Source organism: Clostridium yunnanense (assembly GCF_016595795.1).
GTDB lineage: Bacteria > Bacillota > Clostridia > Clostridiales > Clostridiaceae > Clostridium_AR > Clostridium_AR yunnanense.
Genome location: NZ_JAENHN010000029.1, coordinates 1 through 57,671, shown reverse-complemented (window position 1 = coordinate 57,671; position 57,671 = coordinate 1). Strand labels below are relative to the sequence as shown.

65 protein-coding genes, 1 pseudogene and 1 riboswitch are annotated in these 57,671 nt (G+C 30.5%); of the genes and pseudogenes, 63 read left to right on the top strand and 3 right to left on the bottom strand.

The window, feature by feature from the left end; genetic code table 11:
• Positions 1–73: 73 nt before the first annotated feature.
• The 21 genes from mraZ to JHL18_RS10320 all read left to right on the top strand — a co-directional run bounded on the left by mraZ (position 74) and on the right by JHL18_RS10320 (position 19,375).
• On the top strand, positions 74–502 hold the full coding sequence (gene mraZ / locus JHL18_RS10420; RefSeq protein WP_200268850.1) for a division/cell wall cluster transcriptional repressor MraZ: 429 nt from the start codon (positions 74–76) through the stop codon (positions 500–502).
• Positions 503–513: 11 nt separating this feature from the next.
• Positions 514–1,449, top strand: a complete 936-nt coding sequence (gene rsmH / locus JHL18_RS10415) for a 16S rRNA (cytosine(1402)-N(4))-methyltransferase RsmH (RefSeq protein WP_200268848.1) — start codon at positions 514–516, stop codon at positions 1,447–1,449.
• A 42-nt stretch (positions 1,450–1,491) separates the two neighbouring features.
• Positions 1,492–1,986: an FtsB family cell division protein gene (locus JHL18_RS10410; RefSeq protein ID WP_338025463.1), complete on the top strand. Its 495-nt coding sequence runs from the start codon at positions 1,492–1,494 to the stop codon at positions 1,984–1,986.
• A 409-nt stretch (positions 1,987–2,395) separates the two neighbouring features.
• Positions 2,396–4,600 carry a stage V sporulation protein D gene (locus JHL18_RS10405; protein ID WP_200268844.1) on the top strand — a complete coding sequence of 735 codons (2,205 nt, stop codon included), beginning with the start codon at positions 2,396–2,398 and terminating at the stop codon, positions 4,598–4,600.
• A 171-nt stretch (positions 4,601–4,771) separates the two neighbouring features.
• Positions 4,772–6,244: a UDP-N-acetylmuramoyl-L-alanyl-D-glutamate--2,6-diaminopimelate ligase gene (locus JHL18_RS10400; RefSeq protein ID WP_200268842.1), complete on the top strand. Its 1,473-nt coding sequence runs from the start codon at positions 4,772–4,774 to the stop codon at positions 6,242–6,244.
• On the top strand, positions 6,238–7,593 hold the full coding sequence (locus JHL18_RS10395; protein ID WP_200268840.1) for a UDP-N-acetylmuramoyl-tripeptide--D-alanyl-D-alanine ligase: 1,356 nt from the start codon (positions 6,238–6,240) through the stop codon (positions 7,591–7,593). The genes JHL18_RS10400 and JHL18_RS10395 overlap by 7 nt, the downstream gene beginning before the upstream one ends.
• Positions 7,594–7,637: 44 nt before the next feature.
• Entirely contained in the window at positions 7,638–8,600 is a 963-nt protein-coding gene (mraY, locus tag JHL18_RS10390; protein ID WP_200268838.1) for a phospho-N-acetylmuramoyl-pentapeptide-transferase, read from the top strand.
• A gap of 20 nt (positions 8,601–8,620) precedes the next feature.
• Complete coding sequence (gene spoVE, locus JHL18_RS10385; RefSeq protein ID WP_200268836.1) at positions 8,621–9,739, top strand: stage V sporulation protein E; 1,119 nt, start codon at positions 8,621–8,623, stop codon at positions 9,737–9,739.
• A 408-nt stretch (positions 9,740–10,147) separates the two neighbouring features.
• Positions 10,148–10,897, top strand: a complete 750-nt coding sequence (locus JHL18_RS10380; protein ID WP_200268834.1) for a cell division protein FtsQ/DivIB — start codon at positions 10,148–10,150, stop codon at positions 10,895–10,897.
• Positions 10,898–10,909: 12 nt separating this feature from the next.
• Positions 10,910–11,623, top strand: a complete 714-nt coding sequence (locus JHL18_RS10375; RefSeq protein WP_200268832.1) for a DUF881 domain-containing protein — start codon at positions 10,910–10,912, stop codon at positions 11,621–11,623.
• 13 nt (positions 11,624–11,636) lie between these two features.
• A complete protein-coding gene (locus JHL18_RS10370; protein ID WP_128212825.1) occupies positions 11,637–11,975 on the top strand; it encodes a small basic family protein in 339 nt (112 codons plus the stop codon).
• 12 nt (positions 11,976–11,987) lie between these two features.
• On the top strand, positions 11,988–12,728 hold the full coding sequence (locus JHL18_RS10365) for a DUF881 domain-containing protein (protein ID WP_200268830.1): 741 nt from the start codon (positions 11,988–11,990) through the stop codon (positions 12,726–12,728).
• 79 nt (positions 12,729–12,807) lie between these two features.
• A complete protein-coding gene (locus tag JHL18_RS10360) occupies positions 12,808–13,461 on the top strand; it encodes a YggS family pyridoxal phosphate-dependent enzyme (RefSeq protein WP_200268828.1) in 654 nt (217 codons plus the stop codon).
• Positions 13,462–13,476: 15 nt separating this feature from the next.
• Positions 13,477–13,926, top strand: a complete 450-nt coding sequence (locus JHL18_RS10355; RefSeq protein ID WP_200268826.1) for a cell division protein SepF — start codon at positions 13,477–13,479, stop codon at positions 13,924–13,926.
• Between the two features lie 80 nt (positions 13,927–14,006).
• On the top strand, positions 14,007–14,303 hold the full coding sequence (locus JHL18_RS10350) for a YggT family protein (RefSeq protein ID WP_200268824.1): 297 nt from the start codon (positions 14,007–14,009) through the stop codon (positions 14,301–14,303).
• Between the two features lies 1 nt (position 14,304).
• Complete coding sequence (locus JHL18_RS10345) at positions 14,305–15,069, top strand: YlmH family RNA-binding protein (RefSeq protein ID WP_200268822.1); 765 nt, start codon at positions 14,305–14,307, stop codon at positions 15,067–15,069.
• 14 nt (positions 15,070–15,083) lie between these two features.
• A complete protein-coding gene (locus JHL18_RS10340) occupies positions 15,084–15,686 on the top strand; it encodes a DivIVA domain-containing protein (protein WP_183278139.1) in 603 nt (200 codons plus the stop codon).
• 373 nt (positions 15,687–16,059) lie between these two features.
• Positions 16,060–16,671: a TraR/DksA C4-type zinc finger protein gene (locus JHL18_RS10335; protein WP_200268820.1), complete on the top strand. Its 612-nt coding sequence runs from the start codon at positions 16,060–16,062 to the stop codon at positions 16,669–16,671.
• Between the two features lie 32 nt (positions 16,672–16,703).
• A complete protein-coding gene (locus JHL18_RS10330) occupies positions 16,704–17,606 on the top strand; it encodes an RluA family pseudouridine synthase (protein ID WP_200268818.1) in 903 nt (300 codons plus the stop codon).
• A gap of 88 nt (positions 17,607–17,694) precedes the next feature.
• A complete protein-coding gene (gene pyrR, locus JHL18_RS10325) occupies positions 17,695–18,231 on the top strand; it encodes a bifunctional pyr operon transcriptional regulator/uracil phosphoribosyltransferase PyrR (RefSeq protein WP_200268816.1) in 537 nt (178 codons plus the stop codon).
• A 28-nt stretch (positions 18,232–18,259) separates the two neighbouring features.
• Positions 18,260–19,375 carry a THUMP domain-containing class I SAM-dependent RNA methyltransferase gene (locus JHL18_RS10320; RefSeq protein ID WP_200268814.1) on the top strand — a complete coding sequence of 372 codons (1,116 nt, stop codon included), beginning with the start codon at positions 18,260–18,262 and terminating at the stop codon, positions 19,373–19,375.
• A 250-nt stretch (positions 19,376–19,625) separates the two neighbouring features.
• Here JHL18_RS10320 and JHL18_RS10315 read toward each other — a convergent pair whose 3' ends face one another.
• Complete coding sequence (locus tag JHL18_RS10315; RefSeq protein WP_200268812.1) at positions 19,626–21,341, bottom strand: Rqc2 family fibronectin-binding protein; 1,716 nt, start codon at positions 21,339–21,341, stop codon at positions 19,626–19,628.
• Positions 21,342–21,422: 81 nt separating this feature from the next.
• Between JHL18_RS10315 and JHL18_RS10310 the strand changes: the two genes are divergently transcribed.
• From JHL18_RS10310 to scpB, 41 genes are all read left to right on the top strand, one after another.
• Positions 21,423–22,421, top strand: a complete 999-nt coding sequence (locus JHL18_RS10310) for a hypothetical protein (protein WP_200268810.1) — start codon at positions 21,423–21,425, stop codon at positions 22,419–22,421.
• Positions 22,422–22,624: 203 nt separating this feature from the next.
• The gene (locus JHL18_RS10305; protein WP_200268808.1) at positions 22,625–24,028 is read left to right on the top strand and encodes a GspE/PulE family protein; all 1,404 of its coding nucleotides are present in this window, start codon (positions 22,625–22,627) and stop codon (positions 24,026–24,028) included.
• On the top strand, positions 24,025–25,053 hold the full coding sequence (locus JHL18_RS10300; RefSeq protein WP_200268806.1) for a type II secretion system F family protein: 1,029 nt from the start codon (positions 24,025–24,027) through the stop codon (positions 25,051–25,053). The genes JHL18_RS10305 and JHL18_RS10300 overlap by 4 nt, the downstream gene beginning before the upstream one ends.
• Positions 24,999–25,490: a pilus assembly FimT family protein gene (locus tag JHL18_RS10295; RefSeq protein WP_243277854.1), complete on the top strand. Its 492-nt coding sequence runs from the start codon at positions 24,999–25,001 to the stop codon at positions 25,488–25,490. The genes JHL18_RS10300 and JHL18_RS10295 overlap by 55 nt, the downstream gene beginning before the upstream one ends.
• A complete protein-coding gene (locus tag JHL18_RS10290) occupies positions 25,471–25,944 on the top strand; it encodes a hypothetical protein (protein ID WP_200268802.1) in 474 nt (157 codons plus the stop codon). The genes JHL18_RS10295 and JHL18_RS10290 overlap by 20 nt, the downstream gene beginning before the upstream one ends.
• Positions 25,944–26,411 carry a hypothetical protein gene (locus tag JHL18_RS10285; RefSeq protein WP_200268800.1) on the top strand — a complete coding sequence of 156 codons (468 nt, stop codon included), beginning with the start codon at positions 25,944–25,946 and terminating at the stop codon, positions 26,409–26,411. Before JHL18_RS10290 ends, JHL18_RS10285 begins: the two co-directional genes overlap by 1 nt.
• A complete protein-coding gene (locus JHL18_RS10280; RefSeq protein ID WP_200268798.1) occupies positions 26,390–26,560 on the top strand; it encodes a hypothetical protein in 171 nt (56 codons plus the stop codon). The genes JHL18_RS10285 and JHL18_RS10280 overlap by 22 nt, the downstream gene beginning before the upstream one ends.
• Positions 26,557–27,165, top strand: coding sequence for a hypothetical protein (locus JHL18_RS10275; protein WP_200268796.1), 609 nt, complete (start codon positions 26,557–26,559; stop codon positions 27,163–27,165). The genes JHL18_RS10280 and JHL18_RS10275 overlap by 4 nt, the downstream gene beginning before the upstream one ends.
• Positions 27,155–27,595 carry a hypothetical protein gene (locus tag JHL18_RS10270; RefSeq protein ID WP_200268794.1) on the top strand — a complete coding sequence of 147 codons (441 nt, stop codon included), beginning with the start codon at positions 27,155–27,157 and terminating at the stop codon, positions 27,593–27,595. Before JHL18_RS10275 ends, JHL18_RS10270 begins: the two co-directional genes overlap by 11 nt.
• Entirely contained in the window at positions 27,592–28,005 is a 414-nt protein-coding gene (locus JHL18_RS10265; protein WP_200268792.1) for a hypothetical protein, read from the top strand. The genes JHL18_RS10270 and JHL18_RS10265 overlap by 4 nt, the downstream gene beginning before the upstream one ends.
• Entirely contained in the window at positions 27,998–28,516 is a 519-nt protein-coding gene (locus JHL18_RS10260) for a shikimate kinase (RefSeq protein ID WP_200268790.1), read from the top strand. Before JHL18_RS10265 ends, JHL18_RS10260 begins: the two co-directional genes overlap by 8 nt.
• A 249-nt stretch (positions 28,517–28,765) precedes the next feature.
• Positions 28,766–29,323, top strand: coding sequence for an elongation factor P (gene efp / locus JHL18_RS10255; protein WP_200268788.1), 558 nt, complete (start codon positions 28,766–28,768; stop codon positions 29,321–29,323).
• Positions 29,324–29,575: 252 nt separating this feature from the next.
• Positions 29,576–29,941 (top strand): CD1247 N-terminal domain-containing protein, encoded by a 366-nt coding sequence (locus tag JHL18_RS10250; protein WP_200268786.1) that lies wholly within the window; start codon positions 29,576–29,578, stop codon positions 29,939–29,941.
• 315 nt (positions 29,942–30,256) lie between these two features.
• On the top strand, positions 30,257–31,171 hold the full coding sequence (gene spoIIIAA, locus JHL18_RS10245; protein ID WP_200268784.1) for a stage III sporulation protein AA: 915 nt from the start codon (positions 30,257–30,259) through the stop codon (positions 31,169–31,171).
• Complete coding sequence (gene spoIIIAB, locus JHL18_RS10240) at positions 31,164–31,682, top strand: stage III sporulation protein SpoIIIAB (RefSeq protein ID WP_200268782.1); 519 nt, start codon at positions 31,164–31,166, stop codon at positions 31,680–31,682. The genes spoIIIAA and spoIIIAB overlap by 8 nt, the downstream gene beginning before the upstream one ends.
• Positions 31,683–31,696: 14 nt before the next feature.
• Positions 31,697–31,894: a stage III sporulation protein AC gene (gene spoIIIAC / locus JHL18_RS10235; RefSeq protein ID WP_128212850.1), complete on the top strand. Its 198-nt coding sequence runs from the start codon at positions 31,697–31,699 to the stop codon at positions 31,892–31,894.
• Positions 31,895–31,902: 8 nt separating this feature from the next.
• Positions 31,903–32,292: a stage III sporulation protein AD gene (spoIIIAD, locus tag JHL18_RS10230; protein ID WP_200268781.1), complete on the top strand. Its 390-nt coding sequence runs from the start codon at positions 31,903–31,905 to the stop codon at positions 32,290–32,292.
• Positions 32,293–32,294: 2 nt separating this feature from the next.
• Positions 32,295–33,455 (top strand): stage III sporulation protein AE, encoded by a 1,161-nt coding sequence (gene spoIIIAE, locus JHL18_RS10225; protein WP_200268778.1) that lies wholly within the window; start codon positions 32,295–32,297, stop codon positions 33,453–33,455.
• Positions 33,456–33,460: 5 nt separating this feature from the next.
• Positions 33,461–34,015 carry a stage III sporulation protein AF gene (spoIIIAF, locus tag JHL18_RS10220; protein WP_200268776.1) on the top strand — a complete coding sequence of 185 codons (555 nt, stop codon included), beginning with the start codon at positions 33,461–33,463 and terminating at the stop codon, positions 34,013–34,015.
• Between the two features lie 7 nt (positions 34,016–34,022).
• Positions 34,023–34,619, top strand: coding sequence for a stage III sporulation protein AG (gene spoIIIAG / locus JHL18_RS10215; RefSeq protein WP_200268775.1), 597 nt, complete (start codon positions 34,023–34,025; stop codon positions 34,617–34,619).
• Positions 34,620–34,657: 38 nt separating this feature from the next.
• Positions 34,658–35,167, top strand: coding sequence for a SpoIIIAH-like family protein (locus JHL18_RS10210; RefSeq protein WP_200268773.1), 510 nt, complete (start codon positions 34,658–34,660; stop codon positions 35,165–35,167).
• Between the two features lie 85 nt (positions 35,168–35,252).
• A complete protein-coding gene (locus JHL18_RS10205; protein ID WP_200268770.1) occupies positions 35,253–35,645 on the top strand; it encodes an Asp23/Gls24 family envelope stress response protein in 393 nt (130 codons plus the stop codon).
• A gap of 587 nt (positions 35,646–36,232) precedes the next feature.
• Complete coding sequence (nusB, locus tag JHL18_RS10200) at positions 36,233–36,637, top strand: transcription antitermination factor NusB (protein ID WP_200268768.1); 405 nt, start codon at positions 36,233–36,235, stop codon at positions 36,635–36,637.
• A gap of 26 nt (positions 36,638–36,663) precedes the next feature.
• Positions 36,664–37,536: a bifunctional 5,10-methylenetetrahydrofolate dehydrogenase/5,10-methenyltetrahydrofolate cyclohydrolase gene (locus tag JHL18_RS10195; RefSeq protein WP_200268766.1), complete on the top strand. Its 873-nt coding sequence runs from the start codon at positions 36,664–36,666 to the stop codon at positions 37,534–37,536.
• On the top strand, positions 37,502–38,701 hold the full coding sequence (xseA, locus tag JHL18_RS10190; protein WP_200268764.1) for an exodeoxyribonuclease VII large subunit: 1,200 nt from the start codon (positions 37,502–37,504) through the stop codon (positions 38,699–38,701). The genes JHL18_RS10195 and xseA overlap by 35 nt, the downstream gene beginning before the upstream one ends.
• Positions 38,702–38,709: 8 nt before the next feature.
• Positions 38,710–38,931 (top strand): exodeoxyribonuclease VII small subunit, encoded by a 222-nt coding sequence (locus JHL18_RS10185; RefSeq protein ID WP_200268762.1) that lies wholly within the window; start codon positions 38,710–38,712, stop codon positions 38,929–38,931.
• Between the two features lie 44 nt (positions 38,932–38,975).
• Positions 38,976–39,848, top strand: coding sequence for a polyprenyl synthetase family protein (locus JHL18_RS10180; protein ID WP_200268760.1), 873 nt, complete (start codon positions 38,976–38,978; stop codon positions 39,846–39,848).
• A gap of 22 nt (positions 39,849–39,870) precedes the next feature.
• Positions 39,871–41,739 carry a 1-deoxy-D-xylulose-5-phosphate synthase gene (gene dxs, locus JHL18_RS10175; protein ID WP_200268758.1) on the top strand — a complete coding sequence of 623 codons (1,869 nt, stop codon included), beginning with the start codon at positions 39,871–39,873 and terminating at the stop codon, positions 41,737–41,739.
• Between the two features lie 166 nt (positions 41,740–41,905).
• Complete coding sequence (locus JHL18_RS10170; RefSeq protein ID WP_200268756.1) at positions 41,906–42,715, top strand: TlyA family RNA methyltransferase; 810 nt, start codon at positions 41,906–41,908, stop codon at positions 42,713–42,715.
• A gap of 13 nt (positions 42,716–42,728) precedes the next feature.
• Positions 42,729–43,565, top strand: coding sequence for an NAD(+)/NADH kinase (locus JHL18_RS10165; protein WP_200268754.1), 837 nt, complete (start codon positions 42,729–42,731; stop codon positions 43,563–43,565).
• A gap of 12 nt (positions 43,566–43,577) precedes the next feature.
• Positions 43,578–44,030, top strand: coding sequence for an arginine repressor (locus JHL18_RS10160; RefSeq protein ID WP_183278105.1), 453 nt, complete (start codon positions 43,578–43,580; stop codon positions 44,028–44,030).
• Positions 44,031–44,051: 21 nt separating this feature from the next.
• Complete coding sequence (gene recN / locus JHL18_RS10155; RefSeq protein WP_200268753.1) at positions 44,052–45,749, top strand: DNA repair protein RecN; 1,698 nt, start codon at positions 44,052–44,054, stop codon at positions 45,747–45,749.
• A 221-nt stretch (positions 45,750–45,970) separates the two neighbouring features.
• Positions 45,971–47,158: a SpoIVB peptidase gene (gene spoIVB / locus JHL18_RS10150; RefSeq protein ID WP_200268751.1), complete on the top strand. Its 1,188-nt coding sequence runs from the start codon at positions 45,971–45,973 to the stop codon at positions 47,156–47,158.
• Between the two features lie 162 nt (positions 47,159–47,320).
• Positions 47,321–48,136: a sporulation transcription factor Spo0A gene (spo0A, locus tag JHL18_RS10145; protein WP_200268749.1), complete on the top strand. Its 816-nt coding sequence runs from the start codon at positions 47,321–47,323 to the stop codon at positions 48,134–48,136.
• 643 nt (positions 48,137–48,779) lie between these two features.
• Positions 48,780–48,880: riboswitch (SAM riboswitch) on the top strand.
• Positions 48,881–49,144: 264 nt separating this feature from the next.
• Positions 49,145–49,498, top strand: coding sequence for a hypothetical protein (locus JHL18_RS10140; protein WP_200268747.1), 354 nt, complete (start codon positions 49,145–49,147; stop codon positions 49,496–49,498).
• A 197-nt stretch (positions 49,499–49,695) separates the two neighbouring features.
• Positions 49,696–50,220, top strand: a complete 525-nt coding sequence (locus tag JHL18_RS10135; RefSeq protein ID WP_200268745.1) for an NUDIX hydrolase — start codon at positions 49,696–49,698, stop codon at positions 50,218–50,220.
• Between the two features lie 116 nt (positions 50,221–50,336).
• Entirely contained in the window at positions 50,337–50,966 is a 630-nt protein-coding gene (spoIIM, locus tag JHL18_RS10130; RefSeq protein ID WP_200268743.1) for a stage II sporulation protein M, read from the top strand.
• 11 nt (positions 50,967–50,977) lie between these two features.
• Positions 50,978–51,847, top strand: a complete 870-nt coding sequence (locus JHL18_RS10125) for a tyrosine-type recombinase/integrase (RefSeq protein ID WP_200268741.1) — start codon at positions 50,978–50,980, stop codon at positions 51,845–51,847.
• A 138-nt stretch (positions 51,848–51,985) separates the two neighbouring features.
• A complete protein-coding gene (locus tag JHL18_RS10120; protein WP_200268739.1) occupies positions 51,986–53,149 on the top strand; it encodes a D-alanyl-D-alanine carboxypeptidase family protein in 1,164 nt (387 codons plus the stop codon).
• A 540-nt stretch (positions 53,150–53,689) separates the two neighbouring features.
• The gene (locus tag JHL18_RS10115; protein WP_200268737.1) at positions 53,690–54,436 is read left to right on the top strand and encodes a segregation/condensation protein A; all 747 of its coding nucleotides are present in this window, start codon (positions 53,690–53,692) and stop codon (positions 54,434–54,436) included.
• Positions 54,414–55,031: an SMC-Scp complex subunit ScpB gene (scpB, locus tag JHL18_RS10110; protein WP_200268735.1), complete on the top strand. Its 618-nt coding sequence runs from the start codon at positions 54,414–54,416 to the stop codon at positions 55,029–55,031. Before JHL18_RS10115 ends, scpB begins: the two co-directional genes overlap by 23 nt.
• A gap of 44 nt (positions 55,032–55,075) precedes the next feature.
• Here scpB and ytfJ read toward each other — a convergent pair whose 3' ends face one another.
• Positions 55,076–55,489, bottom strand: a complete 414-nt coding sequence (gene ytfJ, locus JHL18_RS10105) for a GerW family sporulation protein (RefSeq protein WP_200268733.1) — start codon at positions 55,487–55,489, stop codon at positions 55,076–55,078.
• On the bottom strand, positions 55,479–56,054 hold the full coding sequence (locus JHL18_RS10100) for a DUF2953 domain-containing protein (protein WP_200268731.1): 576 nt from the start codon (positions 56,052–56,054) through the stop codon (positions 55,479–55,481). Before JHL18_RS10100 ends, ytfJ begins: the two co-directional genes overlap by 11 nt.
• A 455-nt stretch (positions 56,055–56,509) precedes the next feature.
• Between JHL18_RS10100 and JHL18_RS10095 the strand changes: the two are divergent.
• Positions 56,510–57,343: pseudogene (locus JHL18_RS10095) on the top strand (D-alanyl-D-alanine carboxypeptidase family protein); the annotation flags it as partial.
• Between the last annotated feature and the right edge of the window lie 328 nt (positions 57,344–57,671).

Sequence of the window (57,671 nt, the reverse complement as noted above, 5' to 3'; positions counted from 1 at the left end):
ATAAAGTTAAAGTGGTGAAAAGTGGTGTAAAGTGGTGACACTTTCCACATTTATACCTAGTTTGAGGTGTGGGATGTTTATAGGAGAATACCAACATGGGTTGGATAATAAAAACAGAATAATCATGCCTTCTAAATTTAGAGAAGAACTAGGAAGTAGATTCATCATGACTAAAGGATTAGATGGATGCTTATACGTTTACCCATTAACAGAGTGGAAGGTGTTAGAAGAAAAACTTAAAAGTCTTCCTCTAACTAATAAAGATGCTAGAGCCTTCGTGCGTTTCTTTTTCTCAGGAGCAACTGAGATTGAAACTGATAAACAGGGAAGAGGTGTCATTCCTCAAAATCTTATTGAATATGCAGCAATAAATAAGGAAATAGTAAGTATTGGGGTGTTAACTAGAATTGAAATATGGGGCAAGGAAAAGTGGATAGATTACAACAATTCTGATATAGATTTTGATGCTATAGCAGAAAAGATGAGCGACTTAGGAATATAAGGAGAAACAATATGGAATTTAAGCATGTGTCAGTATTATTAAATGAATGTATAGAAGCTTTAAATATAAAGGAAGATGGAATATATGTAGATTGTACCTTAGGCGGGGCTGGACATTCTTCAGAAATAGTAAAAAGACTGTCTAGCAAAGGAAGACTTATAGGCATTGATCAAGATAAAGATGCTTTAAGCGCCGCAGGTAAGAGACTTGAAGAATATGAGGATAGAGTTACTCTAGTTCATGATAACTTCTATAACATTGATTCTATATTAACTACTTTAAATATAGAAAAAGTTGATGGGATACTTATGGACTTAGGGGTTTCATCATATCAGCTAGATGCTGGTGAAAGAGGTTTTAGTTATATGCAAGATGCGCCTCTTGATATGAGGATGAATAGAGAAAATAAATTTTCAGCTTATGAAGTAATAAATGGGTATAGCAGTGAGGAATTATTTAAAGTAATAAAAAGATATGGAGAAGAAAATTTTGCAAGCAGAATTGCTAATTTTATCGTAAGAGAGAGAGAGAAGGGGCCAATAGAAACAACTTTTCAGCTTGTTGACATAATAAAAGCAGCAATACCTGCTAAAGCTAGAAGAGAAGGACCTCATCCAGCAAAGAGAACTTTTCAAGCTATAAGAATTGAGGTAAATAAGGAGTTGTTTATTCTTGATAAGGCTATTACAGATGGTGTAAGAAGATTAAATGATGATGGAAGAATGGCTATAATAACTTTCCATTCGCTTGAAGATAGAATAGTAAAAACTGTTTTTAAGGAACTTGAAAACCCATGTACATGTCCTAAGGAGTTTCCTGTTTGTGTATGTGGAAAAGTCTCAGAAGTGAAAGTATTAACTAGAAAACCTATAGATCCATCAGATATAGAAGTTGAAGAGAATCCTAGAAGTAGAAGTGCAAAATTAAGGGTTGTACAAAAAAAGTAAATAAAATAGTTATATTATGGTAGGGATGTGAATAAGTTGGTAGTGAAGGAATTCGATTATGTTAACGGTAATACAGCGTTAAATCCGAAAAGAAAGGTCAATGACCCACAAAGAGATAAACAATATGAGGATCTTAAAAAGTCTAAAATCGATAGAGATAGGAGACTGAAGGAAAGACAAAAAAGAAATAGAAGAGCTGCCACTCAGGTTATTGTAATGCTTTTTGTTTTAGGAATTGCAACAATTTGGAGAGATGTAAAGGTCTATACTGTTCAAGCTCAGTTAACTCAAATAAACTCAGATATAAAAGAATTTAGTGCTGAGAATGAGTCTTTAAAGGCTGAAATACTAAAATCTTCTTCGTTAGATACAATTAAAACTACAGCTGAGAATAAATTAGGAATGGTTATCCCAGGGGATGGGGACATCTTAAGAGCAAGTTCTAACGAAAATTACTTTGCTGCAAATGTTAAGGACAAGCAGGATACTAATAATGGTTGGAGTCTTCTAGCTAAGATTAAAGAGTTTTTATTTTAGTAGGATGTACTTATCTAGGCTGTATTAGGATGTTTAATTTGTTCTTTGAATTTTAAAAATCCATGATCAATATTTTGTGAAAAATTAGGGTTGATTTTGAAACCAAATTAATCTTAGTATATGTATGTGTTTTGATAAACTACTTCAAGCGTTAATTGATTAAGTTAAACTTTTTATTTTATAAAAATTCTTATCTTAATTATAATGATTGAAGTAGTTTATGTTCAAAATAAAAGATTGATTAATATAAGGAGTATTTGGAGGCATTTGTTAATTTGTAAGGGGATATATTTATTAAAAAATGCAACTAAAAAATAAAATTCAATAGAATAGTTAAATATTAAATAAGTTAATATTAAAGAATAACTTTATTTCTGAATGATCGAGCAATGTTTTGGAGGTATAGTTATTGATTGAACATAATTACAGGGATAAAGCTACCACTAAGAAGAGAATGTGGATAACAGTAGTTTTTTTAACTATATTATTCTTTGGATTAACTTTAAGATTAGCGTATGTAATGATAGTTAAGAGTAATGAATATTCAACTAAAGCTGTTGAACAATGGACAAGTAAAGTACAAATAGATGCCGTAAGGGGAAAAATTTTAGATCGTAATGGCTCAGAGTTGGCTGTTAGTGGTAACGTCTATAGAATAGACTTTGACTTAAATGCTATTAGAGAGTACTTAAAAAAACATAAGCTTTCAAGCCAGGATATTGCTCCTAAAATAGCAACAGCATTAGGCCTTACTGAAAAAGAAATATTGGACAAACTTAATACTAAACTGCCTAGCGGAGCAGATGCTGGAGCAGCGCATGTTGTTAGAAGAATAGAGAAGGATATTGCTGATAAAGTTAAAGCACTACAAATAAATGGAGTAATGGTATCTCCTGACACAAAGAGATATTACCCTAACAATAATTTATTGTCTCATGTACTCGGAAATACAAATTCTGATGGTAAAGGACTTAATGGAGTAGAACTTCAATATGATAAAGACCTTTCAGGAACACCTGGAGTGAGGATAGCAGAAATAAATAGAAAAAGCGAAGATTTACCATATACTATTGCAAACTTCACTGCTCCAATACCTGGTAAGGACATAGAGTTAACTATAGATAGACAAATACAAATGTTTGCGGATAAAGCTGCAGCACAAGCTTTAAGCGATAATAAAGCAAAGGCAGTAAGTGTTATAGTTACAGATCCTAAAACCGGAGAAATCTTAGCTATAGCAAACAAGCCGGATTTTAATCCTAATACTCCATATGAGGGGGCTGAGAGCTTTGACGGAGCGAATGCTACAGACAAATTACAAAAAATGTGGAGAAATAGAGCTGTAAGTGACTCTTTTGAACCAGGGTCAATATTTAAGGTTTTTACTGCAATAGCTGCCATGGAGGAAGGTGTTGCGGATAAAGGTGAGACATACTCTTGTTCAGGTAGTGTTAGGGTGTTGAACAGAATTATAAAATGCTGGAAAAGAAGTGGACATGGTACTGAGACCTTTGGAGAGATAATAAAAAATTCATGTAACATGGGATTTATAGAAGTTGGTAAGAAGTTAGGTAAGGAAAAGTTAGCTGAGTATATAAAGAAGTTTGGTTTTGGAGCAAAATCGGGGGTGGATCTTCCTGGTGAGGCTAAGGGAATAACTAAATCGGCTGCAACAATAACTGATATTGACCTTGCGACCATTTCTTTTGGACAAACTAACACAGTAAATCCTATACAATTTATGGCCGCATTTAATACAATTGCTAACAATGGTACTTGGATTCAACCTCATGTAATGAAAGAAATTAGTCATGTAGATGATCAAGGTAAACGAGTAGTTGATAGGAAGTTTGATCCTAAGACACAACAAGTTGTAAGCGCAGAAAAGACAACAAAACTAAGAGATTATCTGGAAAAGGTTGTTTCTGAAGGATCTGGAAAGAGGACATTTATTGAAGGTTATCATATTGCAGGTAAAACTGGAACAGCTCAAAAAGTAAATCCAGCTAATGGTACTTATGAAAGTGGAAAGTATATATCATCCTTTGTAGGAATGGCTCCTGCGAATGATCCAAAACTTACTGTTATGGTTTCAATTGATGAAGCTAGTGCTGGAGAGTATTATGGTGGTGTTATAGCTGTACCAGTAGCAAAGATAGTTTTTAACGATATATTCAATTATTTAGATCCTTCTGCTATATCAAAGGATACAAGTAGTATTATAAGTGCCCCTGACGTAATTGTTCCTGAAGTTAGAGGTATGAAAATAGATGAAGCTAAGAAAAAACTTAAGGAAATAAAGATAGATTTCGATATAGAGGGACAGGGGGAGTATGTGACAGATATCAAGCCTACACCTGGTTATACAGTAAAGGAAGGCAGTAAGGTCAATCTTTACAGTGGAAGTTCAGGAAATTATAATAAAGATGTTATTGTTCCTGACATAAAAGGCTATACTAAAGAGGGAGCTACTAAAATTCTTGAAAAAGTGGGTCTTAAAGGTGATTTCTCCGGCAAAGGTCTAATGGTTGATGAACAAAGCATTCAGCCAGGAGAAGTTGCGAATAAAGGAGATTCTATCGGGCTTACCTTAAGTGATGATGTAGATGATTAATTAGCATGTGGCTTCTAGCCACATGCTAGTATTTTGTTATATTGCTGCAATGTTTTGTAGAAGTAGCTTTTGATGAATATTAATTAATATTTGATACTTTGTATCAGAATGTATATCTATATATCATTTAGGAGGATTTAATAGCATATTATTTAAGGAGATGAGTGGACAATGCTTCTAAGAAACTTATTAAATGAGATAGACTTTGAACTTATAAAAGGAAGTTTGGATCAAGATGTAAATAAGATTACTTATGACAATAGGAAAACCGAAGAGGGAGATATATTCTTCTGCATTAAAGGGTTTGCAAGTGATGGGCATAAGTTTGCAAACAGCGCTGTAGAAAATGGGGCTAAGGTAGTGTTTTGTATGGATGATTTAAGTATTAGTGAAGATATTACTGTGCTTAAAGTAAAAGATACAAGAAAGACTATGGCGTTAATAGCTTCAAATTATTATGATAGACCTACAGAAAAGCTGAAGGTAATTGGTATAACTGGAACTAATGGTAAGACAACCTCTGCTTTTATGACAAAAAAGATTCTTGAGGATAGTGGTTATAAAGTTGGATTAATAGGAACTATAGCGAACTATATCGGAGATAAAGTGATTAAGACAGAAAGAACTACTCCGGAATCGTTAGAACTTCAAGAGCTTTTTAATGAAATGGTACAAGAGAAAGTTGAGTATTGTGTCATGGAAGTTTCATCACATGCTCTAGAGCTTGATAGAGTATATGGAGTAAGATTTACAGGTGCAATATTTTCGAACTTAACAAGAGATCATCTTGATTTTCATAAGACTTTCGAAAACTATTATAATGCTAAATTTAAGCTTTTCGAGAGAACAGATAAGGCAGTAATAAATTTAGATGACGATTATGGGAAAAATATAATTGTAGATTTGAAAAGTAAAAATATAAAAACAGATATATTTACCTATGGTGTTCATGATAACGCTGATATAAAAGCAAAGGATATTGTTAACTCATCAAAGGGCGTTAAGTTTAAAGTGACTTTAGATAACGAAGAATATGAATTTAATCTTCAGATGCCTGGTTTATATAATGTTTATAATGCACTTTCAGTAATAACTTTAGCTAAGCATTTAGGTATAGATTTGAAATCAATAGTGAAAGGCCTAAATAAGGCAGTTGTTCCAGGAAGATGTGAGAGAACAGCTATTGAATATGATATTCCATATGAAGTAATAATTGATTATGCTCATACTCCAGACGGATTAGAGAACATACTTAAAACTGCTAGAGAGTTTACTAATAATAGACTAATATCTGTATTTGGCTGCGGTGGCGATAGAGACAAGGTTAAGAGACCTATGATGGGTAAGATTGGTACAGAGCTAAGCGATATAGCTATTGTTACCTCTGATAATCCTAGAAGTGAAGAGCCTATGTCTATAATAAATGAGATTATATCGGATTTGGATACCACTAGTTATAAAGTTGTTGAAAATAGAAGAGAAGCTATCAAAACTGCACTTGAAATTGGTAAATCAGGGGATGTAATAGTAATTGCAGGTAAAGGACACGAAAATTATCAGATTTTAAAAGATAAAACCATTCATTTTGATGAGAGGGAAGTAGTGGTAGAAATATTAGAGCAATTAGGAGTGAAAAAATGCTAGATTTAACCTTAGAAGAAATTATAAAGGCTATAGATGGAAGTTTTATCACAAAAAATAAAAATGAACATTTTGAAAAAGTTAGCACTGATACAAGAAAAATTGAAAAAAACAGTATATTCTTTGCTCTTAGAGGCGAGAATTTTAATGGTAATAACTATATAAAAGAAGCAATTGATAAAGGTGCAAGTGTTTGTATAGTAGATGAAAATAAAGAAGAATTTCTATGCTACGAAGCAAATGTTATAAAAGTAGAAGATTCAAAAAAGGCTCTTCAGAAACTTGCAAAATATTATAGAGAAAAATTAGGATTAAAGGTTATAGGTATTACAGGCTCAAATGGTAAGACATCGAGTAAAGATATATTAGCAGCAATATTAGGAGAAAAATACACTGTATTTAAGACTAAGGGCAATTTCAACAATGATATAGGGTTACCACTTATGATATTGGAGCTTGATAGAACTGTGGATATTGCAGTCTTAGAGATGGGGATGAGTAATTTAAATGAAATTCACCTTCTTGCAGATATAGCGAGACCAGATATTGCAATAATAACTAATATAGGGTTATCACATATAGAAAACCTCAAAACTAGAGAAAACATTTTAAAAGCAAAGATGGAAATAGTTGATTATTTCAATGAAGGAAATACTTTAATTATTAACGGTGATGATGAGCTTCTAAATGGCGTAGCTAATGATAGATACAGAATTATTAAAACAGGTTTAGATGATTCCAATAACATCACTGCCGAAAATGTAGTTTTATTAAAAGACCATAGTGAATTTGAAGTGAACTTGCAAGGACAAATAGGTTCTTTATATCTACCGATGCTTGGAAAACACAGTGTGCAAAATTGTTTGCTTTGCATTGCAGCAGGAAACTTACTTGGTTTGTCACTGGATGAAATGAATAATGGATTAAGAAATATACAATCAACTTCTATGAGGTTGGAGATAATTGAGACAGACAGAATTACTATTGTTAATGATTGCTATAATGCAAGTCCATCATCTATGAAAGCTGCTATAGATGTTATGAAGAACATAGATGGGTATAGAAAAATTGCTATACTAGGAACCATGAGAGAACTTGGTGATGAATCACTAAATGCACATATAGACACTGGAGTCTATGCAAAAAATAATGGAATAGATCTATTATTATGTTGCGGTGATTACTCTGATGGTTTTAAGACTGGATTCTCAAATGATGGGTGTATAGTTTTTCAATCGAAAGAACAATTAATTAAAGCATTGGAAGAATTAATTAAGGAAAAAGATGTTATTCTTGTCAAGGCATCAAGAAGTATGAAGTTTGAAGAAATAGTCAACGAGCTAAAAAAATGAATCTATAACCAAGGAGGTGAGCTGTCTAAATTAGACGGCAATATATGGGGAATTTAGCTAATACAGCGTTAATAATATCAATTTTAATAAGTTTTATCGTGGCATCAATAATAGGTCCAGTTATAATACCTCTTTTACATAGGCTTAAATTTGGACAAAATATAAGAGAAGATGGTCCAAGAAGTCATTTGAAAAAGGCAGGAACACCAACAATTGGAGGAATAATATTTATATTGGCCACACTAATTACCATGCTTGTCATGATACCTAGCTTCACTGATGAGTCTATGGTAGTATTATATGCATTCATCGCCTTTGGGTTTGTAGGATTTTTAGATGATCTTTTGAAGATTATTCATAGGAATAACTTGGGGTTAAGGGCGTGGCAGAAAATGGCACTACTTCTTGTAGTTTCTGGTGCATTAGCTTATTATGCATATGTGAGCATAGGAACTTCAATAAATGTACCGTTTTCTAGACATCAATGGGAGATGGGATGGTTATTTATACCGTTTATAATCATCTATTTTGCAGCAACTACTAATGCTGTAAATCTTACAGATGGATTGGATGGGCTAGCAACTTCAATAACTATACTAGTAATGACTTTCCTATCTATCTTAAGCTTAAATATGGGACATTATAAACTATCTATATTCTGTGTTGCTCTGGCTGGAGCTTTACTAGGATTTCTAAGATTTAATGCATTTCCGGCTAGGATATTTATGGGAGATACAGGTTCACTTGCTCTTGGTGGAGCTGTAGCTGCTATAGCAATGATGCTTAAAATGGAACTTGTTATAGTAATTGTAGGTGGAATTTATGTGTTAGAAACTCTTTCGGTTATAATTCAAGTAGCATCTTTTAAGCTTACTGGAAAAAGAGTGTTTAAGATGGCTCCGATTCATCATCACTTTGAGCATTTAGGATGGAGTGAAACAAAGATCGTTTCGGTATTCTCAATCTGCACACTTTTACTTTGTCTTATTGCCTTTTTGTCTTTGTAGTAATTATAGGAGGAATTTGAATGAAAAAAAACAAGCCTAAAATGGGACAAATCGATTATGTAATGTTTTACACGATTTTCTTCCTGTTGGCGATTGGTGTAGTAATGGTATATAGTGCTAGCTCATACTATGCAATGTATAAGAATAATGATAGTATGTTTTTTTTAAAGAAGCAGCTACAGTGGTCTGTTCTAGGCATCGCAGTTATGTTTTTTATGATGTCTGTTGATTATCATAAGATTAAGAAATATACAAGAATAATGCTGATTATATCACTACCTTTGCTAGTAGCAGTTCTTTTTTCAAAAGATGTTAATGGTGCAAAAAGATGGATACAACTAGGGCCACTAGGGCAGTTTCAGCCGTCGGAGCTAGTAAAGTATGTTGTTGTTCTGTTTATGGCAACCAGTATGGAGAAAAAAGGAGAGAAGATGAAAAACTTCAAAGAAGGTATCTTGCCTTATTTGGTAGTATCAGGTTTCTTTGCAGGAATGATTCTTTTAGAGAAGAACCTAAGTATTGCTTCTGTAATAATGATAGTTACACTTATAGTAATGTTTGTAGCAGGGGCTAAGGCTAATATTCTTGCTTTTGGAGTAGTGCCAGCTATGTTTGCGGCAGCAACCTTCTTTATACTTAGTGAACCTTATAGAAAAGCAAGACTTCTAAACTTCTTGAATCCATGGCAGGATCCTGCTGGTGATGGTTATCAGCTAATACAATCCTTTTATGCGCTTGGTGCAGGGGGAGTTACTGGACTTGGTATAGGTCAATCAAGACAAAAGACTTTGTATATGCCAGAGCCACATAATGACTTTATATTTGCTATAATAGGAGAAGAATTAGGACTTATAGGTTGTGCATTAATAATAATTTTATTCATTATATTTGTATTTAGAGGAATAAGGATTGCTATGAGTGCTAAAGATGCTTTTGGAACATTATTAGCAACAGGAATAACATCTATAGTTGCAGTTCAAGCTATAATCAATATAGCGGTTGTAACTGGATCAATGCCTGTTACTGGAGTTCCATTGCCGTTCATAAGTTATGGAGGAAGTTCCTTGGTCATCAATATGGCCGCCATGGGAGTTCTATTGAATATATCAAGACAAGTAGAAAAAAAGAGAGCAATATAAATTTATTATGAAGTGGCACATCTAGGGATGTGCCAATTCAAACAGAAAACAATTTTCAAAACTCTCACGGCTTTTTGTGAGAGAACTTGAAAATATAAATTTATTATGAAGTGGCACATCAATAATAGACAAATTAAATTGAATAATATAAAATGAAATAGCTGAGCCTTTGAACGGCCAGCTTTTTGTTTTGATATATTATTTTAGTTATATATTAATATATCAAAAAAATACACGATAATATTAATAAAGCTTATTTTGCCATAAATAATTAAGAGTAATATATTTACATAATAAACAATATCTTTTAATAATTTTGTAATGAAAAAATATTTATATAATGTTATTATATAAATTGTAATATAACCATAATTTTAGTAATTATATCAAAGGTTAAGAAGGTATCATATGAATAATGAAATAAATGAATATATAAAAAAACACAAAAGGAAAAAAGTTAGAAAAAAATTGGCTTTGTTTTTTGTTTTCTTCTTTTCTATAATTATTCTTATATTATTGAAGGCACCATTTTTTAATATATCTGATATTAAAGTCGAAAATAATAAGATAATAGATAGCAAAGAGATTGTAAGTAGATCGGAGTTATTTGGGAAAAATATTTTTTATATAAATCAGAAGGATGTTAGTCATAAAATAACAGAAAATCCATACATAGAGCAGGTTAATCTAAAAAGAGTGCTTCCAAATGGAATCATTATAAATGTTGTGGAGAGAAAGGCTGTATATTTCGTAAAAAGTTCTGATGGGATATACGTACTAAACTCAGAACTGAGGATTCTAGAAAAAAGAGATAGTATAGAGGGATTAAGTCTTACTGAACTTGCAGGGGTTTCTCCGACTTCCACTGATGTAGGGATGTACTTCACCAGTGATGAGAAAATAAAAAGAATAGCAGGCAACATAGGAAAACTTCTAGAATTAAATAAGAGTGATGTAAAGTTCAACCTTGTGAATTTAGAAAGCACCACTTCATTATATATGTTAGTAGGAGATGTAAAGCTATTACTAGGTAATGACGAGAATCTAGAAACAAAATTAAATAATTGTATAGTAATATTAAAAGATAGTAGTAAAGGAATTACAAAAGGTTATATAGATGTTAGTTTTGGTGGAGATCCAGTATATAAAAATGAATAAGGAGGAAGTAACATGAAAAAGGTAACTTCGCAGATAGTTGTTGCTATTGTATGTGCATTGCTAGGATTTTTATTGGCATATCAATTTAAATTGATAAATAATAAAGAAAGTGCAGTTAAAGATAATGTAGATAAAACAGATATCACAGCTGAAATAGATGCTCTTAAGAAAGAAAAAGATGAACTTACAAAGCAGAATAACTCTTTAACTGAAGATTTGAAGAAAATAGAAGAATCAGCAGCTAAAAAGGGAGATGTAAATACAGAAGTAAAACAACAGTTAGACAAAACCAGAATGATATTAGGTACTGTGGATGTAAAGGGCCAAGGCGTGATTTTTTATCTTACACCAAAGTCTTCTATTTTTTCTAGTAATAACGCAGACTATATCTCTGAAAACGAACTTATTCATATAGTTAATATTTTGAATTTTTCTGGTGCAGAAGCAATATCTATAAATGAGAAAAGAGTTACTTCTCAGACGGGTATAAAAAATGCAAGTAATTTTATTTGGATTGGATCAAATGAAAGAATATCACCAAGTGATAAAATAGTAATAAAAGCAATAGGTGATAAAGCAAAGCTAGACGCAGGATTAACTTTTCAAGGTGCTTTAGATTACGGTGTTCTATCCAATTATGAAAGAAAAATAGAGAAAAGCAATGAGGTACTTATACCTAAATCATCTCAAGTTATTCATAATGATTTTATTAAACCTGTACAGTAGGAGTGATTATTAAATGATAGCATTCATAGGACTTTTAATTGGAATTATAGTTGGAATAGTTTGGAAGGTGGATATACCTGAAAAATTTTCTCCATATATGTCTGTTGCTATACTAGCTTGTTTAGATTCGGTTTTTGGAGCTATTAGAGCTAGCTTATCAAAGAATTTTCAAGCTGATATTTTTATTTCAGGTTTTTTTGGAAATGCAGCACTTGCAGTAGCTTTGGCTTATCTAGGAGATAAACTTGGTATTCCTATTTATATAGCTGCAGTAATAGTTTTTGGTGGAAGAATTTTTGATAATTTTGCTATAGTGAGAAGGCTTTTGATTGAGAAAGCAAGATCCCGATAAAGGGGTGTATATATGAGAAATAACGAAGCATCAATATTTGTTTTTATAGCTTCAATTATAATAGGAATTCTTATAGCACTTAATATAAATTTAAAAGGAACCACGAGAAGTTTTCAAATGAGTGCTAAACAGTACCAAGATGCATATAACCAGAAAAACAAGTTATATGGGGAAGTTTCTAACCTTAGAGATTCTAATTCTAAAATGATAGAAAAGATGAATAAATATAAATATGATGACACTAAGAGTGAGAAAATAACTCAAGACATTAATGATGAGTATAGTAGTAATAAAATCGTAGCTGGGTTAAGTGGGACAAAAGGTAAGGGAATAAAGATAACTTTAAGGGATGGTACACTTGATACAACAGAATCAAGTGAAAATGAGAATGTTCAGCTTACACTGTTACGAACTATACATGATGATGATATGATAAGAGTTGTAAATGAGTTAAGAGTTGCTGGCGCTGAAGCCATATCTATAGGTGGACAGAGGGTTCTCCCTAACACGGCAATTTTGTGTAAATGGGCGTTTTTGGATATTAATGGAATTGAGATACCAGGGCCGTCTTTTGATGTGTATGCTATTGGAGATCCAGATACCCTTGACAGTATACTAAAAAGAGATGATGGTTTTATAAGATCCTTAATGAACAGGGGAGTTGAAATATCTATAGAGAAGAAAGATAATATAAATATAGATCCTTATTTAGGAGATGCTAGTTTTAAGAATCTTACACCTAAAACAAAATAGGTGTAAGATTTAAATATTTTGAAGGATTTTTTAAGTTTATGAAGAATATATATTTTAAAGAAGTGGAGGCATGATTATTTTGAGTATAAAAAAGAATATAGAGCAGATAAAAGAATCTATGCCGGAAGATGTGACTTTAGTTGCTGTTTCCAAGACTAAGCCTATTGAGTTTCTGGAGGAAGCTTACACGGCAGGAATTAGAGACTTTGGTGAAAATAAAGTTCAAGAACTAACAGAAAAATTTGAGCTTTTTCATAAGGACGTAAGATGGCATTTTATTGGGCATCTGCAGACAAATAAGGTAAAGTATATAATTGATAAAGCTTTTCTTATTCATTCTTTAGACAGCACAAAACTTCTTAAGGAGCTTGAAAAACAATGCTCTAAAAACCAAACGCAGATAAATACACTTATACAAATTAATATCGGCAAGGAAGATACAAAGTATGGTTTTTACGAAGAACAGCTAAATGAGGTCTTAAAAGAGGTAGAAAGATGTAATTATGTAAAAATTAAAGGAATAATGGCTATTATTCCTAAAGGTAATGAAGAAAGTAACCGATATTATTTTAAAAGAACAAAAAATATTTTTGAAAATATTAAGAAACAGAAATACCAAAATGTAACTATGGAAATACTATCTATGGGAATGACTCATGATTATGAAATTGCAATAGAAGAAGGAGCTACTCTTGTTAGGATAGGTGAGGGGATTTTTGGTAAGAGAATATAAATAGGAGGATTAACTATGGCTGCAAAAATGTTTAACAAGATGAAAGAGATTTTAGGCTTTGAGGAATACGACGAAGAATACGATGAATTTGATGAAGAAGAAGAATTAGCTGCAGATGAGAACCTTGAACCAGTATTATCAGGTAAGAAAAACAATAAGGTTGTAAACATTCATACTGCTGCATCAGCTAAAGTTATGATAACAAAACCATCTGCTTATGAGGATGCAACTGAAATTTGCGATGCACTTAAGAGTAGAAAGATTGTAGTTGTAAATACAAGTAATTTAGAAAATAAGATAGCTCAACGACTTTTAGATTTTATTAGCGGAGCTTGCTTTGCACTTTCTGGTGAATTGCAAGAAGTTGAGAGAGGTGTGTATATACTTTCACCATCTAATGTAGAAGTAACCAGTGAACTTAAGAGTGAACTTTCAACTAAAGGGCTATTTAATTGGTCAAAGTAAAGGTGTGCCTGTTCAATTCTTAAAAAATTCTCAAAACTCTCTTATTTACTAAGAGAAAATTTGAAAATATAAAATCAATTATGAAGTGGTACATCTATGAATCGGAGGAGATTTATATATCTTTAATAAAAGAAATTTTAACCTTGTTATTTGACTTTATACAGTTTATGATTTTTGTGGATGTTATACTTTCTCTTGTTTTTATGGGGAAAGAAAATAAATTAACTTATTATGTTAGAATAATTACTGATCCAATATTGTCGCCTTTTCAAAAATTACAAAGGAAGATTGTACCTAATTCTCCTTTGGATTTTTCACCAATACTCGCTATAGTTTCTTTATCAATTATTCAAAATATAGTTTTTGCTATAGTTTAGTATGAATAAAAAAGAATTTATTTCAATACTTGGATTAGATGACATAGGTGAATATAGTAATTTATATAATAAGCTAACAACTTCCATTGAGAGAGATATTCCTATTGTAACTAATGAATTCTATGCCCCTATTGTATGGAGTAGACTACAAGAACATTTTCAAGGAGTAGGGGTAAGTGTTCTTGTCGAAGGTGGCTTTGAAGATAGTGAACGCAGAATGATAGCAGTTAATTCTTTTGATATTGATTGGCCTTACGAAATTCTTCAAATAAGCTATAACGGTAAGTTTGGAACTTTAGGTCATAGAGACTTTTTGGGAGCTATACTATCTCTAGGAATAAAGAGAGAAAAGGTTGGCGACTTAAGAGTAAAAGATTTCAGTTGTTTTGTTTCTGTACATAGGGACGTGTATGAATACATTACTTCCAATCTAACAAAGATAGGAAGGCATAGCATAAACATAAAAACTATTAAGAATTTAGAAATAGTGCCTAAAGTTGATTTTGAAGAATTAAATATACAAGTCGCTTCTATGAGATTAGATGCCATAGTTGCGTCAATAAGCAGAAAATCAAGAAATGATGCTATGGATTTAATTTCTAATGGGAGTGTACTTTTAAACTACAAGGAAAATAGGAATAAAAGTACAGAAATAAAGTTGAAGAGTACAATAACAATAAGAGGCATAGGTAAATTTATAATTGAAGACATTGTCGGTAAAACGAAAAGTGATAATTTAAAACTAATGGTAAAAAAATATAAATAGCAGAGGTGATTCATATGAAACTGACTCCCATGGAAATAAACAACAAAGAATTTAAAAGAGGCCTAAGAGGATATAGTTCTGATGAAGTGGATGAATTTTTAGAAAAAGTAGTTGAAGATTACGAAGATTTATATAAAGAAAATTCATTATTAAAAGAAAAGCTAGCTTCAGTAGGCGAAAAAGTTGAGCATTATGCAAAAATAGAAAATACTATACAGAATACTTTGTTATTAGCTCAAAATACAGCTGAACAAGCAAAGTTGAATGCTCAAAAAGAAGCTGAATTGGTTGTAAATAGTGCAAATGAAACTGCTCAAAAGATACTTGATAAAGCACATAATGACGTAATTCAAATTAATGATGAGTATGATAGAGTAAAGCAAGAATTTGTAAAGTTCCGTGCTCAGTTTAGAAACTTCATGAAGACTCAGTTAGAAACTTTTGATGACCTTGAGAAGAGCTTTATTAAAAATTTCAACATATCTCATCCAATTGAAGAAATAAGTGAAAAAGATATACATAATGGCATAGAGGAAAATGCAATAAGTAATTATAAAAACGAGCAAGTAGAAAAAGATGATATGGAAGAAATAAAGAGCTTTTTTGCTAACAGATAGTTTTTTTACTTCTGTTTTCTAGAACCCATTGATTATTTTCTATGAATAACCACTTCATTAATTAATATTTCAAACTTGTATTGATGAAAACTATGAAAGTTTGTTTATATTAAATGAGTGAGGTGGTTTATTTTTATTTTAGTTCATGTTTAAGGATATTATTGAAATTAATTGAGTATTAAGGATAATTAAAGTATCGGATGATTAAACAATTAATTTCAACGCAGTTACTATAATAATATAAACTAAACTTATATTGTCTTTTGCTAATCATATTATATTTATAACCTTGTTATAAAAAATCTATCTTTTGAAAGAATAATAATAGAAGAATCACTTTTGAAAACCAATTCTTTTGAAAGGAAGCGATAATATGGATAGAAAGGATTATGATAGATATCGTATTAAATTAAATAAGGAAAAAGAGAGGGTTCTTAGCTTAATACAAGAGTTAAAAGAAAATGAAGCTGTAGATTCTTATGCAGAAATGGCCTCTGAACTTTCTTTTTATGATAACCACCCATCAGATTTAGCTACAGAAAATTTTGATTTTGAAAGAGGTAAGGCGCTAAAAGGTAATGAGCGTGAGATACTTAGTAAGATTGATGAAAGTTTACAATCATTAGATCAAGGAAAATATGGTGTGTGTAAAAGATGTGGTGTAGAAATAAGTAAGGAAAGACTTGACTTTCTTCCATACGCGCAATATTGTATTAAGTGTCAAACTGTTATAGGTTCGATAAAGGAATATAGGAGCAACAGAAGACCAGTAGAAGAAGCTGTTATAGGAAATCCTTTTGGGTATGGCTATAATGATTATAACGAATATGAAAAGGTAGGCTTTGATGCTGAGGATTCTTTTCAGGCTGTTGATAGCTTTAATAGATTGCAAAATAGATTTGACATATATGATGATGATGACATGTATGTGGAGCCAGTAGAAAAGGTAAGCAACGAGCAGTATAAGAACCAATTACCGGATTAAGGATAAGGGATGGGGGAAGTTTTTTATATACTATGGATGAGTTAATTTTTGAAATAAGTTCAGAAGAAAAAGATATTAGAATAGATAAGTTTTTATCAGAGAAGATAACAGATAGGTCCAGATCTCATATTCAGAACCTAATAGACAATGAGGCAGTGCTTGTTAATAATAAAATAATAAAAAGTAACTACAAATTAAAAGCAAATGATGTTATTATTTTAAATATACCTGAACCAGAAATATTAAGTGTAGAACCAGAAAACTTGGATATAGATATTATATATGAAGATGATGATGTTGTTGTTGTAAATAAAAAGCAAGGGATGGTTGTTCATCCAGCTCCAGGCAATTATAATGGAACCTTAGTAAATGCTCTTTTATATCACTGTAAGGACTTATCAGGTATAAATGGAGTGATAAGACCTGGAATAGTTCATAGAATTGACAAAGATACATCAGGGGTCTTAGTAGTAGCAAAAAATGATTTTGCTCATAGTAAGTTAACCGAACAATTTAAAGTTCACTCTATAAAAAGAGAGTATTATGCACTTACAGAAGGTGTATTTAAAAATGATAATGGTGTTGTTGATAAGCCTATAGCTAGACATCCACAGGACAGGATAAAAATGGCTATAGTTGAAGGCGGAAGAAGAGCGGTTACACATTATGAAGTTATAGAGAGATTTAAGAGTAATACATTGGTTAAGTGTAGCTTGGAAACAGGTAGAACACATCAGATAAGAGTACATATGGCTTACTTAGGACATCCTTTAGTAGGAGATCCGGTATATGGTTTTAAAAAACAAAAATTTAAGCTAGAAGGACAAATGCTCCATGCAAAGACACTTGGCTTTATACATCCAACTAAAAATACCTATATGGAGTTTACGTCTGAATTACCGCCATATTTTTTAGAGGTTTTAAATAAACTTTAGTAGATATTTAATTTCAATGATTTTCTTTAACATATTGAAACATTAGAGGTAATAATAAAGAAGTAACTAATTTGGAGGAGAGTATAATATGAATCTAAAGGCAATACTTTTAGATGAAGAAGCTATAAGAAGGAGCTTAGTAAGAATAGCTCATGAAATAATTGAAAAAAACAAGGGCGTTGATGATATTGTCCTTATAGGTATAAAGAGAAGAGGGTACCCTATAGCTAAGAGAATATCTGCTCTTATTGAAAAATTTGAAGGAATAGAAGTTCCTGTTGGCAGTGTAGATATTACTTTATATAGAGATGATCTAACTGATATAGGGGACAAACCAACAGTTAAGGAATCTGATATTGGTGTTACAGTAAAAAATAAGAAAGTTATTATTGTGGATGATGTACTTTATACATGTAGAACTGTAAGAGCTGCTATAGAAGCGATTATGGATTCAGGAAGACCTGAAACTATACAATTAGCAGTCTTAATAGACAGAGGTCATAAAGAACTTCCTATAAGAGCAGATTTTGTAGGTAAAAATGTACCTACATCAAAGCTAGAAAATATAGGAGTTGAAATACTGGAAATTGATGGAACTGATTCCGTTAAGATATATGAAAGATAAACTTAGAGATGAGAATAGGAGTTTTTAAATGGATTACGATTTAATAGCCACCAGTACTTTTGGAATAGAATCTATTACGGCAAAGGAATTAAAAAAACTTGGATATGAAGATTTGACCATTGAAAATGGTAAAGTTACTTTTTCTGGAGACGAAATGGATATCGCAATAACAAATACTTGGCTTAGAACAGCAGACAGAGTATTAATAAAGATGGCTGAATTTAAAGCTACAACTTTTGAAGAACTTTTTCAAGGGACACTTTCAGTAGATTGGGGGAGTATAATTCCTGCAAACGGTAAAATGCATGTTGTAGGAAAATCAATAAAATCTACTTTGTTTAGCGTGCCTGATTGTCAGTCTATTGTAAAAAAAGCAGTAGTTAAAAGTATGCAAAGTACGTATGATACTGAATGGTTTTCAGAAGATGGACCAGTGTATAAGATAGAGGTTGCTCTTTTAAAAGACATTGTTACTTTAACTATTGATACAACAGGACCAGGTTTACATAAAAGAGGATACAGAGAAAATGCAGGGGAAGCACCACTTAAAGAAACTTTGGCAGCAAGCCTAGTGTTGATTTCAAGATGGACAAATGAGAATTTATTAATAGATCCATTCTGCGGTTCCGGTACTATACTGATCGAAGCAGCAATGATAGGTGCAAATCAAGCACCAGGGCTATATAGAAAATTTGAATGTGAAAATTGGCCAACAATGGATAAAGAAATTTTTGATCAAGTTAGAGAAGGAGCCTTAAGCTCAATTAAGAATTTTGATATGAAACTTATAGGCTACGATATAAATGGCCCGGTTCTTAGAAAAGCAAGAGAGAATGCTCAGAAGGCAAAGGTTGATAAGTATATAGACTTTCAAAAGTTAGATTTTTATGAGTTTTCATCAAAAAAGAAATATGGCTTCATTATAACTAATCCACCATATGGTCAAAGAATTGGTGAAATAAATGAAGTTAAGAGACTTTATAAAAAGTTAGGAGAGCTCTATAATAATCTTCCAACTTGGGATATGAATGTGCTTACATCTTTTGAAGGTTTTGAAGACATCTTTGGTGAAAAGTCATCGAAGAACAGAAAGCTTTATAACGGTAAGATAAAGTGTTATTACTATCAATATCTTGCTAAGTAATAGTTTTTATAGATAATTAATAATAAAATTTAGGTGTTCCTATGGAGATACTATATGAGCAAGCTATTAGAATTAAATGATTTTTGGAGATTAAACTGCGTAAAAAAACTGTATTGTCCGAACATAGTGAGTTATACAGTTTTAGCAGTTTAATTGGAGAAAATCATATTAATTCTTAGCAAAGCTCATTAAAGTGTCGGAGTAGGGACGCTTAAATTTTATATTATATAGAAAAATAAAAAGAGTGTGATTACACTCTTTTTATTTTTGGTTCTTCTGGGGTTATATATAATGTTTTATTTGTATAATATATTACCATTCCTGGTTTTGCTCCAGAAGGCTTCTTTACATTTTTTACGATAGTATAATCTATAGGAATTTTTGTTGAATCTTTTCCTTTACTATAATATGCAGCTAAGTTAGCAGCTTCAAGAAGAGTTGTATCAGTGAAATCTCTTCCCTTTATAATTACATGTGATCCAGGGATAACCTTTGTGTGGAGCCAGGTGTCAGTCTTGTCGGCAAATTTTAAAGTTAAGTAGTCGTTTTGTATATTATTTTTGCCAACATATATATCAACACCTTCTGAAGAAACAAAGTGGATAGGCTTAGAAGGTTTTGGAGCCTTTCCGTTAGATTTTTTAAACTTTATATATCCTTCAACTATAAGTTCTGATTTTATATCTTCAATTTCGGTGTAGTTCTCGGCATTTTGAAGATTTGTAAGTACAGAATTTAAGTATTTTAGTTCATCTTCATTTTTTTCTAATTGTACTATAGCAGATTCTTCAGATTTTTTTGCTTTAGTATATTTTTTATAGTAAGATTGAATATTTTCTGAAGGAGTCTTATTTGTATCTAAGTTTATTGTGATATCTGCTCCATCTTCGCTATAAAAATTAGATAGTGTGATTTTATCAAGCCCCTTAGAAATACTATAAATATATGCTGACAATATATCACCTTTAATTTTATAGTCATTTTTTTCAGAACACTCTTTTAAGTTTTCCTCAAGAATTCGCTTCTTTTTTTCACATCTATCTATATTGGTAGTAATAAGTTTTTGAAGATCCTGAGATTTTGAATGAAGTCTATCTTGTTTATCTTTAGCATGATAAAAACTCTCTAAAAGAGTTGAAGGATCATCGTAAGATAACATTTCGTAATTTTCATATAAATCTAACTTTAAACAATAGAAATCTTTTAAAGTTTTAGAATCTTTATCAATGTAAGAGATAAACTCTTTATTGTCATCCAGTGATTCGAAAAATTCTTTTATAAAATGGTATAAATTATTAATATCAAATATATACTTTTTTGTAAACATATTATATAATTCTTTTGATAAAATTTTACTAACACCAGTTAAGAGCTTAGAAAAGAAATTTTCATTAAATTCAATTTTGTTTTCTGATAGATAATTTTCTAAATCAATTTTTTCAAAGGAAAAAGGATTTATTTTATTACTGTCTGGAGGAAGTACATATTGAACTCCAGGATAAAGTACTCTATAACTATTTATATCGGGAGTTATATGTTTAATTGATTCCATGACTTTATTATCTCTTTTTCGTATGAGGGTTATATTGCTGTGTCTTCCCATAATTTCAACCATCAATGTATAGACGCTGTCAAAACCTAATTCATCAGTGGATTCGAAATCAATTACAACTATTCTATCACCTTTGTATTGATATATATCTAGGATTTTGCTTCCTAGTAGGTATTTTCTTAGAACCATACAGAACATAGGAGGTTGATTTGGATTCTCCTTTGAAATTTTTGTGAATTGTATTCTTGGATTATTGGCACTTGCTGAAATAAGTAGTTTTAAGCGATTTGAGCCTCTAATTGTTAGGATAACCTCATCCTTTTCAGGTTGGTTAACTTTATCTATTTTGCAATTTACTAAGTTTTCTTTTAAACTCTTTATTAGGGTTGATAAAAATACTCCGTCTAAAGCCATAATATCTTCCTTTCATACTTAACTAAAAATAGTATAACATTTTTCACCATTTTATATCAATAAAATGAGCTGGTGATAAAAATGAAAAAGATTATAGTTACCTTAATGGTAATTGTGTGTGTAATTTTATTTGGCTGCAATGATGAAAAAACAGAACAAGCCAATGATAAAAAAAGCAATGTTCAGTGGGCGCAGCATATGATAATGTACTCCAATGGAGATACCTATACTTATTATAGCATAAATGATGAAAGCATAAGGAAATCAGAGCCTTTAGTATTAGGAAATATACTATATATTAATTCTGATAAACAGCTATTGCTATACCAAGATATAGATAGTAAAGTATACTATTTAAGTAAGGATGGAAATAAACAAAAATTAAATATAAAGGATCAAATAAAAAAATGCCAAGTTAGTCCAGATGGTGAAAAAATACTTTATAGTGTAGAAAAAGAGGATGGCTCAGTAAGTTATTATCTTTATTCAGTACAAAAAAATAATTCTTCAGAACTAGTTGATTTAATTATTTCTGGTGATATGTATTTTTGGAAGGATAAAGACAGTTTGATATTTTATGGGATTGATGGAGAAAACAAAGGAGGAATATTTGAGTATAATTTAGATACTAAAAAAATTAATAAGAGTCTAATCATAAAAGGTATAGTTGAAAAGTTCGTTGAAGACAATGGAGCTTTTGTATACATTGTAAACAACAATGATAAAAGAAAAACATATATGTTAGACCCTAATGAATTTAAAGAAAAATTAGTATCTGATAAAATACAGAAAATAGGTGATATTTATTATAATGGAAAAGAATTGTATTTTACAGGATTAGTAAAGGATAATGTATATAGTTTATACAGAACAACTTTAAATCAAGGCAATTCCGTAAGATTGATATATGATTTCCCAAATGGAGTTGTTGAAGATAAGAAGATACTGGGCTTAGGAAATGCAATAATTTTAGTAGGACATGATGATGATAAAAATGAATTAGTAGCACGATACAATATAAAGGAAAAAGCTATTGAAATATTAGTTGATAATCAGGGGCAGTATGATATTTTGTATTAAACATGTATTTAAATTTAAATTTAAGTACATGTTTTTTTTATGTGGTGATTTTAAAGCGCCATATTGAAATTGAGTAGATATTCTAATAAATGGAGTATTTAAAAAATATATAGATTAAAATAATGCTGTTTATGATGAAATGTAACTAATGAGTTGTTTATAGTTACAATTATTTGGGTATAATACAGTTAGGGAGGGATTGTATGGTTGATATAAAAGAAATTAATATAGATACACTAAAGAAAGTACCTAGAAATGCCGCTGTGGCTATGAAGGTACTCCCTTATAAAGAAGATAGAGAGTCGGTATATGCGCTGTGTGTAACTGGTTCTGTTGAAAGTAGTGAATATTTAAAATTTGTATTTGAAAAGAATATTAATTACAGCAAAGTTTCGCAAGATCAGTTTAATCAATTTATCAGCAAGTTTTATTTATCTATTAGTAGTAAAGATAATAAACTAAATAAAGATGTTATAGTAGCAGACATTATGCAGGAGTACATATCAAACTCGATTGATAAAGGGGCTAGTGATATTCATATAGAACCTATGGAAAACCAAGCCATAATACGTATAAGAGTTGATGGAAAGCTGCTTATATTTAGAAAAACTGATAAAGTAATATATAATTCACTTCTTACTAGAATGAAGCTTTTAGCTAATATGGATATTACTGAAAAGAGAAAACCCCAAGATGGGAAAATATTATTCTCTCGTAAAAATAAAAAGTATGATATTAGAGTTTCTTCTATTCCCACTGTTTATGGTGAAAAACTTGTATTAAGGATACTTTATAATCAAATCTTTCCTTTTGACATTCATAATCTTAGTTATAATGAAAATCAGATTAAGGATATCAGTAAGCTAATTGAGCTTAAACATGGATTGATATTAATATGTGGTCCTACTGGAAGCGGAAAATCAACAACACTTTACTCTATTTTAAAGAGTATAAATAGAAATGATATAAACATTACAACCATTGAAGATCCTGTTGAAATATTTATAGATGGTATAAGTCAAATTAATGTAAACGAAAAAGCTGGTATAACCTTTTCGAGTGGACTACGCAGCGTTTTAAGACAAGATCCGGACGTAATAATGGTAGGTGAGATAAGGGATGAAGAGACAGCGAAGATAGCACTAAGAGCATCTATAACAGGGCATAAAGTATATTCTACAATACATACTAACTCAGCTATAGAAGTTTTCTCAAGACTGAAAGATATGGGGACAGAAGAATATTTACTTCTTGATGCGATAAAAGGCGTAATCTCTCAGAGGCTAGTTAGAAAATTATGCGATTGCAAAATAGAGTATAACTCAGGTGAATATGAAAAAAAACATGGAGAAGTGAAAAGCGGAATTAAGTTGTACAAACCAAATGGATGTAAAGAGTGTAATGAAACTGGATATTTAGGAAGAATCTTAATAAGTGAGATTTTGCTTGTTGATAGGAGTAATAGAGATAAAATTAATTCATTCATTAAGAGTGAGAAAAATATAGATACTCAAAAAGAGTTGAAAAATCAATGTAAGGTACATCTTGAAAATGGAGTAATCTCCTTTTCGGATTACTTGGAGTTTATGGAGGGAGAAGCTTTTTGATAAGAAATAAGGTTAAATATGATTGTATTATTAGAATAAGCTCAGATCTTTCTATGCTTTTAAGCTCAGGAATATCTATTTTTAATGCTTTTAAGATTCTTTCAAGTTCAGTAAGCGATAAAAAATATAAGGTTATATTAAATAAAATAGTTGAAAAGATTCATGGAGGGAGTTCTTTAGCAGAAGCATTTCAAGAATATAGTGAGTACTTCCCTGAACTATATATACAAATGATACATATTGGAGAGGCTAGCGGAAATCTTTCTACTGTACTGGAGGAGTTAAGTAGTTATTATACTATTAAAAGAGATGTAAAGAAAAAGGTCATTAATGTCTCTGTATATCCAATTATTTTAATGGTTACTTTGTTAGCTATGGTTATATTTTATGTACAAGTCATTACACCAGCAGTTGGAGAGTTTGTACAAGGATCCGGAGGTAATGTTCCTTGGTATACGAAAAGTATTCTTTCTATATGTAATTTTATAAGAGAAAATAATTTTCTTGTTTTTTTATCTTTTGCTTGTTGGAGTATTGTAATAATCTTATTATTTACTCTTATATTAAAAAACAAAATATTTGTCAGCATAATAAATAAAAATAAATTTATGAGAAGTTTTAAAGAAGTTCTAGAGATAGAAGCTCTGCTTTTAATAACTAAATGCGGGCTTCCGTTAGTTCTTGGCCTTGAGATATTGATTGATATATTTAATAATAGCAAAGTTCAATACTGTTTCAATGATATAAAGGTAGCAATAAATAATGGTATGAATTTAAGTGCAGCTTTTTATAATATTGGCACCTTTTCTGAACTTAGCTTAAACATGATAACTATAGGAGAAGAATCAGGTAAATTAGATTATGCTTTGGAAAAACTAAAAGCTATGTTGGTAAGCAATTTGCAAAAAAATATAGAAGTACTGACTTCGGTTATACAACCTATGTTAATCTTAGTGATTGGAGTATTAGTATGTATTCTAATATTAATAATGATGGTTCCTATTTATTCAAGCATGAACATATAAAAAGAACTAAAGGTGTCACTTTAATAGAGCTAATGATTTATATTTCAATTTTACTCATTTTTATTTCGGTATTTTGGATATCTTATAAGAGTCTTTCTAACATATATGAAGATAATTACAAAGATGATCTAAAAAAACAAGTTCATAGCTTAGTAACTTTCTCTACGTATTCATGCAAAAATATGAGGAGTGATGGAAGAATTATTTTTAATAGGGATGAAGTGATATTTAAAATAGGAGATTCTGTAAAAAAGCAAATAGATCTAAGAAAGGGATATGCAATAAGTTTTAATACAGGTACTGTGGATAATGTAATGTTGATAAATAACAATGGCAAAATTTATACATCAGGAACTATTACGATACAATGTCCAACTGGAGGAAATGTATCAATGAGCATATCGGTAGATAATTTATATGTTAAGGTTAAAGAATGATGAAAAGAAGGTGAAAGTATTTAGAAGAAGAGGCAATATACTTATTGATGCTATTGTTGGAACAGCTATATTATTATCAATTTCAGTAGCAATCTTTTTTACATTGGAAGTTAATGAAAGGAATTATAATTTAAATAAACAGAAATCTAGAAATAATCAAGCTCTGGATTATGTGATAAAAGAATTGAAATATAACTACACTTACGAGCAGTTAGAGGAAAAAGCTATAGACCCTTTAGGGATATATAAGGTAAAGTTATCGGATTTAACCTTAGATAATCTGAAATCAAAGGAACTTTTTTTGTTGTGCAGTGAATGTTCAAGTGATTATATTAGTTTAAGATTTTCGGATGATTTAGATGGAAAGCATGTAAATATTGATTTAGAACTTAAGAGTTCTCTAAATACAATCAGTTTAAACAAGACATATTCACTTAGAAAGGTTAAAAGTTAATGAAGAAAAAAGGATACCTTTTAGCAGAACTTTTACTATATATATCAATAGCTATGATTATTTTAGCAATCACTTTTAATATTTTAATTATATCCTTAAAGGATTTTAGCAAAGGTAAAAAAGATGAAATATCATATGACAATATGATTAACCTAGTAAACTATTTGGACAATCAGATCAATGAACCTGGTTCTAAGAAATATACTGTGGAGAATAGCAAATTCACTATTTCATTTGATACATCAGATCACGAGGATAGAATTTTTACATTATCTTCAGGAGAATTAAGGTTTTTAAGAGTGGGGTATGTAGTTAATGGGGCAAATAAAATTACTGTATTAAAGGAAAGTAAGACATTATTGGCAGGTATAAAGATTCTGAGCTTTTATAAAAAAAATAATTTGATGTATATAGACATCAAAGTTGGAGAAGAGGAGGTAAAGAAATGTTTAGCACTAAAAAAGTAAAAAAAGGATATGTATCTTTGGAGATACTTATAATTCTATCCATTGCCTTATCTATAAGTTCACTGGCGCTTTTAAGAACATCTAGAAGCTACGACCTAACCAACCTAGAAGAACAGTCCACTTTAAATGAAATGAGTGAATTTAAATGAAAAATAACTTTATAATTATTGATTCATATAGAGAGACCTATAGCGAAAGATTTGATAAAAAAAAGCCTGCTAGTATTATGATTGCAGAAAAAGAAATGTTCATCAGAGAATTTGAGTTTCCAAGTAGAAAAGATTTAATGAGATTCCTGGATGGGGAAATTAAGACTATGTTTGATACTTCGAAGTTTTTGTTTCATCATGAAATAGAAACTCATAAAAAGAAAAAAGTATTAACTATTTATGGTATAAATGCAAATGAAAAAATAGAAATACTTTGTTCAAGTTTCAAGATAAAAAATATTTATCCTATACAGTATTTGGTGGCTAATGAAGTGAAAAGAGTTATTAAAAACAGAAGTTTTATTATTATATATAATTTTGGGGAAACTACATATTTCATTGACGTAGAGGATGGTAATATAAAACATAACAAATTGTATAAACAAGACGATGATGTTATTAACTTAGAAGAGATTTTAAATTACAATAATGTCCCTATGCAAAAGAATATATATTTTTTAATGAAAAGTAAGTATAGCTTAACTTATGATACTGCTAAGTATAAGGTAGAATATTTAGAAAGAGAGGCTATAAATGTACCATAGAATATACAAAGGATTTTGGCCAGAAAGAGTGATTGAACAAAAGAATAAGAAAATCTTCAGTCAATTAAATAGGATCATAGTATACATTATTATATTCAATTTATGTTTAATTCCATTCTCATATAATAAATATGTAGACTTAAGACAAGAAATTAAAGAAAAGGAAAAATTACAAATAGAATCTAAAAGAGTTGTAGAGGACAGTAAATATAAAAAACAGGTAGATTTTTCTGTTATAGAGAAGATATCTAAATTTGTGTCAAACATAAATATAAAAGATTTTAGTTATGAAGATAATACTATCATTTTTATAGGAAACTACAGCATGCTCGATTTTTATCTAAAGTATTTCGCCGAAAACAAATTTGAGTTAGTAAATGTTGATAGACAAAATGAAAAAGATTCGAGATTTGTAGTGAGGATAATATGAGGAAAGTTATTGGTAGAATACTAGTTATAGGCATTTTATTATGTTTGATTTCAATTCAAATATTTTATAATTTAGGACAAAAACAATACAATAGTGATTTGAGTGATAAGCTAGATTCTAGAAGTATTCAAAATGTTCATTTAAGCAACGCGGATAAAGTTAAAGAACCCCTCTATGATGTTATAAGTAAACTAAAAGAAAGAGAAGAAATAAGTATTAATAGCATAACTAATAAAGATGGATATAAAGAGATTAGTTGTAGTGTTAATACTGATATAAATAAATTGACAAATTTAGTTACTTTTTTTAAAGACAATGATATCATAATTATAAAGTATAACATCCAACAAAAAGATAATGTACTTAAATGCAATATTTTGGGGCGATATAGGGGGAAAGTAAATGAATAACGTTATTTTAGTAGGAATGCCTTGTTCAGGAAAGACTACTGTAGGAAAGGCTTTAGCTGAAAGAAAAAATGCTGAATATATTGATACGGATCAATATATAATAGCTAATGCTTCTAAATCAATCGAAGAAATATTTAGTGTACATGGTGAACAATATTTCAGACAAATGGAGAGAAGCGTTATATTGGATATAATCGCTAAGTTGGAGAGTAGTGTAATATCTACTGGTGGTGGAATGCCAGTGCAATCTAATAATATGGAACTTTTAAAAAAGTATGGAACTGTAATCTATCTTAAAACTACTATAAAAAAATTAAGTGATAGACTTGATAGAAAAAATAGACCTTTATTTAAAGATCCTGATGATGTAAAGACATTAGAAAGCTTATTAAATAGTAGATCCTCTATCTATGAAAAAGCTGATATTATAATAGAATGTAATGATGACACACCAGATGAAATCTGTGAAAAAATCATAATGTCCATAAATAGTATAAATACCCATTTTTAATTAAAATAATTGCATTTAATCTCACCTTCTGATAAAATATCATTGTTGTGTGTGAGTGAGGGTTAATTTGTGATGTGTTTTAAGAGAGAAATTAAATGAAAATTTGACTTTTTATAGAGAAATTATGCACTACGCTCAATAGCCCATAAAGAATTCTTTTTTGGATTCACAGCTTAAGGTTGTTGGTATTAAATTACCTGAACGGGTTATAATATATAATGAATTAATAGATTTTGGAGGGATACCATAATGATATCAGCAGGAGATTTAAGAAAAGGTACAACTTTTGAATTAGATGGACAAGTGTTTACTGTTGTTGATTTCTTACATGTTAAACCAGGTAAGGGAGCAGCATTCGTTAGAACAAAATTAAGATATGTAATGTCAGTTGGAGTTATCGATAGAAACTTTAATCCAACTGAAAAACTTCAAGAAGCTGTTATTGAAAGAAAAGAAATGCAATACTTATATTCAGATGGAGAACTATACTACTTCATGGATCAAGAGACATTTGAACAAATTCCTCTTAACCACGAAAAAGTTGAAGATGCAATAAAGTTCTTAAAAGAGAACATGTTTGCAGTAATCAAGTTCTACAAGGGATCAGCTTTCTCTGTTGAAGCTCCAAACTTTGTTGAACTACAAGTAACTGAAACTGAACCAGGTGTTAAGGGTAATACTGCTACAAATGTTCAAAAACCTGCAACTGTTGAAACTGGTGCTATAGTAAACGTGCCTATATTTGTAAATGAAGGTGACGTAATAAGAATAGACACAAGATCTGGGGAGTACATGGAAAGAGTATAGGCTGAATATATGCTAAGTTCAATATGAACTTAGCATATTCATTTTATTTTTAGTAAATTATAAGATAGATTTATAGATCACTATGTTTTACTGTAGGAAAAAAGTAATCTATGCTAAGCTAAAAATAAAATGAATATTATGTCGCCTGCCAAGTTTTTCTCATATGCATTCGGAAACGCAGATGCGAAAAAAATCACTGAAGAAAGTCGCTTCAGCGACTTTTTTATCCTAACTTAAAGGATGTGTAGAACTATGAAGGAATTAAAAGAAAAAATATCAAAACTTAATGAATTTCTTAGTGGAGATTCAGGTACGGAAGATAAAGATTTTAAAGCTGCGGTAATAGAAATCTTAAATTATATTAGTGATGAGGTTGAAACTCTTCAAGTTAATCAAGAAAGCTTGGCAGAGAATGTAGAATTTTTAAATAATGATATCTCTGATATACAGGATGATTTATTTGAAGATGTTTCTGTAGATGACTTGGAGTGCGGAGATGAAGAGTATGTTGAAATAATATGTAAGAGTTGCGGAAAAGGTATATTCTTTGAGCAGTCTGCATTAGATAATAATACTATAATTCCTTGTCCTTACTGTGGTGCAGAAATCAATAAATAGACTTTTGGTAAGTAGAAAATAAAATCACTTTGGGTATCGTATAAAAACTTAATATTTAACGATGAAACCTTAAAAAGAAGCTATCAAATTATTAAATAAAATAATTTGATAGCTTCTTTTTGTTTTTAGGATGTACTACTTCGCATTAAAATTTATATTTTTGAAGCTCTCACCAGAAACCGTGAGAGTTTTAAAAATAGTTTTCGGATCGAAGTGGTTCATCTTTATATATAACTTTTTTAAAACAGGTGTAATATTTTTTTACTTTACTTAATATTATTATACAAATAACAAAAGTTGAGAGAGGGGGATTTTATGGATGATTTAAAAAATGTTCTACCGATAGAATTGATAAGGCTTATAGAAGATAGGCCAGATTCAAGTAAACTACAAGAGATAAGACTTAAGTGTAATAAACCAGTGATGTTAAACATAGACAATAGAGAAGTAATCCTAAATTACACCACTAATCAAAATGAAATTAATAATATCTTTAATAAGATAAGTAATTTCTCTGTTTATGCCTTTGAGGAGGACATAAAGCAAGGTTTTATAACTATTAGAGGTGGTCATAGAATAGGGGTTACAGGGCATTGGGTAAATGATGACGGAGTAATAAAGTCATTAAAGTCAGTTTTTTCTATAAATATAAGAATAGCCAGAGAAATAATAGGTTGTTCTAATAGTTTATTGCCTCATGTTGCAAAAGGGGACAAGGTGTATAATACCATCCTGGTATCTCCTCCTAAATGTGGGAAGACGACACTACTTAGAGACCTTGTAAGAAATATTTCAAATGGGTATTTAAAATATAATATAACTGGGAAAAAAGTATGTGTAATAGATGAGAGAAGTGAGATTGCAGCGTGTCATATGGGGATTCCACAGATGGATGTAGGAGTAAGAACAGATATCTATGATAACTGTTTGAAAAATGTGGGGCTCATGATGGCTATAAGATGTATGTCTCCTGAAGTTATTGTATGTGATGAAATTGGTACAGACAGAGATGTTGAAGCGATTGTTTCTGCATTTAATTGCGGAGTGAATATTATTTCCACTATACATGGAAACGATGAAGATGATCTTTATAGCAGACCAGTATTTAAGAAGCTAATTGAAAATAAAGTCATCGAAAAAATAATAGTTTTAAGTAATAAAAATGGAGTTGGAACCATAGATAAAATAGTGGATATTAATTCAGATAGGCGGGTGATAAATATTGATTAAATATTTACTGCTGTTTATAATAATGGCTTTGTCGTCAGCAACTGGATATGTATATGGAGAAAAGTTTAAGAAGAGGGTGTTTTGCCTTCATGAACTTATAAATGGATATGTAAATTTAGAGAATGAAATGACCTATACCTTTACTCCATTACCAGAAGCCTTTATCAATACTGGAAAAAGACTTAAAGATCCCATATCACAGTTATTTAATTCTATAGGAACTAAACTTAAAGACAATGAAGCTGACAACGTGTATTTGTCTACTAAGGATAGTTTGGAACTTTATAAGGAAAAGATTAATCTTAATGAAGTGGATATAGGTATAATTCTAGATTTAGCAAAGTCTTTGGGAACTACTGGTATTGATGGGCAAAGAAAGATATTTTCCATGACAATAGATAGAATAAAAAGCAATACAGAAAAAGCAGAAAAAGAGTGCGATAAATATTCAAAGATGTATAAATCACTAGGTGTATGTGTTGGATTTATGCTAATTATCTTCTTGATTTAGTAGGAGGCGAGTAAATGTTAGATCTTTCTCTAATTTTTAAAATTGCAGGTGCAGGTATAATATTGCTTATCATTGATAAAGTGCTTAAAGGCAGTGGAAAAGATGATGTTGCTACTATAGCTAATATTGCTGGAATTGTGATAATACTTACCATGGTTATAAATCTAATCAGTAAGCTATTCGATTCAGTAAAAACTATGTTTATGCTTTAGGTGTGGACATGCTTATTGTAAAGATTGTTGGATTTTGTTTTGTATCTTTATTCCTATATCTGCTGCTAAAAGAAAGGAAAAGTGAGATTTCGGTATTTATATCAATAGTCGCGGGAATATTGATATTTCTTGTACTGATTCCTCAAATAACTCAAATAATTGATTTTGTAAACAATATGTCAAGCAAAGCTAATATAGATACTGCTTATATCGGAATTGTACTAAAAATTGTTGGAATAGCCTACCTTACATCTTTCTGTAGTGAAATATGCAAAGATTCGGGAGCTAATAGTATAGCATCAAAGGTTGAGTTTTCAGGAAAAGTTATGATACTGGTATTATCAATCCCGGTACTTATGGCTGTACTGGACTCCATATTAAGTATAATGCAGGTGTGATTATGAAAAAATGGTATACGTTACTAATAAGTTTTTTTCTGGTCATTATGACTAGTAAAGTGGTATACGCAGATGATAATGTGGACAAGCAACAAATAGATAATAGTAATCAAATACAAAGGTTATATCAATATATGGATAATATGAAAACTAATGAAGAGATTATGAATGGCATGAGTCCAAGTGAATATGTCAAAAGCTATTTGAAGGATGGAAAAGATCCTCTAAGCTTTGATAGGATCGTTGGAGCCTGTACAAGTGTTTTCATTAAAGAGGTGCAATCAACACTGAAATTAATGATATCAGTAATAGTTCTCGCTATACTTAGTACTCTTTTAAAAAATATACAAGGAGCTTTCTCCAGTGAAAACATAAGTAATATAGCATTTTACGCCTGTTACGCTGTGATGATACTTATACTTAGTAAAAGCTTCTTAATATCAGTAAATCTAGCGAAAGATACTATTAAACAGCTTACAGATTTTGTTGCTGTGTTATTGCCGGCGCTTGTGCTTTTATTATCAACAGCTGGTGGAATAACTCAGGCAGCTACAATGGATCCTATAGTACTAGGTGCAGTAAGCTTAACGCCTAGACTATATGTAGACATAATAATTCCCTTAATCTTGATGATATTCGTCCTAGGGTTTGTAAACAACATATCAAATGAGCACAAAATTGATGGACTCGTGAAAGTAGGTAAGCAAGTGATTTTATGGATGCAAGGAATAGTGCTTACGATTTTCATTGGTTTACTTACTGTAAGAGGAATAGCATCAAATACAATAGATGCAGTAACTTTAAAAACAGCAAAATTTGCTGTAGATAATTTCATACCAATAGTTGGAAAGGCGCTGTCAGATGCTATAGCAACTGTGGCTGGATACTCATTACTACTAAAAAATGCTGTAAGTTCCATTGGACTTATAATAATGATATTCTTAATGCTTTTTCCAATAATAAAGATGGTAGTTATGGTATTTATCTATAAAATATCTGCTGCGGTTATAGAACCTGTAGCGGATAAAAGGATTGTAAGTTGTATAACAACAGCTGCGGATTCTTTAGTTTTAATTACCTCAAGCCTTATAAGTATAACAGTTATGTTTTTTGTTATGACTGCAATAATGTCAAGTGCAGGCAAGTTCATAGTGGGAGGTTAGAGCTTATGGATCTACTTAGAAGCTGGATAATCTCTTTATGTACAACTCTGATATTCATGACTGCAATAGAGTTATTATTGCCTGATAACAGTACAAAAAAGTATGTAAAATTTGTTCTTGGTCTTATTTTAATAGCAGTGATTATAAATCCGTTTATAAGGCTATTTACCAAGAATACTATAGATATTAATACTTTTGTAGCAAAGTATGAGAATCTCGCTACTTCAAATACTGATAATAGTAGCACAACTAGTGTTACAGAAGAAAAGTTTTTTTCTAATTTAGAGAAAAATTGTGCCCAATTGATAAAGACTAATTTAAGTGACTTAAACTGCGACGTAAAAATTTTAGGTAAGCTTGATGTAAAAGCGACAAATTTTGATATAAATCATATAGAAGTTTATGTAAAAGATAAAAAAGTAAGTAGTTTGGATAACACAACTGTAAATAATACAAATAAACAAGAATTTAACTCTACTACAAGCAAACAAATCAAAAGCATATTAAGTAAGGAGCTAAATATAGATGAGAAAAAAATATATGTATATAAAGGTGAGTGATTAGAAAGTGGATTTCTCAAAATTATTCCAAAAGCTAAAAAACTCTTCAGAAGGTGCTAAGACAAAAAATTTAATTTTAATATGTTTAACATTTATTTTTATTTATATAGTGTTTACTTTTTTTACAAATAAACCAATGATACCTACATTTTCTTCAAATCAAAATAAGACACAACAGATTGATTCCGCAGATAAACAAACAAGACAACAGTATGAGGATGAGCAAAAGAGTCAACTTAAAAGTATTTTAAAACAAATAGAGGGGGTTGGGAATGTAGATGTAATGATAACCTTTGAAAGTGATGAAACCAAGGTTCCAGCAGTAGATACAAATTCTCAAAAAAATACTAATGAAACCACTGACAAGGAGGGAGGGAAACAAAGTAACAGTCAAGAGTCAGGTTCTAGTAAGGTTGTTATAACTTCCAATAGTAGTGGAAATGAACCGCTTATAGTGAAAACATATAAACCCAAAGTAGTAGGAGTAGTTGTTGTAGCTGAAGGTTCAGAAAATAGTAAGATAAAATACGACATTTCAAAAGCAGTGTCGAATTTATATGGTTTGCCAATGGATAAAGTTAATGTATATCCGATGAAAAAGTAGCATATAATTCTATGAAAACAGATGGGAGGTTTTTATAAATGAACAGAAAACAAGCAGGTATAATTTTAACACTACTAGCACTTATAGTATGTGCTGGTATCTTAGCAGCGAGGGTTAATGGACAAGTCGATGATGGGACAGGCAGTAGCTTGACATCATTACCATTCACAAAGGATAATGGTGATAAGACAGCATCAAACACAAAGGATTATTTCTATGAATCAAGAAATACTAGAGAGCAACAAGATGCTCAAACAATGCAGAATTTAAAATCCATTATAGAAGATAAGAATACTTCTGCAAACCAAAAAACTGATGCTCAAAAAGAGCTTACAGCTTTAACAATGGCTAGAGATTATGAAACTAGAATTGAATTAAGTGTAAAAGGTAAAGGATTTGAAGATGCACTTTGCCTAATAGAAGGTCCAAAGGCTAGAGTAATAGTTAAGTCAAAAGATAGTTTAAATGAAAAGCAAAGCATACAAATTCAAGAATCTGTAGCTAGCGTTTCAAAAATAAAAGATGTTGTAATTGAGGCAAAACAATAACAATTGTATTCACAATAATATTTTGATATAATATACCTATGATTAACAGGTTTTGCTAATGTAAAGCTTAAGGAGGTAGTGAGCGTTGGAAGAATTAAATAGAGAAGAAACAAACGTTGGAGTTGTAAAGATTTCTGATGAGGTTGTTAGTGTTATAGCTGGTATAGCGGCAGCAGAAATAAGTGGAGTAGTAGAAAGTAATCCAGGTGTTACTGGTGGAATAACTCAAATATTTACTGGTAAGAAGAATACTGGAAAAGGTGTAAAAGTATCAATTGAAAATGGAGAAGCACAGATAGAGTTAACTTTAGCAGTACTTTATGGAACAAGAATTCCTGACGTAGTTGTGCAGGTTCAAGATAATGTTAAGAGAACTGTTGAAGCCATGACGGGATTATCTGTAGCAGCAGTTAATATTTTTATACAAAACATAATTGTTCCTAAGATTGACGAGAAATCAGAAGAAGTTCATGAATAGTTTTAAACCCTCTGTTTACAGAGGGTATTTCCTTGTGTAGAATTATAAAGTTGAACAACCTAGGTATATATGAAAACTTAATTTATATTTGTTTCAAAATAGTTAGCTTAGGAGATTTTATGGCCAGTGCAAATTAGTGGCTTGGTTAGGAATACTAATAGATCAATTGGAAAAGTAACTTAGGCTTACTGTTTAAGCTTTTTATTTTTCGACTATAATAATATTATTATAGTTCTAAAATGTATACTAACAAAATCCATAAGTATTTTTCAATATTTACTATTTTATGTGTTTTAACTCTATTATTACTAGAGGATATGTACTAATTTAGTTAGTGTGGCAATCTAGAATTTGTTATAATGAAAACACTAGAAAAATACTTATCAAATATAATTGGACTTATTTTACTGTAAAGGAAAGTATGAAATTTTCAAACTAGCTAAACCTAGAGTGTTCAACGATTATACAAGTTTTTTGGGATATACATCAGAAAAAGAAAACTTATTCGCCTGCCAAATTTTCCTCATATTCATTCGGAAAGGCAGATGCGTAAAAAATATTAATACCTTTAAAGTCTAGGAGGACATATGAACAGAATAAGAACTAGAGAGATTGCAGTACAACTTACATACCAAATGATGATAAATAAAGAAGAGCCATCTGAAGCTATAGAGAGCTTTAAAGAAGCTTTTGAAGGTGATATAACCGAAATAGATGATACATATTTAAACCAAGTTATTAATGGCATAAATGAGAAAAAAGACCAATTAGACGCTATAGTAGAAAAGTATCTAGTAAACTGGAAACTTGGCAGAGTGTCAAAAGTTAATCTTTCAATTTTGAGAGTAGCACTTTATGAGATGTTGCATTTCGAAGATATTCCAAATAAAGTAGCTATTAATGAAGCTTTAGAGATTGCTAAGAAGTTCTCAGATGAGAAGTCTGTATCTTTCATTAACGGAGTATTAGATAAAGCATTAAAAGATATGTAGTTTTATTAAGTTTGGGGGCTATGAATATGGGTGAGATAATTGACGGAAAGAAAGTTGCAGCAACGGTAAAAGAAAATATCAAAGAATTTATAAGAAGTAGGGCTATAGAGGGGAAAAAGGTTCCAACAGTTGCTTCAATACTTATTGGAGATGATGGTGGTTCCATATACTATCAAAATAGTCAGTTTAAGATTGCAGCTGATTTGGGTATTGATTACAAGAAAATCAATTTGCCTTCCAACTGTACTGAGGAGGAAGTAATTAATACTATAAAGCAATTAAATGAAGATAAAGGTATTAATGGTATAATTTTATTACTACCTTTACCTGATAGTTTTGATGAAAAGAAGATTATAGCTGCTATAGATCCTTCAAAGGATATAGATTGTCTTACTGATGTATCAATAGGAAAGTTTTATAGCGGAAATGATGGGTTTATACCATGTACACCAAGAAGTGTAATGACTCTCTTAGACTATTATAATATTCCGCTAGAAGGAAAAAAAGCTGTAGTAGTAGGAAGAAGCAATGTTGTAGGGAAGCCTGTTGCACAATTGCTTCTTCAGAAGAACGCAACTGTAACAATATGCCATTCAAAAACAAACAATCTAAAGGGTGTTTGTAATGAAGCTGATATTTTAGTTGTAGCTATGGGGAGACCCAATTTTATAGATAATAGTTATATAAAGAAAGATGCAGTAGTTATAGATGTAGGTACTTCTTCATTAAATGGAAAAATCACTGGTGATATTTTATTTGATGAAGTAGTGACAAAGGCTGCAATGATTACTCCAGTACCAGGAGGAGTAGGGTCACTTACAACTACCCTTCTATTTTTAAATGTATGTGAGGCGATGGAAGATTATGATTCTAAAGACTCTTTCGGTAACAGAAGTTAATAATTATTTGAAGAAAATAACAGATAATGATTTTATTCTTAATAACCTGAAAATCAAGGGAGAAGTATCTAACTTTAAAGTTCATTCAAGTGGACATATTTATTTTTCCTTAAAGGATGAAAATAGCAAGGTAAACTGTGTTGTTTTTAAGGGGGATGCTGTAAATGTATCATCAAATATTAAGGATGGGACAAAGGTTGAGATAAGAGGAAGACTTTCAATATATACTAGAGATGGTTCATATCAAGTTTATTGTAAAGAGATAAATGAATATGGGGTAGGGGATTTATATGCTCAATTCGAGCAATTAAAGAAACAGCTATTAAATGAAGGGCTTTTTGATGAAAAATACAAAAAGCCTATTCCATATTTACCAAGAACAGTAGGGGTTATAACGTCTGAAACTGGAGCGGCTATAAGAGATATTATAAATGTAATTCAAAGGAGAAGTCCTTATTTAGATTTAGTTATATATCCAGCTTTAGTTCAAGGTAAAGATGCACCTGCTGCTCTAATAGAGGGAATAAAGCATTTTAATAAGAATAAGAATGTTGATGTGATAATAATAAGTCGTGGTGGAGGTTCTATTGAAGAACTATGGGCTTTTAATGACAAGAGTTTGGCTTATGAAATATTTAAATCAAAAATTCCTATAGTTTCTGGTGTAGGACATGAAATAGACTTTACTATAACTGATTTTGTAAGTGATTTAAGAGCACCTACACCATCTGCAGCGGCAGAAGTTGTGGCTCCGAAGCTTGAAGAAATAAATAACAATTTAATTAGACATAAAGCATATTTGAATCAATTTATTAATAGTAGAATAACCAACGAAAAAGAAAAAATAAACTATGTTAATAGAATATTAGAAAATAATAGTCCAAAGAACTTGATAATTAACAAATATAGAGATGTAGACAGCAAAAAAGAAAAATTGACTGATCTTATGATGAAAAAAATTGAAAATAATAGATCGAATCTAATTAATATAAATAATATGTTAACATTGCTAAATCCAATAAATGTTTTAAACAAAGGTTATGCTATAATAGAGGATAACAATGGAAGGTTAGTTCAAGATATCGATACTTTAAGTTCTTTAAAGGAAATTGAAGTAAAGATGAAGGATGGAAGCGGTAATTTTAAAATTGAACCTAAAGGGTGAGGTGTCTTATGGTAAAGAAAAATGAATCTTATGATGAGATGTTTAATAAACTTGATGACATAGTAAAAGACCTTGAAAGTTCTGAGTTAAATTTAGAGCAATCATTAAAGGTTTACGAAGAAGGCGTAAAATTGGTTAATAAACTTTATAAAACTCTTAATGACATGGAAGGAAAGATAAAGGTTATTAATGCAAAAGAAGAAATAAAGGATTTTACAATTGAAGGATAAATGATTAAAACTTCAAATTTACGTTAAAATAAAAGGAGTAAGTAATGGGCATTAAAAATATCAAAGGACTGATAGATGAATATCTTGATAATTATTTCATCGCAAGAGATGGAGAAAATAAGTTAATATATGATGCAATGGCCTATAGCTTAAATATAGGTGGCAAAAGAATACGACCTATAATAATGATGTTAACTTATAACTTGTATAAGGAAAACCTTAAAGATATACTGCCTATGGCGGCAGCTTTAGAAATGATACATACATATTCGCTTATACATGATGACTTACCTTGCATGGATAATGATGATTTAAGACGTGGGAAACCTACCAGTCATAAAGTTTTTGGAGAAGCTATTGCAGTTTTGGCAGGTGACGGTCTTTTAAATGAGGCTTTTTCAATTATGATTAATTACTCCCTTTCAGACAAGAGGTTAGAAGCCTTAAATGCAACAAAGGTAATAACAGATGCTGCAGGTGGAAATGGAATGATCGGTGGCCAGGTAGTAGACATAATAAACGAAGGTAAATCAATTTCAGAAAATACCCTTAAATATATGCATGAAAAGAAAACTGGTGAACTGATTAAAGCAGCTATAGTAGCTGGAGCAATTCTGGGAGAGGCAACAGAAGAAGATATCCATACTTTAAAAGAATATGGATATAAATTAGGTCTTGCTTTTCAAATAAAAGATGACATTCTAGACGTTTTAGGAAGTACAGAAAAGCTTGGAAAAAAAGTAAAAAGTGATGAAAATAACAATAAAACTAATTTTATTACTGTTTATGGTATAGAAAGATCAGAAGAGTTATGTAAAGAAATTACGGCAGAATGTTTAGCTCTTTTAGAAAAATTAAATAAAGATACAAGTAAACTTAAGGAGTTAACTCTAGAGCTTTTACATAGGGAATCATAATTATATAGAAGGAATGAAAAATATGTATAAATATTTAGATAAAATCAAATGTCCTAATGATGTTAAAAAGTTAAATTCTACTGAAATTTTAGCGCTTTCAGGTGAAATAAGAGAGTTCTTAATTGATAATGTATCTAAGACTGGTGGGCATTTAGCATCAAATTTAGGTGTTGTAGAAGTAACTTTAAGTTTATTTAAGGTGTTTAATCTAGAAAAAGATAAGGTTGTTTGGGATGTAGGCCATCAAAGCTATGTACATAAAATTCTTACAGGAAGAAAAGATAAATTTGAAACTTTAAGAAAATATGGTGGAATAAGCGGTTTTCCTAAACGATGTGAAAGTAAGTATGATTCATTTGATACAGGACATAGCAGTACATCTATATCTGCAGCGCTAGGTATGGCAAGAGCAAGGGATATATTAAAAAAAGATAACCATGTGATAGCGGTGATTGGTGATGGTGCTTTAACAGGTGGGATGGCTTTCGAAGCGCTTAATGATGTAGGATATAGTAAAACTAACTTGATAATAATTTTGAATGATAATCAGATGTCCATATCAGATAATGTTGGAGGACTTTCAACTTATTTAAGTAAGGTTAGATTGGATCCAGGTTATAATAGATTAAAAAATGAAATTAATAATACCTTAAACCAAACAACGGTAGGTAAAAATATTGCTACTTCGATAAGCAAGATAAAAGATAGTATAAAGCAGTTAGTAGTGCCAAGTATGCTTTTTGAAGATATGGGATTGAAATATTTAGGTCCAATCGATGGACATAATATAGATGAAATAAGTGATATGCTTTACAAAGCAAAAAAATCAGATGGACCAGTTATAATACATACAATAACTCAAAAAGGAAAAGGCTATAATTTTGCCGAAGAGAATCCAAATAAATTTCATAGTATAGCTCCTTTCGATAGTTGTAGTGGAGAACTATGCCCTTCAAACACAAGAACATATTCAAATGCCTTTGGAGAAAGTTTAATTGATATTGCAAAAGAAATTGATGAAGTAGTAGCTGTAACTGCAGCAATGCCTGATGGAACTGGACTAAAGAAATTTGCAAAAGAATTTCCACACAGATTTTTTGATGTAGGAATAGCAGAACAGCATGCAACAACATTGGCAGCTGGTATGGCAAAAGAAGGCCTAAAACCAGTATTTGCAGTATATTCAACGTTCTTGCAAAGAGCTTATGATCAAGTGTTACATGATGTGTGTGTACAGAATCTACCAGTAGTTTTTGCTATAGATAGAGCTGGGATAGTTGGAGAAGATGGAGAAACACATCAAGGAGTATTTGATATATCATATCTCTCACATATACCTAATCTTAATATAGTGGCACCAAAGTGCCTAGAGGAAGTAAAACCTATACTAAGATGGGCACTTACTCAAAATGAACCTGTAGCTATTAGATATCCAAGAGGTGGAGATCTAACAGGTATAGAATTAAGTCCTATTGATAAAATAGAAAAAGGTAAGTGGGATTTAATGAGAAAAGGTAAGGATGTAGTTGTAATTGCTACTGGCAAGATGGTTCAACATGCAGAAGCTGCTATAAAACTTCTTGGAGAAGAGTATAATGTTGGACTAATTAATGCTACATTTATAAAACCATTAGATAAAAATCTTTTAGATGATATAGCTAAGGATTATAAGCACGTAATTACAATAGAAGATAATGTTATAAGTGGTGGACTAGGTAGCCAAATATTGAATTATTTTAATTCACTAGAATATAAAGGTAAGATTGTAAACTTGGGATATGAAGATAAATTTATACAACATGGAGATTTAAGTACTCTATATAAATTGAACAAACTTGATATTACTTCAATAAAAGATGAAATAGCAAATGTGTTTTCAAAATTCCTCTAAGATTTTAGAATGGACTTTGAAAATATAAACTTAATTACGAAATGGTTAATCTATATAGATATATTTATCAAGTAAGATCCTATTAATAGTTAGTAGGATTGTTGATAGATTTGTAAATAATAGAAATATTATATCTATATATAATTGCAGATATAGAGGAGATAAAATGGGAGACAAAAAAGAAAGATTGGACATTCTTCTTGTGGAAAAAGGATTCTTTCAATCGAGAGAAAGAGCAAAGACTAGTATAATGGCTGGAAATGTTTTTATAGATGGAAGAAGAGTAGATAAGAGTGGCGAAAAGGTAAAGGTAGAAGCAGAGATTATAGTAAAAGGTAATGATATTCCATATGTGAGTAGAGGCGGCTTTAAGTTAGAAAAAGCTATGAAATCCTTTGATATCGAGCTAAAGGATACGGTATGCTTAGATATAGGAGCATCTACTGGTGGATTTACTGATTGTATGCTGCAAAATGGAGCAAAAAAGGTTTATGCAATAGATGTTGGATATGGTCAGTTTGCTTGGAAGCTTAGAACTGATGAAAGAGTTGTATGCATGGAAAGAACTAATGTAAGATATGTTACTGAGGATCAATTAGCTGAGAAAGCAGACTTTGCTTCAATTGATGTATCCTTTATATCGCTTACAAAAGTAACTCCTGCAGTAGTAAATCTTCTTCATGAAAAAGGTGAAGTTGTAGCATTAATAAAGCCTCAATTTGAAGCCGGAAGAGAGAAAGTTGGTAAAAAAGGCGTAGTTAGAGACCCAGAAACTCATAAAGAAGTAATTAAGAAGATTGTGGGATTTATATTATCGCTAAATTTATCAATCAAAGGTTTAGATTTTTCACCAATTAAAGGGCCTGAAGGAAATATTGAGTATTTAGTATATTTTACGAAGGCGCAATATGAAGCAGACTTTAATATAGATGAAAGAATTGAAAAGGTAGTTCAGGACTCTCATAATAATATATAGCACGGAGGGAACTATGAGAAATATAGGTATTTTCATTAATCCATCTAAAGATAAAGATGGTTCCATAATTAATACAATAATGAAGAAAACACAAGAATATTTTGAGAATTCATGTGTTTTTAGAGTTCAAAACCATAAAGATATTGAAAAAAATAAGGATATAGACTGTCTAATGGTTTTAGGCGGTGATGGAACCATTTTAGGAGCGACAAGAGATCTGGCAGTACCGACTGATGTACCTATATTTGGCATAAACATAGGTAATCTTGGATTTCTTACAAGTGTTGATATTAAGTGTGTTGACTATGCATTAGAGTGTCTAAAGAATAAAAAGTTTAGATATGAAAAAAGAATGATGCTAAAATGTAATGTTCAATGCGCTAGTGGGACTTATGATAACATAGCTTTAAATGATATAGTTATAGCTAAAGGTACTCTTTCAAGAATGGTAAAGTATAAGATTCTTGTTGATAACAGATTTTATTCATCATTTAAAGGTGATGGAGTTATAATATCAACTCCTACTGGGTCTACTGCATATTCGTTTTCGGCAGGTGGACCTCTAATAATGCCATCGCTAGAGATTATAACGATAGTTCCTATATGTTCTCATACTCCTACAATGAAGCCTATTGTTATAAATGGCAGCAGTACAGTGGAAATACTAGCTGAAAGCTTTGCTGAGGAAATATTTTTAACTGTAGATGGTCAAAAATCCATTAAACTGAGCAATAATTGCAAGATAATGGTTGGAAAAAATGAAAAGCCTTGTAATTTAATACTTTTAGATGAATATGACTATTTTAACGTACTTAGAAAAAAAATCTTAAGCCAAGATGGCGAATGGTAAGGTGAGGGTAACGTGAAATCAAAGAGACATACAAAGATTTTAGAAATAATAAATAACAGATCTATTGAAACACAAGAGGAACTTGCAGATACATTAAAAAATGAAGGCTTTGATGTGACTCAAGCAACAGTCTCTAGAGATATAAAAACTTTAAAGTTAATAAAAGTACTTGGTTCAGATGGAAAATATAAGTATGCATCTATTAATAACAGCACAAATGATATGAGTGATAAAATGGCCAATATATTCTCTAATACTGTTCTACATGTAGAAAATGTAGATAAGATGGTTGTGGTGAAAACTTTGTCTGGATCAGCATCTGCTGCTGCAGAAGCAATAGATACTTTGCATTTTTCTGACATAGCAGGAACTATAGCTGGTGATAACACAATATTTATATTGGTTAGAACTATAGATAAAGCTGAAGAGCTAGTGTCTAAAATGAGAAGAATGTTAAATACTTAAAATTGAGTAAGGTGGGTTAAGATGTTATTACAACTTACTATTGAGAACTTTGCACTTATAGAGAAAATTTGTTTGAGCTTTGATAAAGGATTTAATATACTATCCGGAGAAACAGGAGCAGGTAAATCAATAATTATTGATGCTATAAATTATGTGCTTGGAGGAAAGTTTAATAAAGATATTATCAGAACTGGTGAAAATAAAACTTTTGTTGAAGCTATATTTGATATTGAAAGCACCAGAACAAAAAATGCACTTGAAGAATTAGAGATAGAAACAGATGATCTTATTATAATATCAAGAGAATCTTTTCAAAATGGAAAGTCAGTTATTAAAGTAAATGGTAAAAGTTTAATCATTTCTTCACTTAAGAGGCTTACAGAGACCTTGGTGGATATACATGGTCAGCATGAAAATCAAAATCTTATGAACAAATCAAGTCATATTAACTATTTAGATAGTTTTGGTGAAGAAAGTATTTCCGAAACTTTAACTGAGTATAGAAAACTTTTTAGTGAAGTTTCAGTGATAGAAGAAAAGATTAGAGAGCTTAGAGGTAATGAAGATAATGAAAAGCTTGCCAATTATATTAAATATCAGATAGATGACATAGATGAAGGGAAGCTTAAGCCAGAAGAAGAGGCGGAACTTAATGAAAAGCTTGCTATATTGTCAAATGCTGAGAAAATAAGCAAAGTTCTTTCTCATACATATAATGACTTAAGAGGGGGAAGTGAAGATGGATCTATTATTGATAAATTATCTCGTATCTGCTATGATCTTTCCTCTATAACTAAATATTCAGAAAAGATAAAGAAGAGCTATGAAGAGTTAAATGAAATATTTTATAATTTACAAGAAATTTCCAATGAATTTAGAGACATAAGTGACGAATATGTTTTTGATGATGATGAATTGGACAGGGTTAATAGAAGAACTTATGAAATAGGATTATATAAAAAGAAATATGGAGAAACTATAGAAGCTATCTTAGATTACAGAATGCAGCTAGAAGAACAGTATAATCAGATAGTAAACTCTGAGCAAATAATCAGTTCATTAATAGATGAAAAAAATAAGATTTACCAGCAGATGAGAACTTTAAGCGAGAATCTACATAACCAAAGAATTATAATAGGAAAAGATCTTGAAGAGAGAATAAGTTCAGAATTAAGGTATGTAGGTTTAGAAAAAAGTAAATTCAGCATAGATATAACTTCTGTGGAGGAATTCAATATACATGGAATGGATAAGGTATTATTCCTTATTTCTACAAATCCAGGAGAACCTTTGAAGTCTTTAGAAAAGGTAGTATCTGGAGGAGAGCTTTCAAGAATAATGCTATCCTTAAAAACAGTCTTTGTTAATAAAGATAAAATACCTACAGTGATATTTGATGAAATAGATACAGGAATAAGTGGCAGGATTGCTCAAGCGGTAGGAGAAAAAATGTATGAAGTTTCTGTTAGACATCAAGTTTTTTGTATAACTCATCTTCCGCAGATAGCTTCAATGTCAGATAATCATTTTCTTATATCTAAACACGTTGACGGTGAAAAGACCTATACCAAAGTTAAGATAATGAATTCAGATGAAAAGGACTTAGAAGTAGCCAAAATGATTGGTGGAGCAGAAGTAACCTCAGCTACTTTAGTAAACGCGAAAGAAATGGTTGAACTGGCAAATATTAAGAAAAACAAAATGAAATCTAATACATAATAAATGAAAATTTAGGAAAAATAGAACTATCTAATATAGTTCTATTTTTTTGTTCTTTTAAGGGATTATTGGGCTTTTATATAAAAATTCAAGTAAAATTTTGATTAAAAGAAGATAAAATTAGTATTATTTTATTTTTATTGTCTTTAATAACAAAGTTAATACAGCATATGCATTTATATTTGTGGGTAACTTAAAGGTAAAGAGAAGGAGGAGATAAAATGAATATGAAGCTTATAAGAAATTTGTTTTGCGTATTAAGTTTATTTATGTTCGTAAGCTTTTACAAATTCTCTTCTAATGAATTTACAACCACTAGAAGTTACATGAATATAGTGCAGAAGGGATACAGTAACATTCTTACATACTTTAATAGAGATACAAGTAGCAAAGAAGTTCAAGCAAAACCAAAAGCACTAGCAATGGTACCAATGAAATCAGTTTTTTCTGAAAAAACTGAGAACTTAGAAATATATCCTGGTGGTAGTTGTGTAGGTGTAAAAATACAAACCAAAGGAGTCCTAGTAGTTGGATTTTCAGATGTTGAAACAAACGAAGGAAAAGCTGAAAGTCCAAGTAGAAAAGCCGGGATAGAATTAGGCGATGTAGTTTTAAAAATAAATAATCAAGAAATAGAAAACTCAAAGGATTTAATAAGAAAATTAAACAATTTAACCACTTCAAATGTGATAGTTACTATAAACCGTAATAATCAGTTAGTAGATAAAACTATTAATGGTATAAAAGCTATGACAGATGAAAAATATAAAATAGGATTGTGGGTAAGAGATTCTACTGCAGGAGTCGGCACTTTAACATTTTATGATGCCAAAACTCAAAAGTTTGGGGCTTTAGGACATCCGATAACAGATAATGATACAAATACTATATTAAGTATAAGAGACGGATCTTTAGTTAACACTTCAATAATTAGTGTGAGAAAAGGTCAAAAAGGAACTCCAGGGGAGTTAAAGGGTGTATTTGTAGAGGAAGATACTCCTTTAGGTTCAATAGTAAATAATACCGTTTGTGGTATATTTGGAACAGCAGATAAGACATTAGGAACTAGAAGTAGTAAGCCTTTAAAAGTTGGATTCAGAGATGAAATAAAAGAAGGAAAAGCAAAGATAATAACAACTATTGATGAAAGTGGGCCACAAATGTACGATATCGAAATAGTAAAACTTTTATCTCAAGATAAGCCTGGTCCAAAGAGCATGATTATAAAAGTTACAGATCCTAAGTTATTAGAGAAAACTGGTGGTATTGTTCAAGGTATGAGCGGAAGTCCAATTATCCAAAATAATAAAATAGTTGGAGCAGTAACACATGTTCTAATAAATAAACCTGATGTAGGATATGGTATTTATATAGAATGGATGTTAAAAGATGCGGGTATTATACAGTAACATAAAAGTATATATTGTGGTATAATGAAAAAAGATATCTTAATAAGATATCTTTTTTTAAAATAAAAAATTTTTAAGAAGGAAATAAAGAACTTTTGTCGAATTTATTTAATTGTAATTAATTGTTAATAATTGGAATGATTATGCGAAGGGGAGAATTTTATGCAAGAGTCAAAAATATCAGTATTAATAGCAGACGATAATAAGGAATTCTGTAATATATTAAATGATTATCTTCTTAATCAGAGAGATATAATAGTAACTGGGATTGCTAAGGATGGGTTAGAAGCTCTTAAGTTAATAGAGGAAAGAAAACCAGATCTAGTTGTATTGGATATAATTATGCCACATTTAGATGGACTTGGAGTTTTAGAAAAACTTGCTTCCATGAACTTAGATCCATTTCCAAGGATAATTGTACTTTCTGCTGTAGGGCAGGATAAGATTACTCAAAGAGCTATAACTTTGGGTGCAGATTATTATGTTGTTAAACCATTTGATATGGATGTATTTACAAAGAGAATAAGACAAATGTTTAATGATACAATATCAGGAGATTCTACTAGAAAAACAGCGCCTCTAATGGAAACACCAGAAGTTAAGGTAGAAACTAAAAAAGAACCATTAGATTTAGAATCTGAAATAACAAGCATCATTCATGAAATTGGAGTTCCTGCTCATATTAAGGGATACATGTATTTGAGAGAAGCTATAAGTATGGTAGTGAATGATATGGAACTGTTATCAGCAGTGACAAAGGAGTTATATCCTTCTATAGCAAAGAGATATAATACTACTGCAAGTAGAGTTGAGAGAGCTATAAGACATGCTATCGAAGTAGCTTGGGGAAGAGGACAAGTGGATGCTATAAACAAACTATTTGGCTACACTGTTCATAATGATAAGGGCAAGCCAACAAATTCTGAATTTATCGCTATGGTCGCAGATAAGTTAAGACTTAAAAATAAGGTGAGCTAATAGCGTGGTTGTACGATTTCTGATAAGGAAATTTGTCAAACATATAATAACAAACTATTTTTTATACCAACAAACTATATAAGTTTGTTCATAAACACTTCTTAATCAGTTGGATTAGGAGGTGTTTTTTGTTTGCTAAAATTACAAAAAGAATTTTTAACGGTAGAAGATGCAATATAAAGTAGCAGATGATGAGCTGAAATAATAGTTTACAGATACTTATAGATATTTAAATATATCTGAAGAAGATTTAAATAAACTTGTTACTGATCTAGATACAAAAATACCTTACATAAAGGTTAATGGAAAATATGTATTTAATAAAAACGCATTAGACAAATGGTTAGAAACTGCAAGAGTTGAAGTTAAGTAAAAATGCTAAAATGTAAATAAAGTGCTAACAATTTTAGAATAACAATAATTTAATTGACTTTAAAGTGTACAAATACTATAATATTATAAAAGTTAATAATATTTATCAAGAGTTATGGAAGAGGATTAGCTCGATTGTACCATAACACCAACCTGTTTTATTCAAGGTGGTAAGACTAATAAGGATAAGTGGTTTTTTTATTGTAAAATGCCTCTTATTATATGGTTAGGGGTTTATTTTATTTTTTAGGAATATAAAATTGAATAAGTTTGCTTATAAAGAGTAAGGGAGAGAATGGGCTCGATGAACTTACAGCAACCTACCACGGTGTGGTGCTAATACCTACCATATTTCATATGGGACTATAAGATTGATATAGAGATTATGGCTTCCTTATGATAGATGTAGGGGAGTCTTTTTGTTGTGGCAGTTACGATGGAAAACTCTCATCTATATATAGGCTGTAAATTATGGTTTTTGAGTTTATAAAATGATTAAGAATGCTATATAAGTATGGTTATATTTGAATAAAAAGCTATATGAGTAGAGAGATAATCTTAAAGAGTTAAGAGTTTAAAGGGTGGAAGATTAATTATAAATTTATTGATAATTTTTAGATAAAAGGAGAGATATTTGTGAAAGGTTTAAATGAAGTGAAAAAAAGTACATTTAGCAAAAACTCTTTTTCGGATTCAGCAATAAGGAGTAGTGCAAATACAGAAGAATATATAAGTTATGTTATTTCATTAATAAATAATAATCTATTTAATGGAACGGATACTGTAGATTATTTATTAGATGAGGAAAGTCTCTGTCTTTATCATGGGCAGAACGAATTTTTAAATATATCACAGAAGTATGTAGATAGCTTTAGGCAAAGAGGAAATTTTGCTTTTGACAAGTTTATACTAGATATATTGTCCGCCAATGGCTTTGATATCAATAAACGTAATAATTACTATAACAAGTTGAAAAGAGTATGTATGTAATTATGGTGCAGGTTTGTAGATAAGCTTAATCTATATTTACTTTTGTGAAAATCTGGTATAGTATTTAACTTAAAATGAAGATTAATAAAAATTTTCTATTATAAAAAAATAAAATTTCAATGAATATAATATAATATTGTTAGTTGATTTTATAAAAAGTAAAGATTTATTGAAGATATGAATGCTGGAGGATGATTATGAGTTTTAAGTTAGATGAAAATACAGTGCAAGAAGATTTGAAATATACTGGGGATTTTATAAAGGTAGTAAGGACTAAGGTTGAACTTCCAGATGGAAAGGTTGGTTATAGAGATATAGTTAAACATCCAGGGGCTGTGGCTATAGTGGCTATAAAAGATAATGGAAGGATATTAATAGTAGAACAATTTAGAAAACCAGTAGAGAAGATACTTCTAGAGATACCAGCAGGTAAGTTAAATGCTGGTGAAGATCCAATGGAAGCGGCAAAAAGAGAACTAGAAGAGGAAACTGGTTATAGCTGTAGCCATATTCAGTACTTGGGGAAGATAGCAACAGCACCTGGATTTTGTGATGAATATATTAGGATTTATAAAGCAACAGGACTTAATAAAGGTGAGACAAATTTTGATGATGATGAATTTATAAACCTAAAAGAATTTACATTAGAGGAATTAAAAGATATGGTAAGACAAGGAAAAATTGAAGATGGAAAAACTATTGCAGCGCTTCAATTTATATAGATAAAATATTTGTTAAAAAAAGTTCATCTTATATTCACCAAATACATGATCTCTTTAAGTATATCTTGAGAGATTTGAACATAATATTTATTAAGCAAAAAAAGGGGGATAAAAAGATGAACACATTTATTAATAAGATTAATGAAAACTTAAGACAAAATAAATTAATTTACCTAATAATTACTGCTGTATTTATTGTAGGAGTAGTGTTAGGAGTTTACTCAATACTTTATATGAGCCAAGCTAGTAAAAATGATGTTATGAGTTATTTTAATAGTTTTGTTTCTTCAGTAAGCGATAAGCAGATAAATTATAAAGACTTGATAATTGAATCATTAAAGAACAATTTGATATTCTTCATTGGGATACTGTTGTTAGGTTTTATAATAGTGGGAGCACCTTTTGTGCTTATTATAGTACTTGTTAAGGGGTTTTTAATTGGGTTTTCATTCTCTTTGTTAGTAAATATACTTGGCAACCGTGGAGTTGGACTAGCCCTTATTGCATTGGTGCCTCAAAATATTGTTATCGTACCTTTTATAATAATATGTAGTTCCTTAGCTGTGCAGTTTTCTATGGCAAAGCTTAAAAGTAAGTTCAGTAAATCAGTAGTATCTAATGAGGCTATTTTAAGTTATGTTAACTTCTATTTATTTTCAGCTATATTTTTAGTTGCAGGAATATTCTTAGAAACATATATAGTTCCTAATTTAATGAAAATAATAATAAAGAAATTTTATGTATAGGATGTTTTAATATGAATGATTTTATTAGTTTATATAAAGAAAACTTAATAGCTAAAAATAAAAGTAATAATACTGTAGAAGCATATATAACAGATATTGTTGGGTATTATAATTTTCTAGAGGAAAATAATATAGACCCTTTAGACAATGATTATTCAGTAAACTATTATGTACAAGCTATTACTGAAACCAAAAGTGTAAAGTCAATTGAAAGATGCGTTATAGCTTTAAGAAGTTATTATAGATTCTTAAACGATAATAATCTAGTTAAGCAAGTCCCTAAGTTTCCTAAAGTTGATAGAAATGAAAGAAGGGACATAGGTCCGATTTTGACTGTTGAAGAAGTGGAGAAGATAATAAATTGTATTGATATAAGCAATATAAAAGGCATAAGAGATAGAGCTGTTTTAGAGATACTATACGGAACTGGAATTAAGGCTACAGAAGCAATTTCCTTAACTGTTGATGATGTTAATCTGGACCTTAACTTTATTACTTGTAAGGATGGAAGAGGGTTAGAAAGAATAATTCCTTTTGGAAGAGCAGCCAGAAATGCTATTATAGAGTATTTAAGTCAAAGAGAAAAGATAAGCAAAGATGAGGAAATGTTGTTTTTAAATTTGAATGGAAAGGGTTTAACAAGACAGGGGATTTGGAGAATAGTTAAAGAGTATAATGAAAAAGCAAGCATAAAGAAGATTATAAATCTTAATACTCTTAGGCATTCTTTTGCTATACACTTATTAGAAAATGGAGCAAATCCTAAGATTGTACAACAACTTATGGGAACGCATGTAATGAACTATATGGATTTATATTTTGATTATGTTTCTAAGGATAAAGTAAATATTTCCTATAATAATTTTCATCCAAGAGCGTAAATTAAATTTTATAATATAAAAAAAGAAACTCTAGATTTTAGTTACCGTTGTTATGGTACATTTTTATAGTCTTGAGTTTCTTTTTTTGTCATAATTTATTTTATTTTGGTAAAAATAATGTCGAAAGGAGGCTTGAATATGAAAAAGATTAAATATCAATCAATATGTTTTGCATTATCTTTAATTTTCTTATTGGGATTATTCTCATTTCCTGTATTAGCTGATGAACAAATAAAGGTAGAGGCAAAATCAGCAATATTAATGGAGGCTGTAAGTGGTAAGATACTTTTTGAGCAAAACTCTCATGAAAAATTTGCACCAGCTTCAGTTACAAAAATAATGACTATGCTTTTAGCTATGGAGGCTGTAGATAGTGGAAAGATAAAATTAAGTGACAAGATCACAGCTAGCGAAAATGCTAAAAAGATGGGTGGAAGCACAATGCTTCTTGATACTGGTGAGATAAGAACTGTTGAGGAAATTCTTAAAGGGATTGCTATAGCCTCAGGAAATGATGCTGCCGTAGCAATGGCTGAATATCTTGCAGGTACTGAAGGCAGTTTTGTAGGTCTTATGAATGAAAAAGCGCAAGCTTTAGGTATGAAGGATACTACCTTTAAAAACTGTACTGGACTTCCTGCTGATGGACATTTATCTACTGCTTATGATATTTCGTTAATGTCAAGAGAGTTATTAAAACATCCACAGATACTAAAATACACTGGTACATATATGGATAACATATCTGAAGGAAGAAAATCACCTATAGAGCTTGTAAACCATAATAAGCTAGTTAGATTTTTTAAGGGCTGTGATGGACTTAAAACTGGTTTTACCAATGATGCAAAGTACTGCATATCAGCAACTGCTACAAGAGATGGAGTAAGAATGCTTTCAGTTATTATGGGAGCGCCAACCTTCAAAATCAGAAATAGAGATGCAAGTATGTTGTTAAACTTTGGTTTCTCAAAGTTTGAAAGCAAAAAGCTATTTGTAAAAGATCAAGATGTTGAAAAGATAAGTATGAGCAAAGATGGAGAGAAGTTCTTTATGGCAAAAGCTAAAACTGATGCTGTTATAACCATTGAAAAAGGATCTGCTGATAAGATTACTAAAAAGTTATCATTGAAAACAGATAAAATTAAGTTTAAAAAAGGTGAAACAGTAGGAAAATGTGATTTCTTCTTAGGAGAAGAATTAATAGGATCAGTTGAATTGTATTCAGATAGAGATATAAAGAAAGCTAATTTCTTGGAAAATATAAAATACAATTTCCAAAATCTTTTCAAAGGTGGAGTATAAGAAGGAGTAAAATCCTTCTTTTTTTATTCTTTAGAAAATTGTATCTCAATTATATCTGCGGATAATTATGCGAACAGATTTAAGATATAATATAAAGATAAAGAATAAAAAAAGAAGAATATGTGTCGCCTGCCAGAATTTCTTCACATACGTTCAGAAAAGGCAGATGCGCAAAAAATTTGACTAAAGAAAATCGCTTTAGTTAAATTTTTATTATTCTTTAGCAAATTGTATCTTAATTATATCTGCGGATAATTATGTGAACAGACTTAAGACATAATATAAAGTTAAAGAATAAAAAAAGAAGAATATGTCGCCTGTAAGATTCTTCACATACGCTTAAGAAAAGGCAGATGCGCAAAAAATTTGACTAAAGAAGATCGCTTTAGTGAAATTTTTATTGCCTTTTTTGATTTATTGCTTAATAGTCGCTAAATTGATATTATATATAGTGGGAAGTTTTTGAGACAAGCAATGCTTCTTAGTATTACGATTATATATTTTACATACTTTAATGAATTAAAAAATAGGAGAGATTATATGCAGCTTCCAAGTATTAAGATAACGAATTTTGAAGGGCCATTTGATCTTCTTTTGCATTTAATAAAACAGAATAAGATGGAGATTCATGATATTAAGATATATGAACTTACAAATCAGTATATGGATTATTTAAATACAATGAAGGAAATGGATTTAGATATTACATCTGAATTCATAGTGGTAGCAGCTACATTGCTTGAAATTAAGTCAAAGATGCTACTCCCTAAGCCAGTTAAGGAAGATGATGAGGACAAGGATCCAAAGCTTGATTTAGTTGAGAAACTTATAATATATAAGAAAATAAAAAATGCAGCGACATTTCTTAGCAAGAAAAGTTTATACACAGGTAAAATATTTACAAAAAAACCTGAGATAATAGAAGATTTGGGCAAAGATAGTACTGAAGAGTTGCTTTTAAATATAAACATGCTTGATTTGTACAATATTTTTAATCAGCTTATTAATAATTATAAGAATAAGCAGAACACAACAGTTATAGAAAAGAGAATATATGCAGATAAGTATAAGTTAGAGGATAAGATGAGTTATATCTCAGAGGCTATACTTAGTAGAAAGCATATTGACTTTGAGAATCTTTTGTTCGAATGTGAGTCAAAGTTGGAAAAGGTAGTAACCTTTTTAGCAGTACTTGAGCTTATTAAGCAAAGGGTAATCAAAGTAATACAGGAAGATAGCTTTTCTAACATATACATAGAGAGGAATGAATTTAGTGGACAAGATTAGCATAGATCAATTAGAATTTGAGGAGGTTTCTACTAAAAGGCAGTATATGTCAGTAATAGAATCTCTGCTGTTTGTAACAGGAGAACCACTGGGGCCTAAAGATTTAGCGAGAATATTAGAATGTGATATAGATTTTGTAGAAGAAATAGTAGAGTCTATGATAAGAGAATATGAGAACCAAGGAAGAGGAATAAAGATTATAAGCATTAATGGTATGTATCAACTGGTGACAAAGCCACAAAATAGCGACTATGTACAAAAGCTACTTAAAAAGAATACAAGACAGTCCTTATCACAAGCTTCTTTAGAAAGCTTAGCGATAATAGCATATAAGCAACCAGTTACCCGTGTTGAGATTGATGAAATTCGTGGAGTAAAAAGCGATAGTGCAGTGCAAAAACTTATGGAGAAGAATTTAATTAAGGAAATGGGGAGACTAGAGGTTCCTGGTAGACCTATTCAATATGGAACTACTGAAGAATTTTTAAGGCAATTTGGTCTTGAAGACTTAAAAGAACTTCCTTCACTAGACTTATTTGAAGAAGTAGAAGAAATTGAAAATACAGAAGATTTAAATCAGTTTGAAGAGCAGTAACAAATATAGACTTTCGTTATATACGAAAGTCTATATTTTTAGTCTTATTGATTGGTTTCAGGTTTGTCGCAATTTTCTTCTTTGCTACTTTTAGGTTTTGAGAAGAAATCTTTTATAACCTCTAAGACTTGAGGAACATTATCCACAATTCTATCGTAGGTATTGGTTTGATTTACAGGAAGAAGTCTTACTGAATTTTCTCTAAGAACTAAAAATGCAACTGGTTTAACAGTAACCCCTGCGCCAGAGCCTCCACCAAATGGATACTTTTCACAAACCTCTTTGCCAAACTCACTTCCGCCAGAAGCAAAGCCGAAAGATACTCTAGAAATAGGAATTATATAACTTCCGTCTTTTGTTTCTACAGCATCCCCTATTACAGTGTTTACGTCTATCATATCTCGTAGACTTTCCATGGTTGTTTTCATTAAGTTTTCGATTGGATGATTACATTCCATAACTTTCCCCTTTAGGGTCCACCTCCTTATATTTTAAGGACAATAATATTAATAAAATCATATATATAATTTTTACTAAATTTAAAAAAATTATACTTTTTATTTTGATTTTTACGTAAATGCCTTCAGATTGGAAATTAGGAGTTAGGTTCATATCGTTTTCTACAATCTTAAAAGGTATATTAAGTATCATGTAAAATGTTGTAATAACTTGATATATGATTCCGTAAATCTTAGCTGTATTAGCAGCATCTCCTGTAGAATAATTCATCTGGTAACATAACCTCATTTTAGGTTTTATTGGATTATGATTTAATTTATAAATTATATTTTTCAAAACCTCTAGATTAAATTGAAGCTTTTTCTTCTTAGGTTTTTTCTTTTCTTTTTTAGGTTTGCACTTTTCCTTCTCTTTTTTCTTTTTTAATGTTTTTTGTAGAGAGAATACTTTAAATCTATATAAATAAACTTCTAAGTCCAAATCTTGAAATATTACTCTAAGTTTTATAGGAAAAGGTACAATTAATAATAAAAGTATTAATATAAAAATATATAATGCGAGCATTAGCCTTCCTCCAAAAATAAAGGATATATTAATCCTTCTAGTTATAGTATTTCCAATTTTTTTATGTATAACCATCTATATCTAGGTTATTTCAATTTTATTTTGGGGAATTTATATATATAGCCTTGTTACCTTGATAAATTATAAGATTAAACTCTTCATATTATATTGCGAGATTTTTTTATTGAAAAGCAAAGTGGAAGATTCAATCTCAGCTAACCCTAAATATTTCAATGAGTTTAAGCATTTTTTATGACTGTTCAGTTAAAAATAGAACTTATCGGACTGTAATTTTTTTCGTATGCATTTGGAAAGACAAATGAGTTAAAAGCACACTGAAGATGGTTGCTTTAGCATTTTTTTATCCTTAATATACCAATAATAAAGAAAAAGCTCTCACAAAGTATAATAAGTATTCAACAGCTAAAATATAAAAAAGGACTGATGTTATGAATATTAAAAAGAAAATTAGTTATTTTTTGAGCTTCCTTCTTATTAGTTTATTTATAGGTAGCAATATAACAGTCTATGGTAAAGATTTAACGCCTAGTGCTAGATATGTATTAGCAATGGATAGAAATTCCAAACAAGTATTGTATAATAAAAATGGTTATATGCCTGTTCCAATGGCTAGTACAACAAAAATAATGACGGCTCTTATAACCTTACAAAATAAAAATTTAGATGAAAAAGTAGTTATTAGCAAAAATGCAGCATCAATAAGAGGCTCAACAGTGGGATTTAGAAGCGGAGAAGAGATAAGTGTTCATGAACTTGTATTTGGGCTTATGACTAGATCTGGTAATGATGCAGCTATTGCTTTAGCAGAAGCTCAAGCAGGAAGTGTAGAGAATTTTGCAAAGCTTATGAGTTCTTTTGCTACAAGCTTAGGCCTTATGGATGCACATTTTGAGTCACCTCACGGATTAGACAGCCAGAATCACTATTCTTCTGCTTATGATATGGCTTTATTAACTTCCGTTGCTATGCAAAACCCAAAGTTCAGAGAAATAGCAGCAGTGAAGGAGTTAAGAAAAGAAAAATATGGGTTCACAAGAGATTATACAAATATAAATAAAATATTACATAGGATACCTGAAGCTAATGGAGTTAAAACTGGTTATACAGGTCAGGCTGGAAAATGCCTAGTATCCTCCGTGAGTCTAAATGGGAGAGATATAATAATAGTTGTACTTAACTGCCCAGACAGGTGGGAAGCTACCGAGAAGGTTTATAATTATATAAAGGAAAACTATGATTTTCATTCAGTAGCTGTCAGTGAAGCTATCGGTAAAGAAGTAGTAGAGAAAAATGGGTATAATCCAGAAAGTAAGATAGATTTTGTAGTGCCTAAAGGAAAAAGTTACAAGATTGATTATACTGATTTTTGTAATAAAAAAGGTGAAATTGGTGGCAAAGTAACAGTTGTTGATGGTGATGGAAATGAAGTTGTAAAGAAATATGTTAATAAAAAATAGAGTCTTCACAGGCCAATGTCATTAAGTTAAGAAATAAATATTATAATTATGGAACAGAGTATGTTTACAAATACATACCTGTTCTTTTTTTGTATAACAATTTACGTATAATAATTTTTATCAAAATATTAGATAAAGC

What these genes read in the sequence shown, in the direction of transcription:
- JHL18_RS10305 (WP_200268808.1), top strand. Translation starts at nt 22,625, where the DNA reads ATGGTTGATATAAAAGAAATTAATATAGATACACTAAAGAAAGTACCT.
- JHL18_RS10165 (WP_200268754.1), top strand. Translation starts at nt 42,729, where the DNA reads ATGAGAAATATAGGTATTTTCATTAATCCATCTAAAGATAAAGATGGT.
- scpB (WP_200268735.1), top strand. Translation starts at nt 54,414, where the DNA reads ATGAATTTAGTGGACAAGATTAGCATAGATCAATTAGAATTTGAGGAG.
- dxs (WP_200268758.1), top strand. Translation starts at nt 39,871, where the DNA reads ATGTATAAATATTTAGATAAAATCAAATGTCCTAATGATGTTAAAAAG.
- JHL18_RS10100 (WP_200268731.1), bottom strand. Translation starts at nt 56,054, where the DNA reads ATGCTCGCATTATATATTTTTATATTAATACTTTTATTATTAATTGTA.
- JHL18_RS10395 (WP_200268840.1), top strand. Translation starts at nt 6,238, where the DNA reads ATGCTAGATTTAACCTTAGAAGAAATTATAAAGGCTATAGATGGAAGT.
- spo0A (WP_200268749.1), top strand. Translation starts at nt 47,321, where the DNA reads ATGCAAGAGTCAAAAATATCAGTATTAATAGCAGACGATAATAAGGAA.
- JHL18_RS10170 (WP_200268756.1), top strand. Translation starts at nt 41,906, where the DNA reads ATGGGAGACAAAAAAGAAAGATTGGACATTCTTCTTGTGGAAAAAGGA.
- JHL18_RS10115 (WP_200268737.1), top strand. Translation starts at nt 53,690, where the DNA reads ATGCAGCTTCCAAGTATTAAGATAACGAATTTTGAAGGGCCATTTGAT.
- JHL18_RS10275 (WP_200268796.1), top strand. Translation starts at nt 26,557, where the DNA reads ATGAAAAATAACTTTATAATTATTGATTCATATAGAGAGACCTATAGC.
- nusB (WP_200268768.1), top strand. Translation starts at nt 36,233, where the DNA reads ATGAACAGAATAAGAACTAGAGAGATTGCAGTACAACTTACATACCAA.
- JHL18_RS10365 (WP_200268830.1), top strand. Translation starts at nt 11,988, where the DNA reads ATGAGAAATAACGAAGCATCAATATTTGTTTTTATAGCTTCAATTATA.
- JHL18_RS10280 (WP_200268798.1), top strand. Translation starts at nt 26,390, where the DNA reads ATGTTTAGCACTAAAAAAGTAAAAAAAGGATATGTATCTTTGGAGATA.
- spoIIIAF (WP_200268776.1), top strand. Translation starts at nt 33,461, where the DNA reads ATGGATCTACTTAGAAGCTGGATAATCTCTTTATGTACAACTCTGATA.
- JHL18_RS10340 (WP_183278139.1), top strand. Translation starts at nt 15,084, where the DNA reads ATGAAACTGACTCCCATGGAAATAAACAACAAAGAATTTAAAAGAGGC.
- JHL18_RS10180 (WP_200268760.1), top strand. Translation starts at nt 38,976, where the DNA reads ATGGGCATTAAAAATATCAAAGGACTGATAGATGAATATCTTGATAAT.
- JHL18_RS10355 (WP_200268826.1), top strand. Translation starts at nt 13,477, where the DNA reads ATGGCTGCAAAAATGTTTAACAAGATGAAAGAGATTTTAGGCTTTGAG.
- JHL18_RS10290 (WP_200268802.1), top strand. Translation starts at nt 25,471, where the DNA reads ATGTTAAGGTTAAAGAATGATGAAAAGAAGGTGAAAGTATTTAGAAGA.
- rsmH (WP_200268848.1), top strand. Translation starts at nt 514, where the DNA reads ATGGAATTTAAGCATGTGTCAGTATTATTAAATGAATGTATAGAAGCT.
- JHL18_RS10320 (WP_200268814.1), top strand. Translation starts at nt 18,260, where the DNA reads ATGGATTACGATTTAATAGCCACCAGTACTTTTGGAATAGAATCTATT.
- JHL18_RS10210 (WP_200268773.1), top strand. Translation starts at nt 34,658, where the DNA reads ATGAACAGAAAACAAGCAGGTATAATTTTAACACTACTAGCACTTATA.
- JHL18_RS10375 (WP_200268832.1), top strand. Translation starts at nt 10,910, where the DNA reads ATGAAAAAGGTAACTTCGCAGATAGTTGTTGCTATTGTATGTGCATTG.
- recN (WP_200268753.1), top strand. Translation starts at nt 44,052, where the DNA reads ATGTTATTACAACTTACTATTGAGAACTTTGCACTTATAGAGAAAATT.
- spoIIIAA (WP_200268784.1), top strand. Translation starts at nt 30,257, where the DNA reads ATGGATGATTTAAAAAATGTTCTACCGATAGAATTGATAAGGCTTATA.
- JHL18_RS10125 (WP_200268741.1), top strand. Translation starts at nt 50,978, where the DNA reads ATGAATGATTTTATTAGTTTATATAAAGAAAACTTAATAGCTAAAAAT.
- spoIIIAC (WP_128212850.1), top strand. Translation starts at nt 31,697, where the DNA reads ATGTTAGATCTTTCTCTAATTTTTAAAATTGCAGGTGCAGGTATAATA.
- spoIIIAE (WP_200268778.1), top strand. Translation starts at nt 32,295, where the DNA reads ATGAAAAAATGGTATACGTTACTAATAAGTTTTTTTCTGGTCATTATG.
- JHL18_RS10185 (WP_200268762.1), top strand. Translation starts at nt 38,710, where the DNA reads ATGGTAAAGAAAAATGAATCTTATGATGAGATGTTTAATAAACTTGAT.
- JHL18_RS10330 (WP_200268818.1), top strand. Translation starts at nt 16,704, where the DNA reads ATGGATGAGTTAATTTTTGAAATAAGTTCAGAAGAAAAAGATATTAGA.
- JHL18_RS10295 (WP_243277854.1), top strand. Translation starts at nt 24,999, where the DNA reads ATGTATTCTAATATTAATAATGATGGTTCCTATTTATTCAAGCATGAA.
- JHL18_RS10350 (WP_200268824.1), top strand. Translation starts at nt 14,007, where the DNA reads ATGAAGTGGTACATCTATGAATCGGAGGAGATTTATATATCTTTAATA.
- JHL18_RS10195 (WP_200268766.1), top strand. Translation starts at nt 36,664, where the DNA reads ATGGGTGAGATAATTGACGGAAAGAAAGTTGCAGCAACGGTAAAAGAA.
- spoIVB (WP_200268751.1), top strand. Translation starts at nt 45,971, where the DNA reads ATGAATATGAAGCTTATAAGAAATTTGTTTTGCGTATTAAGTTTATTT.
- JHL18_RS10310 (WP_200268810.1), top strand. Translation starts at nt 21,423, where the DNA reads ATGAAAAAGATTATAGTTACCTTAATGGTAATTGTGTGTGTAATTTTA.
- efp (WP_200268788.1), top strand. Translation starts at nt 28,766, where the DNA reads ATGATATCAGCAGGAGATTTAAGAAAAGGTACAACTTTTGAATTAGAT.
- spoVE (WP_200268836.1), top strand. Translation starts at nt 8,621, where the DNA reads ATGAAAAAAAACAAGCCTAAAATGGGACAAATCGATTATGTAATGTTT.
- pyrR (WP_200268816.1), top strand. Translation starts at nt 17,695, where the DNA reads ATGAATCTAAAGGCAATACTTTTAGATGAAGAAGCTATAAGAAGGAGC.
- JHL18_RS10135 (WP_200268745.1), top strand. Translation starts at nt 49,696, where the DNA reads ATGAGTTTTAAGTTAGATGAAAATACAGTGCAAGAAGATTTGAAATAT.
- JHL18_RS10285 (WP_200268800.1), top strand. Translation starts at nt 25,944, where the DNA reads ATGAAGAAAAAAGGATACCTTTTAGCAGAACTTTTACTATATATATCA.
- JHL18_RS10120 (WP_200268739.1), top strand. Translation starts at nt 51,986, where the DNA reads ATGAAAAAGATTAAATATCAATCAATATGTTTTGCATTATCTTTAATT.
- JHL18_RS10380 (WP_200268834.1), top strand. Translation starts at nt 10,148, where the DNA reads ATGAATAATGAAATAAATGAATATATAAAAAAACACAAAAGGAAAAAA.
- mraY (WP_200268838.1), top strand. Translation starts at nt 7,638, where the DNA reads ATGGGGAATTTAGCTAATACAGCGTTAATAATATCAATTTTAATAAGT.
- JHL18_RS10315 (WP_200268812.1), bottom strand. Translation starts at nt 21,341, where the DNA reads ATGGCTTTAGACGGAGTATTTTTATCAACCCTAATAAAGAGTTTAAAA.
- mraZ (WP_200268850.1), top strand. Translation starts at nt 74, where the DNA reads ATGTTTATAGGAGAATACCAACATGGGTTGGATAATAAAAACAGAATA.
- JHL18_RS10345 (WP_200268822.1), top strand. Translation starts at nt 14,305, where the DNA reads ATGAATAAAAAAGAATTTATTTCAATACTTGGATTAGATGACATAGGT.
- ytfJ (WP_200268733.1), bottom strand. Translation starts at nt 55,489, where the DNA reads ATGGAATGTAATCATCCAATCGAAAACTTAATGAAAACAACCATGGAA.
- JHL18_RS10265 (WP_200268792.1), top strand. Translation starts at nt 27,592, where the DNA reads ATGAGGAAAGTTATTGGTAGAATACTAGTTATAGGCATTTTATTATGT.
- JHL18_RS10370 (WP_128212825.1), top strand. Translation starts at nt 11,637, where the DNA reads ATGATAGCATTCATAGGACTTTTAATTGGAATTATAGTTGGAATAGTT.
- JHL18_RS10250 (WP_200268786.1), top strand. Translation starts at nt 29,576, where the DNA reads ATGAAGGAATTAAAAGAAAAAATATCAAAACTTAATGAATTTCTTAGT.
- JHL18_RS10335 (WP_200268820.1), top strand. Translation starts at nt 16,060, where the DNA reads ATGGATAGAAAGGATTATGATAGATATCGTATTAAATTAAATAAGGAA.
- JHL18_RS10270 (WP_200268794.1), top strand. Translation starts at nt 27,155, where the DNA reads ATGTACCATAGAATATACAAAGGATTTTGGCCAGAAAGAGTGATTGAA.
- spoIIIAD (WP_200268781.1), top strand. Translation starts at nt 31,903, where the DNA reads ATGCTTATTGTAAAGATTGTTGGATTTTGTTTTGTATCTTTATTCCTA.
- xseA (WP_200268764.1), top strand. Translation starts at nt 37,502, where the DNA reads ATGATTCTAAAGACTCTTTCGGTAACAGAAGTTAATAATTATTTGAAG.
- spoIIM (WP_200268743.1), top strand. Translation starts at nt 50,337, where the DNA reads ATGAACACATTTATTAATAAGATTAATGAAAACTTAAGACAAAATAAA.
- JHL18_RS10400 (WP_200268842.1), top strand. Translation starts at nt 4,772, where the DNA reads ATGCTTCTAAGAAACTTATTAAATGAGATAGACTTTGAACTTATAAAA.
- JHL18_RS10260 (WP_200268790.1), top strand. Translation starts at nt 27,998, where the DNA reads ATGAATAACGTTATTTTAGTAGGAATGCCTTGTTCAGGAAAGACTACT.